We start from the raw sequence: 55,509 nt of genomic DNA, 5'->3' as shown, positions 1-55,509 counted from the left end.
TGCTGGCCAATACCGGCGTGATGGTGATCAACCCGGCGCTGTACAGCAAGCTGCCCTACGCCACGCTGAAGGACTTCACACCGATTGCGCGCACCACCATGCAGCCGCTGGCGCTGCTGGTCAACCCCAAGCTGCCGGTCACCACGCTCAAGGAGTTTGTGGATTACGCCAAAGCGCGTCCGGGCCAGGTCAACTACGGCTCGGCCGGCAATGGCGGCATCAGCCACCTGGTGCCTGAGATGTTCAAGAACGCCGCCGGCCTGTTCATGGTGCACATTCCCTACCGCGGCAGCGCACCGGCCTTTACCGACCTGATGGGCGGGCAGGTGCAGTTCATGGGCGAGTCGATTCCGCAGGCGGCGAGTTACCACAAGCAGGGCAAGGTGCGCGCACTGGCCGTGACCAGCAAGGAACGCAATCCCGCGCTGCCGGACATTCCGACCGTCATCGAATCGGGCTTCAAGGGCTTTGAGGTGGTCGGTTTTTACGGCTTTCTGGCGCCCGCCGGCCTGCCCAAAGACGTGACGGCCAAACTCAGCGACGCTTTCAAACAGGTCATGGTCAGCCCGGACATCCGCAACCGCATGGTGACGCAGGGGGCCGATCCGGCCTTCATGGGCAGCGAGGACTTTGCGACTTTCCTGGCCGCCGAAATGCCGCGCTGGGCTGCAGCCGTCAAGGCGTCAGGTGCCAAGCTGGATTAGCCGCCCTCTGCACACATCGCAACCCTGCGGCACAATCCTTGCAAACCTGACCCAGGCAATAGACCGACCTCAAAGTCGCTCTCATTTTGATAGCTGCTTGCGCGCGTCCGATATGGGCTACAGCACGATTTGACTCATAATTTCTGCAAGTGACCCGCCCCGCCATGCCGCCCGTCCTCTACCTCTTCGCGCTGTGCAACCTCGTGATTGGCAGCGGCGCGTTTGTGCTGGGCGGCATTCTGGTGCCGCTGGCTGGCTCGCTGGACATCAGCGTTGCGGCGGCCGGGCAGGCCATGACCGCCTATGCCGTGGCCACCGCCATCTTGGCGCATCTCGGCTGGGTTGGCGTGGCTTTTTGCCTGCTGGCCCTGCTGACCCTGGCCTTTGAACCCGCGCAGGCACGGCCGCGCGCCACTGTGGCATCCTGATGGCCATGCACCCTGCCCAGCATCAACTCGCCGCACTGACCGACGCACTGCAACAACTACGCGGCGACACGCTGGCCGTGGCGGCTTTTTCACGACTGGCGCAAAATCAGACTGTCTTGCTGGCCGCGTTGCCGCCACAATTTGCGACCGTGCTGCAGCAGTTGCTGGACCGGCTGGAGTCGGCGGCGCTGTTCTGCGAAGAAAGTTGCTCCTTCAGCCAGAAGGATCTGCTGGACAGCCTACAGCAGTGGCTGGACCATGCGCAGCACCAGTTGGGCAAAGGAGATACCGCATGAACACTACCTCCGCTCCTGTGGCGCTGGTCTACATCGGTGACCCGATGTGCTCCTGGTGTTACGGCTTTGGCGTGCCGCTGGGCCAACTGCTGGCGCGTTTTCCGACTCTGCAAGTGGAGCTCTTGCTCGGCGGCCTGCGCGCCTACAACACCCAGGTGATGGACGATGCACTGAAAACCAAACTGCGCGGGGCCTGGGCCAACGTGGCGCAGCGCTCTGGCCAGCGGTTTTCGCCAGCGTTGTTTGAACGCGAGGATTTCATCTACAACACCGAGCCGGCCTGCCGCGCCGTGGTCACCGTGCGCGAACATGCGCCGCAGCTCGCGCTGGCCATGTACCACGCGACCCAGCAGGCGTTTTACGCCGACGGCCGCGACACGACCAAGGCCGCCGTGCTCGGTGAGATCTGGGACGAAGTGCACGGCCGCACCAAGGAAGCCTGGGGCCACATCGACTTTTTACGCGACTTTGACAGCGAAGCGATGCGGCAGCGCACGCGTGAGGACTTTGCGCAGGCGCAGCGCTGGGGCGTGCGCGGCTTCCCGACCTTGCTTGCCGTCGTGAATGGTCAAGCGCAGATGTTGACGAATGGGTATACCGACGCCGAGGTAATGGCTGAGCGGCTGGCAGCACTGCACCTACAAACGAAGAAAGCGTCGGAGTGAGCGGCAAGTAGCTTTACCCGCCACACGATGTTGCCGACGGGACACCGATCTGCGCTCAATGGGGATGACGGTGGTGCGCGTCGGGAAAATGTGCATGTGTGTGCGCAATCGTCGTGTGGCGGTGTGAATGGGCATGACGCGTGCCCGGCGCCGTGGCGTCCTCATGCAGATGGTCGTGGTGCAAATCGTCCCCGCCGTGCTCATGCACATGGCTGTGTTCGAGCGCTTCGTGCGTATGAAAATGCTGGTGGCTTTCCGTCAAATGCAGCCAGACACCCCAAGCCATCAATGTCCCTGCCAGTACCAGCGGCAGAGACACAGGCTCACCCAAAAGCGCAATGGCAACAGCGGCGCCAACGAAGGGCGCGATGGAAAAATACGCCCCGGTGCGGGCCGTGCCTAGGTGGCGCAGGCCGATCACAAACAGCGCCAGGCTGGCGCCATAACTTGCAAAGCCCAGCACGGCGGCAGCAAGCACCACGGGAACGCCGGGCCAGGCCGCCCCCAGCGCCAACGCAAGCACCAGATTGGTAGCCCCTGCGGCCAGCCCCTTAACCATGGCGATAAACGAGGCGTCGGACAAAGCCACCTTGCGTGTCAGGTTGTTGTCCACGGCCCAGGCCAGGCAAGCGCTCACCACCGCCAGCGCCGGCCACAACTCTTCAAGACGCGCCTGACCCGGCCATGACAAGACCACGCCGCCCGCCACAATCGCCAGCATGCCCAGCGCAATACGCTTGTCAAAGTTTTCGCGGAAAACAAACCAAGCGAGCAAGGCGGTGAACACACCCTCGGCATTGAGAAGCAAAGAAGCGCTTGATGCCGGCATGCCCGACAGGCCCACCATCAACAGCACCGGGCCGGCCATGCCCCCGGCCAGCACCGCGCCCGCCAGCCACTTGCCTTGCCCACGCGGCAATTGCACTGGCGGCGCCTTGCGCAGCAGACGCAAGACGAACAAACCCAGGCCAGAACCCAGGTACAGCAAGGCAGCGAGCAACCAAGGGCTGGTCTGGGCCAGCAGCAGCTTGGCCAGTGGCGTGCCGGCGCCGAACAGCGCCGCCGCCAGCAAGGTGGCGAGCACGCCCGGCTGTGCCAGCGCGCTCATGTGCAGCCCCGTTCAGGCATCGGTGCCTTCAGTGCATCACGCAGTGGCAATACACAAAATGCTGCACCAGCCCGGCAGGCGTGTGGTGGTCTTCCTGCATGTGCTCGATCAGCTCGAACGCGCCACCGAACTCGGCATGCAAGGCATCCGGCGCATACCGCACGACAGGCAAGCCGCTGCATTCCAGCGGCCCCTCGGGCCCGAACGCGGCCACAATGACATGGCCGCCCGGACACATGGCGCGGCGTACCTGCGCCACATAGGCAGCGCGATCCGCTGCATCGGTGAGGAAATGAAAAACAGCCCGGTCATGCCAGATGTCGATGCTGGCTGGTTTCAGCGCGACGGTGGTGATGTCGCCCTCCATCCAGTTCACCCGCGCGGCCTGTTTGCCCAGGCGCCGGCGCGCCACGTCGAGCGCGGCGCCGGAAATATCAAGCACGCTCACCTCCGTCATGCCATCAGCCAGCAGGTCGTCCACCAGGCTGGAGGCGCCGCCACCAACATCGACGATACGCGCCGACTTGTCCCGTGCCACGCCACGAATCACCTCCAGAGACAGGGTGGCATGCGGCTGGTACCAGCTGACAGTGTTGGAGGACTTGGTGCTGTAGACCTCGTCCCAATGCGATTTGGCTTGCATGAAAACTCCTATATCCGGTGATCACTCATCATATGCAGGCTGCTCAGCGATGGATGTCATCGCTAAACATGGCGCTTTCTTGCTGCTGGCGCGGCAATGCCTGCACCCTGCGCATCGGCCAATTGGTGCAAGGCCTCAATGATGTGGCAATGCGTGTCGCTGCCGTCGCAGCGGTTGCGCAAGGCTTTCAGGTCCTTTTCCAGCGCCTTCAACTCCGCCAGTCGCGCGCGAACATGGCCCAAGTGCCCGTCAAGGGCGTCGCGTGCCGCCGCGCAATCGGTCTTGATGTTCAGGTCCAGCCCGAGCAGGGTGCGAACTTCATCAAGCGACATGTCCATGGCCCGGCACAGGCGGATGAAACGTAGCTGGTGCACGTCACCCTCGCTATACAAACGATAGCTGTTGTCGCCGCGCCCATGCGGCCTCAGCAGCTCTTCCTTCTCATAAAAACGGATGTTGGCCGGGCTGACGCCGCTGTGCCGCGCGGCCGCGCCAATCTGATGACCCCGCGCTTGGGATGGATTTGAAACAGGCATCGCTTGACCTTGAAGTGACTTGAGGGTTTCCAATCATGCCATGACTACTCCCAGAACATCCACCCCGGCCGACGCATGCTGCGCAGTAGACAGCAGTACCGCCCCGCCCGCCAATACCGAGTCGCCATTGCCTCCGTCCAGCGCCAGGGGCCGATATTTCCGCATTGCCACCTTGGACTGCAGTGCGGAAGAAGCTGACATCCGGCGCGCCCTGGAACCGATTGCGGACATTCGATCATTGGGATTTCAGCTCGGCGCTCGCACGCTCCGAATTGACGCAGCTCAAGAAGCCTTACCGCTTGCTCTCGACGCAATTCGCAAAGCAGGCTACGACCCCCAGCCGCTATTGGAAAGCGCCGCCAAAGTGCCGGGAAACCCAGAGGATCATGATCACGCTCCTGCGGCTGGCACGCAAGGCCTGGCGGGCGGCCTGACTCGTCTGGCCATGGCCCTGCTTTTGGCCACGGGCGCCGAAGCAATCTCTTTTTTTGCACCGCAAGAGCTGCCCTGGAAAATTGCCGGCATGGCCGTGGCTGCTCTGGCCATTTGGCTGGCGGGCCTGGACACCTATAAAAAGGGGCTGGCTTCCCTGCTTCGCGGCAAGCTCAACATCAATGCCCTGATGGCGGTTGCTGTGACCGGGGCGTTCCTGATTGGTCAATGGCCAGAGGCCGCCATGGTGATGGCCTTGTACGCGATTGCCGAATTGATTGAAGCCAGGGCCGTGGATCGTGCGCGAAACGCCATCAAGGGCCTGCTGGATTTGGCCCCGGACCAGGCCATGATGCTCACACCCGCCGGCACTTGGGTTCAGACGCCCGTGGCCTCCGTACCCATGGACGCAACGGTTCGTATCAAACCCGGTGAACGCGTACCCCTCGACGGCATCGTGACCAAAGGCAACGGAGCGATCAATCAGGCCCCCATCACGGGCGAAAGCATTCCGGTGGACAAAGCACCCGGTGACCCTGTGTTTGCCGCGACGATCAATGAAACCGGTGAGCTTGAATTCCGCGTGACCGCGGCTTCCAGCGATACGACCCTTGCCCGCATCATTCACGCCGTAGAGCAGGCCCAGGGCACCCGCGCACCGACGCAGCGCTTTGTCGATCGCTTTGCCGCCATCTACACCCCGGCTGTCTTTGCCATTGCTATCGCAGTGGCAACGCTCACGCCTTTTCTCATGGACTTAAGCTGGATGGAGGCGATCTACAAGGCACTGGTGCTGCTGGTAATCGCCTGCCCCTGCGCACTGGTGATCTCCACGCCCGTCACGGTGGTGAGTGGCTTGTCCGCCGCTGCGCGTCGGGGCATCCTGATCAAGGGCGGAACCTACCTTGAGGAGGCACGCTTGCTGAAAGTGGTTGCGCTGGACAAGACCGGAACCATCACTGAAGGAAAACCCAAGCTGGTGGATTGGCGCGTATGGGGCGAAGCTGACGAAGTCTCCAGCAAACAACTGACGGCTACTCTGGCATCACGCTCCGACCACCCTGTTTCGAAAGCCATCGTGAGCGGCTTGGGCGTGGAAGCCCTGCCAGTGGAAAATTTCCAGGCGTTGCCAGGCCGGGGCGTAGAGGGTATCGTCAATGGTCAGCGCCTGGTCCTGGGCAATCACCGCCTCATCCATGAGCGTGGCCTGTGCGGCACCGACCTTGAAGCAGAACTGGCCAAGCATGAGCAACAAGGCCGGACGTTAAGTTTGCTGGCGGATGAAAGTCGCGTTATCGCCTTCTTTGCCGTGGCTGACACCATCCGCCAGACGTCCCGGCAGGCCATCGCTGACCTCAAAGCGCTGGGTGTTTCCTCGGTGATGCTCACCGGTGACAACACCGCCACAGCCAAAGCAATCGCCGCCGAAGCCGGTATTGATGAAGCGCGGGGCGACATGCTGCCGGAAGCCAAACTCGACGCCATCAAGGACATGCAACAGCGTTACGGCGCCACGGGCATGACTGGCGACGGAATCAACGACGCGCCGGCGCTGGCGCAAGCTGACATCGGCTTTGCCATGGGTGCGGCGGGCACAGACACGGCGATGGAAGCCGCCGATGTCGTCATCATGAACGACGATTTGCAGCGGGTTGCAGAGACAGTGCGCTTGTCCAGACGTACCCACGCCATCCTCTGGCAGAACATCACTTTGGCTCTTGGCATCAAGAGCGTATTCCTGGTGCTCGCCGTTTTCGGTAGCGCCACCATGTGGATGGCCGTCTTCGCGGACATGGGGGCCAGTTTGCTGGTCGTGGGAAATGGTCTTCGCCTGCTCCGCGCCAAAGCCAAGTGACCCGACAGTCGATCTTAGATCGAGTCACTGATACACTGTTTTTATGCGCCGTTATCTCGTCATCTTTTTTATGGTGTTTCTGCCTTTCCAGTTTGCCTGGGGAGCGGCAGCGAGCTACTGTGCTCATGAAAAAGGTGACAAGGTCAGCCACTTGGGGCATCACGCGCATGTGCACAAGGTGTCTGGCCAAAGCACTGAGGCGGCGACTTCTTTTTCAGACGGTTATGACCCCGATTGTGGCTATTGCCACAGCGGGTGCGCCCAGCCCCCTACAAGCACCACGCTAAACTTGCCCGTTGTCATTCCATCGATTTATCTACCGCCTGACACGCATCCGACGCGCTTCGGACTGCCGGATTTAATCGAACGACCTAAGTGGAATCTCGCCGCCTGATCCGGCGAGAACGCTTCCCTCTTTTTAGCTACCCTCCGGTAGCGAGCCTTCCGCCGGATTCTCCCCCTTTGTTTTTACAACTAGGAGAATTCGATGCAACCGAAAACGCTGGCGCTGGCCTGCACACTGTTTTTTTTATCTGCCCCCGGCTTCGGCCAAGTCACCCAGGTTGTCAGCGTTACAGACGCTCCTGCGACTGATCTGGCGCCGCTGACCCTCCCCGAAGCGCTTGTTAGAGCCGCACTGGCCAATCCGTCCTTGCGCACCAAGCAAGCACAACTTGCCGCTGCAGAGGGTTTCAACACTGACGCCAAGTCTCTGCTATTTAACAATCCTCAACTTTCGCTGGACAAGACCAGGCGCGTGGTGCCCCAAGTTGGGATGAGCACTGAGCGCCGTAACGAGTGGAATGGAGGGCTGTCCCAGGCCTTTGAAACAGGCGGTCAAGGCGGCTTTCGACGTGAAACGGCTGCTTCCGCTCTGGAAGCGCTCCGTTATGAAATCGTCGATACCCAGCGGCAAATTCGAAGCGATGTTTCTGCCCGGTTTTATCGGGTGTTGGCATTGCAGCAACGCGTGGACCTAGAAGCACAGGCACTCAAGTTGTTTAACGATGCTGCAGCCGCAGTTCAAAAGCGCCGTAGCGCCGGTGAAGACACCAAGCTCGACGCAAACGTCGCCCTGGTGGAAGCGGAGCGCGCTCGTAACCAGTTGGCACAAGCACAAGAGCAGTTAAACGAAGAACGCAACGAGCTTGCTGCGCGCCTTCAGCTAGTGGGTTCAGCCCTGCCGCAGGCACAGGGAGAACTGACACCACAGGCCATGGGCTTTGCACTGAACGACCTCTCGAACAGTCTGGATGCCCAACCTCGCCTACTGGCACTGGCCGCTCGCGAAAAAAGCGCCAATGCCCGATATCGTCTGGAGCGCGCGAGTGTTTACCCCGACGTGACGGTGGGGGTGAACGCAGGCCGGGAAGGTTCCAGCGTCGCCCGCGAGAGACTCACCACCATTTCTGTCACTGTGCCCCTGCCACTGTTCAAGCGCAATGCCACAGGAATCGGTCAGGCTTCCAGCGAGGCCACCCATGCACAAATTGAGCGGGAGGCTGCGCAGCGGGACGTGAGAGCCAACGTGGCGTCTCTCTGGTCGAGGCTGTCCAGCCAGGAGCAACGCGTGCGCCGACTACAGGAGGTTGTACTACCCGCCCTGACCGAAAACCTTAGTCTTTCCGTCAAGTCCCGCCAGGCGGGGCAGATCGGCCTGCTGGAGCTGATCGTCGTTAACCGTCAGGCGCTCGATGCTCGCCGCGACCTCATCGAAGCGCTATCTGAATACCACAGTACCCGCGCAGCCCTGGAGCTCGAAGCGGGTTGGCCCAAAGAATGAGATTCATCATGAACACTTTCAAATTTACCAATATTTCCTCTTCGTACCGTCCTATAGGCGTCTCTGTGCTGCTGGCTGTACTGCTCGTCTTGGGCGCATGCGGGGACAAATCTGCAAAGGGAACTGAGCCTGCCACGCAAGAAGCCAAAGGCGAGGCAGCCAAAGAAAAAAAGGGCTTGAAACTGACTCCGGAAGAGCAGGAGCGGGCAGGGATCAAACTTGAAGAAGTCAACTCTCGCACTTTCGAGGACTTCGTAAGCATGACCGCAACCATTCGACCCAATCAGGATCGAATTGCCAAAATTGCGCCGCGCGTCGAAGGCCGGATTGTGAGCGTGTCGGCTAGTCTTGGGGATAACGTCAGCGCCGGGCAGTCATTGGCGATCATGGACAGTCTGGCGATTGGCGAGGCGCAATCTGCACTTCTGCGTGCGCAGTCGTCTGAGCGGGTTGCTCAGGCCGACTTCAAACGTGCAGAGTCACTCAGCGCAGAAGAAATCATCCCGCAAAAGGAATTGCTCAGGGCGCGTGGTGAGCTTGAGCGCGCCAGTGCGGAATCCCGCGCAGCAAGTGATCGGTTGCGATTGCTCGGAGGTTCCGCCAGCGCGAGCGGCAGGGCACAGTCCACATTTGCGCTGACGGCACCATTTGCGGGCACCGTGATTCAGAAGAAAGCCACGATAGGTGAACTCGGATCGCCAGCCGATGCCGTTTTCACTATTGCAGACCTGTCAAAGGTATGGATTGAAGCCAACCTTACTGATCAGCTTCTCTCGAAAGTGAAAACTGGTGCTGCAGCGACCGTGACCGTGGGTGCCTATCCAGGCGAACGCTTTAACGGCCGAGTGGCATACATAGCCAATGTCCTGGACAAGGACAGCCGCACGATCGCTGCGCGTATCGAGGTGCCTAACAAAGACGGCCGTCTCAAACCGGAAATGTTCGCCACGGCAAACATCGCGACTGGTGGGCAACTGGAAGCGATTTCAGTGCCTGACGGCGCCATCTTGCTGCTTCAGGGGCAACCGACGGTTTTTGTAAGCGAAGGAGGCGGTTTCCAGCCACGCGCTGTTGAGACCGGAGAAAAACTGCAAGGACGTACGGTTATCAAGTCTGGCTTGAAACCGAAAGACCAGGTCGTCGCAGCAGGTGCTTATGCATTGAAAGCGCGAATGCTGAAGTCGCAAATCGGCGATGCCCATTGAGCCAAGGATAAAACATCATGCTCAATGCAATCGTTGACGCATCCCTGCGTTACAAAGTACTCGTTCTCGTCGCTTTCGCGGTGCTGGTCGGCCTCGGTGTACAAGCTTTCCGGAACGTACCTGTGGACGCCTTCCCGGATGTGACACCTGTCCAAGTCAATATTTATACGGAATCACCCGGTCTCGCCGCAGAAGACGTTGAAAGACTGCTCACGACGCCTATCGAAGGTGCAATGGCAGGTTTGCCCAATGTGGAAGAAGTTCGCTCGGTTTCCCTGTTTGGCCTTTCCTATGTTGGCATCTATTTCAAGGACAACGTCGACATCTATTTTGCGCGTCGTCTCGTTGGCGAAAAACTCCAGGATGTCAAAGGCCGGTTGCCCGAAGGTTATGGTGAGCCTGTCCTGGGTCCCAACAGTTCCGGTCTGGGCCAGGTGTTTTGGTACACCATCGAATCTGCAGACAAAAAGCTAAGCGCGATGGATCTGCGAACGCTGCATGACTGGACCGTGCGGCTGATCCTGCGGACCGCCCCAGGGGTGGATGATGTGATTTCATGGGGCGGCGACCAGAAGCAGTACCAGGTGCAGATTGACCCCAATAAATTGATCAAGTATGGCTTGACGTTCAGGCAAGTCATGGACAGTCTGGCTGCAAACAACAAGCAGGTGGGTGGACAATCCATCAATCTTGGCTCCGAGCAATACCTGGTTCGCGGATTGGGCCTGGTGACAGGGACCACCGACATCGCGAGCATTGTGGTGGCCGAGCGCAATGGTGCGCCGATCTTTGTACGTGATGTCGCTGATGTGAAGGAAGCCGCAGCGCCCCGGTTTGGTGCGGTCACGCGGGATGGTCAGGAGGCTGTTCTTGGAATGGCGCTGTCGCGGGTCAATGAAAATGCGAAGAATGTTGTCGAAGCCGTGAAAGCAAAGCTGGCCCTCGCACAGGCAGCCCTGCCAAAGGGCGTGTCGCTGATCCCGGTGTACGACCGTACTGATCTCGTGGACAAGGCACTGCGCACCGCTCAAAACTCATTGATAGAGGGCGCAGTTCTGGTAGCGATCATCCTGTTCCTATTCTTGGGGGATTTCCGCTCCGCTATCGTCGTCATCGTGACCTTGCCGATGGCCATGTTGATTGCGTTCATTCTCATGCAACAGTTTGGGGTAACGGCCAACTTGATGTCGCTTGCCGGATTGGCCATTGGCACCGGGATGATGGTTGACGGTGCCATCGTAATGATCGAAAACGCCTTCCGGCTGCTAGCTCATGCCAAGGAATCCGGTAAACCGATCAAGAAAACTCACCTGATCCTTGAAGCCGCGCGCGAGGTGATGAACCCTATCGCCTTCGCCATCCTGATCATCATCGTGGTGTTCATGCCGTTGTTCTCCCTCACAGGGTTGGAAGGCAAGCTTTTCAAGCCAATGGCATTCACGATTTCGTTTGCAATGGCGGGTTCGCTCCTGCTGTCCATGACGCTGGTGCCGGTACTGGCGGCACTCATCCTGAAACCCAAGGAAGAGCGTGACACCTTTATCGTGCGCTGGGCCAAAAAGGTCTACCTTCCGCTGCTTGATTGGGCACTGGAGCGTAAAAAGCTGGTTGTCAGTACGGCGCTAGGGCTGCTTCTTGTGTCGCTGGCGTTGTTTCCTTTCCTTGGGAAGGAGTTCATGCCGCAACTTCAAGAAGGAACCATACTGTTTCGGGTGACCGGTATTCCTTCCACGTCCCTTGACGAGTCCATTCGCGTGTCCAACGTCATCAGTACAGAGCTCAAGAAGCAATTCCCCAAGCAGGTCGAGTCTGTCCTGGCAACCATAGGCCGGGCTGAGGGTGGTGAAACCACCGACGTCAACTACATGGAAATACTGATAGCGACCAAACCTCAGTCGGATTGGCCAGAAAAGGTGTCTTATCCCGCTCTTGCATCGGAAATGCAGGAGGCCATGGAGAAGGTGGTTCCCACTGCTGTTATCGGAGCCAGCCAGCCCATCCAGTCCCGTGTTGAAGAGTTGATTTCCGGTGTACGTGCCACTCTCGCGCTGAAACTTTACGGTGAAGACCTCGGTACCTTAGACCGGCTGACTGGGGAGCTACAGGGTGTGTTGGGCAAAGTCCCTGGCGTGGCAGACTTGTCTGCGGAGGCGAACAAGGGCAAGCCTCAACTTGTAATCAAGGTCAATCGAGAGGCCGCAGCTCGTTACGGCATCAATGTGAACGACGTCCTTGAAGTGGTCAAGGCCGGTATAGGTGGGGAAGCTGTTTCTACCCTGATTGACGGCACCAAACGATTCGACATTACAGTGCGTTTGCCCGACGCTTTCAGGGCCAGCCCGGCAAGCATCGGCGCCATCCCCATACGCACCGGAGAAGGAGCGCTGGTGCCGTTCTCGCAGGTTGCGACCATTGAGCTGGATGAAGGCTACTCGTTTGTCCGGCGCGAGGCCTTGCAGCGGTACTCGGTGCTGCAGATGGACGTGAAGGGCCGTGACGTAGACAGTTTTGTGAAGGAGGCCAGCGCCAAGATCGCGGAGCAGGTCAAATTACCGACAGGCTATTACTTTCAATGGGGCGGCGCCTTTGAGAACCAGCAGCGTGCGATGGCCCGCCTGGCAGTGATCGTTCCATTGACCATTGGCCTGATCTTCATGTTGCTGTACACGGCATTTAATTCCGTGCGTCACGCAACGCTGATCATCGCCAACGTGCCATTCGCCATCATCGGCGGCATTGTGGGCCTGTTCATCACAGGTCAATACCTGTCGGTTCCCTCTGCCATTGGCTTTATCGCGGTATTCGGGGTGGCCATGCTCAATGGTATTGTGATGGTTACGTTCCTAAATGACCAGCGGCGCCAAGGTTTGTCCATCAGGGACGCGGTACGCCGGGGCGCTGAGTTGCGGCTACGGCCCGTGCTGATGACGGCCTCGGTGGCTATCATTGGTCTGGTTCCCATGCTTCTATCCACTGGAGTTGGCGCTGAAACCCAGCGTCCGCTGGCCACTGTGGTGGTGGGCGGCTTGTTTACATCAACCGCCTTGACTCTGCTGTTACTTCCACTTTTTTATGAGTGGTCCGAGCTTCGGGCTGAGCGTAACGCGCAAAAACTTAGCGCCAGTGAAGGAGCTTCATCATGAAAGAAATCAAGGCCTACATCCATCGCAATCGGATTGCAGAAGTCATCAGCGCCCTCAAGAGCTCTGTGGCATGGACGGCTGTGGGTAGCGGTGAACACAACCTGACTGTTTATATGGTGAAGGGGTCGCTGGTTCCGCTGGACGATGGCGAGCGTCGCTATTCGGTTGACCTCGGTGATGAGGTTATTAACGAGTACAAACTGGAGCTTCACTGCGGCGACGATCATGTCGACGAATTGGTGAAAATCATTGTCGCCTCGGGGCGTACGGGGCAGGCCAATTCCGGGTGGGTCTATGTTGTGAACATCGTTAATGCAGTGCCCATTTTTTGATCAGTATTCGATGTTGACACCCTTGCTATCAAGGGTTTTGCTTGTGAACCGAGCCTCTTTTAGCGAAGGGCTCACCGTGTTTTTCTGCCAAACCGATGGTATTCAAAGCCTGTCCTCGGGAAAGGAAAAAAATGGATGTCAACACTGAACTTCTTTATGCCTCCCGAATGATTCTTGCTGCAGTGATCGGTGGCTTGATTGGTTTGGAAAGGGAGCGTCATGCCAGCGATGCGGGCATTCGAACCTACATGGCAATTTCAATGGGCGCTTGTGCGTTCAGTCTGATCTCTGTCCACGTCGGCGGTGATCCCACCCGTATTGCTGCGCAGGTTGTCACGGGCATTGGCTTCATCGGGGCGGGGGTCATTTTTCAGGGCAAAGGAGGTGTCGCAGGACTGACGACTGCCGCAACCCTTTGGGCGACAGCGGCAGTCGGCATGGCCAGCGCTTTCGGCATGTATGTATTGGCAATTGTCACGGGAGTGCTGCTTTTTGCAACCCTGTCTCTTCACCACCTGCCCGGTTGGAAGCGCCTCAGCCAAAAATCTGATGACCACAGCCATCCCGGGTAGCTACTGTTGGCCTGGCATCGCCAGTATTTTCATTAAATTGATTCAAAGGAGCAGGCCATGGAATTCTGGAGCCGATATTGGGGCATTCAATGGACAACAACGCAGGTGGCTGCGGTCCCGGAACCCCCTGCCCGAAGTGCGCCGGGCCACAGTAGCAATTAACCATTCACCACACCCGTAGAAATTAATGGCATCAGAAGGAGTAGCACGATGGCTGAAGAAATGAAACCGAACTTGCCCGAGCTTGCCGAGGCGGGATGGTTCGCCGGCCATCGTGAACTGATTCTTAGCGGCTGCGCGGGCTTGCTGCTGCTCGCTGGCTGGCTGGCTGGCCGTGCTGACGCCCCTCGCGGGTTATCGCTCGGACTGTTGCTTGGTGCCTACGCTGCGGGTGGGTTCTACACGCTGCGGGAAGCTGTGGAGAGTATGCGCAAGCGCCAGTTCGACATCGACACCCTGATGCTGGTCGCGGCGGCTGGGGCGGCTGCGCTTGGCGCCTGGGAGGAAGGCGCCTTGCTGCTGTTCCTGTTCAGCCTGGGGCACGCGCTGGAACATATGGCCATGGACCGCGCACGCAAGGCGATTGAGGCGCTGGCGGAACTTGCCCCGAAAACAGCCATGGTGCAGCGCAATGGTCTGGAGATGGAGGTGCGGGTCGAGGAACTGCAGCGTGGCGACCGGGTGATCGTCAAGCCCGGTCAACGCATCCCCGCCGATGGTCAGGTGGAATCCGGGAACTCGGCGGTGGACCAGGCTCCGGTCACCGGCGAATCTATGCCGGTGGACAAGCAAGCGGGCGACAAGGTTTTCGCCGGCACGGTCAATGGCGAAGGCGTGTTGACGGTCGAGGTGACCAAGCTGGCGCAGGAAAGTACGCTGGCGCGCATGGTAAAAATGGTGGCCGAGGCGCAGACGCAAAAATCGCCCACGCAGCGTTTCACCGACCGCTTTGAGCGGATCTTCGTGCCCGTAGTGCTGGTGGGTGCCGGTTTGCTCATTGTTCTGCCACCACTGTTCGGCTTCCCTTTTGCCGAATCCTTTTACCGCGCCATGGCGGTTCTGGTAGCGGCATCACCCTGCGCGCTGGCCATAGCAACCCCGTCGGCCGTGCTGTCAGGCATAGCCCGCGCAGCGCGCGGCGGCGTGCTGATCAAGGGTGGTGTCCATCTGGAAAATCTTGGCGTGCTCACGGCCATCGCCTTCGACAAGACCGGTACCTTGACCGTCGGCAAACCCAAGGTGACTGATGTTGTCGCCGTCGTCGGCGACGAGGCGCGTCTGCTGACCGTTGCCGCCGCTGTAGAAAGCCGCAGCGCTCATCCCCTTGCGCAGGCGGTGGCGACGGAAGCAAAAAACCGCGATTTAAGCTGGAGCGAAGCCGGAGAAGTCGAAGCCGTTACCGGAAAAGGAGTGCGCGCCGACTTTGAGGGACAAAAAATAGCTATCGGTAACGCCAAGTTGTTTGACGGCGAATCCATCCCTGAAGTAGTTCAGCAACATGCCTTGCGCCTGCAAGCCGAAGGTAAAACCATCATGTTGATCCAGGCGGATGGGCAGTTCCTCGGCGTGGTGGCCTTGGCTGACACGCCGCGCGAGGGGGTGCGCGGGGTGCTGGAGCGCCTGCATCAACTCGGCATTCAGAAAACCATCATGCTCACTGGAGACAACGAGGGCGTTGGCCGCGCTATCGCCAACTCGGTTGGCCTGGACGAAGTGAAAGCGGGATTGCTGCCGGAAGACAAGGTCAAGGCCATGGAAGAGCTCGAGGCCCGCTACGGGCAGGTTGCCATGGTTGGCGATGGGGTCAACGATGCGCCAGCCATGGCGCGAGCAACGGTCGGCATCGCCATGGGTGGCGCTAGCACCGACGTAGCGCTGGAAACCGCAGACGTAGCACTGATGGCTGACGATCTTTCCAGGCTACCGTTTGCAGTAGCGTTGAGCCGCGCATCCCGACGCATTATTCGGCAGAACCTGTGGGTGTCGCTGGGCGTGGTGGCAGTGTTGATTCCTGCCACCCTGTTTGGCTGGGCTGGTATTGGCCTGGCGGTATTGGTGCACGAGGGCTCAACCATTGTGGTGGTCATTAACGCGCTGCGCTTGCTGGCATACAAGGATTAACAGCGATGCCACGCATATGCCGCATGCACTTACAGCGGCTTTTTCATTTTCTAACCATAGGAGAAAGTCATGGGTTTCTTGGATAAATTGCTTCAAAGCATGGGTGGCGGTCACCACGGCAGTAGCCGCAGCGGTCATGGAAGCGGGCACGGAAGTGGCCGTGGCGATGGCTATGGCTACCCACCCCCACCAGCTCCGCCGTATACCGCGCCGTCCGGCGGCGGGCCAACATGTCCTTCGTGTTCTGCGGCCAATATCCCGGGCGCGCGCTTTTGCGCTCAATGCGGCAAGTCTGTGATACCGGGCATTTGCAGCAACTGCAACACCCCTTTGGTCGCGGGAGCAAAATTTTGCCCGAATTGCGGCAAACCGCAGACTTGATTGACCAGTTCGATCAGGATGAAAAAGAGATGGTGGCTATAACAGGAGCGCAAAAATGAGTACTGGGCATTCCCACGCCGTACCAGAGAACAAAAAAGAAACCACGCTGTGGATAGCGCTGATTTTGACTTCAACCTTTCTGGTGGCAGAGGCGGTGGCTGGCATAGTGCTCAACAGTCTGGCGCTGCTGGCTGACGCCGCCCACATGTTTACCGATGCCGCAGCGCTGGCCATTGCCCTGGCGGCCGTGCGTATTGCCAGACGCCCTGCCGATGCGCGATGAACCTATGGATATCACCGCTTCGAGATTTTGGCCGCAGCCTTTAACGCGTTACTGCTCTTCGGCGTTGCGATTTACATTTTGTATGAGGCCTACCAGCGCTTTCGCACGCCGGGCGACGTGCAGACCACAGGCATGCTGGTGGTTGCAACCATAGGCCTCATCATTAACCTCATCAGCATGCGTCTGCTCAGCAGCGGCAAAGACAGCAGCTTGAATATCAAAGGGGCCTATCTGGAGGTATGGAGCGACATGCTCGGCTCTTTGGGCGTGATTGTTGCTGCTGTCCTTATTCGATTTACCGGCTGGGTCTGGGTTGACACCCTGGTGGCTGCCGGTATTGGTCTGTGGGTGCTGCCGCGCACCTGGGTCCTGCTCAAAGAAAGCCTGAATGTTCTTCTGGAAGGGACGCCCGAAGGACTTGCACTGGATGAGGTGGAACGCGCGATGCGTGCCGTTGCCGGGGTCACCGGTGTTCACGACCTCCATGTGTGGGTGCTAACCAGTGGCAAAAACAGCCTGACCGCCCATGTGGTCCATGCAGCCGACGCAGCACCTGCCGACGTCATTGAAAAACTAAAGATTCTTGTTGCAGATCGATTCCAGGTATTTCACACCACCATTCAGTGCGAGCGGGTGGCTTGCGAACACCGTGCCGATGGCTGTAACTTTGTAGATCCGCGCCCGGCAAGACGGGACGGGCCTGAGGACCGTGAGCCAATCATCAATAGGTCCCCCTGAGATCGCCTTGCTTTAGCAGAACATCGCGTCGGCCCTGGGCATCAAGAGCGTGTTCCTGGTGCTCGCCGTTTTCGGTAGCGCCAGCATGTGGATGGCGGTGTTCGCGGACATGGGGGCCAGCCTGCTGGTGGTAGGCAACGGGCTCAGGCTGCTACGTATCAGGAAGCCTTCGAGCCGGACCCTCTAAAGGCCGACACCACCAACAAGAGCGCGCCACACACAATGCCAATGTCCGCGATATTGAATGCGGGCCAGTGCCAGCCCTGCCAATGAAAATCCAGAAAGTCCACAACATAGCCACGCATCGCCCGGTCCAACCCATTGCCCAAGGCGCCGCCGAGAACGAGGCTGTAGGCCAGGCCCTCCACCGCAGGAAGCGGTTTGCGCAAAACCCACACAAGCCAGGCTGAAACCACCAGGGCAACAACAAGAAAGAAGTATCTTTGCCATCCACCTGCATCGGCCAAGAAGCTGAACGCCGCACCCTGATTCCACACATGCACCAGATTAAAAAATCCTGTGACCGGCTGGCTCCACGCATAAGGGGTGTACTCATGCACCCAGAATTTCACCGCATGGTCTGCAAAAAAAATGGCGAGCGCGACACCATACAAAACTGCGGGCCGCCTGAGAGTTGCAGAAAAGGATGCAGACGATGTGATAACTGATGAAGTACGGTGAAACATTTTTTAATTCATTAATTTATTCAAATACACGACAGTGATTTGGATTGCTCTCACCCTCGCCCTTCGGGAGGGTCGGGGTGAGGGATTGAGCGTTTCGACTGTCACAAATTTTGAAACGCTCAATAAGTTACAGAAAATTCGAGGGCTCAGGCCCCGCGCCGCAGACAGGCATGCCGCAAGCTTCGCTTGACCTTGAAGTGACTTGAGAGTTTCCAATCATGCCATCAAGCTGATTATTTCTGGAGAAATTCAATGTCCGCCCACTGCTGCGACCACGACCCCCAAGCCAGCGCCGCCCAGGCCAACAGCCCGCGTTACCGACGCATCCTTTGGATCGCGCTGATCGTCAACTTCGCCATGTTCGGCATCGAGATTGGCGCCGGCGTGCAGTCCGGCTCGGTCTCGTTACTGGCCGACGCCATCGACTTTTTCGGTGATGCCGTCAACTACGCCGTGACGCTGGCGGTGTTGTCTATGGGCCTGGTCTGGCGCGCCCGCGCGGCCTTGCTCAAGGCCGCCAGCATGCTCGGTTTCGGCGTGTTTGTGCTGGGCCGCGCGCTGTGGGTGGCCATGCACGGCGGCACACCCGAGGCCCTGACCATGGGCGCAATCGGCCTGCTCGCACTGCTGGCCAATGCTGGCGTGGCGGCTTTGCTGTATGCCTACCGCGAAGGCGACGCCAACATGCGCAGCGTCTGGCTGTGCTCGCGCAACGACGCCGTTGGCAACCTCGCAGTGATGCTGGCCGCGCTCGGGGTGTTCGGCACTGGCAGCGCCTGGCCAGACCTGGCCGTGGCCGCAGCCATGGCCGGCCTGGCGATCGCCGGCGCAGTGTCGGTATTCAGGCAGGCCCGGCAGGAGTTACGCTGGAACGCACACGCATGAGCTGCGGTTCGCCAGGCCTGATGCATTCCCTGCGCGGCGCGGGGACTTTCCCGGCTGTTAGCATATCGCCCGTGAAACGCTTTATTTGTCACTTCATGATTGTCTGGCTAGCGCTGCTGTCAGGCGGCGCCCATGCCCACGCAGCGACCGCTGCCGCGCAGGAACTGGGCCACATCGCTGCCCACGCCTTCGAGGCAGAGCTGGGCGGTGAAGAGGGCACAGAGCCCTCCGGCACGGCGCATGAGCCCGGCCATGCCGAGACCTGCAGCCTGAGCCAGTGCGGCCATAGCAATGCAACCGGTATGCTGTCGAGCGTACCTTTTCGTCTGAGCGACGCGCTCGCTGGCGCCCCGCTGCCCAGCACACAAGCCTGGGCCGGCCGCGATCAGCCCAACAGCATCGAGCGCCCCAAATGGGTCCACACCACCTCATCGGTGGTGAACCTTTGACCTGACGGGCGCTTCAAAAGTCTTTCTTTTTCCAGTGGCCTGAGTGCAAAGGTTCGCCGAAGTTTTGATTTGCTTCGGAGAACGCTCTTGCTTGACCTTTCCTCTTTTCGGTTGTCGCGGCTTGCCTGCGCATCGTTTTTGCTGCCGGCGGCCCTCACGCTTGCCAGCGCGCAGACGGCGCCACCGCCCTCCTCCTCTCCATCCCTAGCCGAAGCCCCACCACCAACGGGCGGCACGAACTTGCGCGAGGCACTCGACGCGGCCTGGGCCCTGAGCCCGGCGGCACGCAGCGCCGACAACCGCCGCGCGCAATTGCAGGCACGGGAACGCGCGGCATCGTCCTGGATCAATGGCTCACCCAGCGCACTGCTGGCGCAGCGCAGCGACCGTTTCAACAACAACGGGGGTTTTCGTGAATACGAAGCCGAGCTGGAGTTGCCGATCTGGAGCCCCGGCGTGCGCGGTGCGACCCAGCGCGAGCTCGCGGCGCAGCGCCTGGCTTTCGAGCCTCAACTGCTGATAGCGCGCCTGAGGGTCGCCGCCGAGGTGCGCGAACTGGCCGCCAGCCTGGCCGTGGCGCGTACCGAGCGCGAGCTGGCTGCGCGCAAACACAGCGAAGCGCTGGCGCTGGCGCAGGATGTGGAGCGCCGCGTCAAAGCCGGCGACAGCGCGCGTGTGGACGGCTTGCAGGCGCAGTCGCTGGTCCAGCAGGCCGCCACCGGACGTGAGCAGACAGCCGTGGCCTTGACCCGCCAGCTGAACCAGTGGTTGACCCTGACCGGGCTGGCCAACGCGCCTGCGCTGGAAGAAGTGCTGCCGCCCGTCCATACAAGCGTCCAGCCGGAGCATCCGGCCCTGCAGGCGGCCCAAACGCGCGTTCAGGCCGCACAGGCCACACTGGAACTGAGCCAAACCGACCGAGGTGATCCCATGGCCATTGGTGTGGGCGTTACGCGTGAACGCGCGACTTTTAGTGCGGCCGGTGAAAGCAACTTGCGCCTGGCGATAAAAATCCCGTTCGGCACCGACAACCGCAATGCCCCACGCATCGCGGCCGCACGCGCAGAACTTGATGCCGCGCAGGCCGAGCTGGATGCTGTCCAGCGCCAGACACGCGACGAACTGGCGTCGGCGCTTGCCGAACTCGATGCGGCGCGCCGCACGCAGGCCAGCATGGCCGAACGCGCGCGCCTGAGCACCGAGGTGCAAGCCCTGGTGGCCAAGGCCTACCGCCTGGGCGAAGCCGACCTGCCGACGCGCCTGCGCGCCGACAGCGAAAAGTTTGAAGCCGATCTTTCCCTGGCACGCGCCCGTGTGGGCCTGCAGCGCGCCATCTCCCAATTGAACCAAGCCCTTGGATTGCTCCCATGAACTTCTTTTATATGCAAATAATGCCTCTAGCCCTTATCCGATATGCGTGGGCAGCTATGTTTTTCATAGCGCTTGGCCTGCTGGGCAGCGCCTGGGCAGGCGGGGGCCATGACCATGGCGACGGGCCGGCTGCCGCCAGCGGCAGCGCCTCACCACGCGTCAGCAGCCATTCGGACCTGTTTGAACTGGTTGGTGTGGTGGACAAGGGTGAGATGAAAATCTACCTGGACCGTTACGCCAGCAACGAGCCGGTGACCGACGCCAAAATCGAGGTCGAGGCCGGTAGCGCCAAGGGCACCGCCCTGCCCCAGCCCGACGGAACCTACAGCTTCAAAAATGAAGTGCTGGACAAACCCGGCACCTTGTCGGTGAGTTTTGTGGTGGCAAGCGGCAAAGACAGCGACCTGCTGGCCGGTGACCTGACCATTGGCGACATGCACAGCGACGACGACCACCTGGACGCCAGCCAGCCCTGGCTGCGTTGGGCAGCTTATGCGGGCGTCGGCGCGCTGCTGTTGCTGCTGGCCGCTGCGGTGTGGCGCAAGCGGCGGCGCCAGGGACTGGCCGGCCTGATGGCCGCGTGTGTCATGGCCCTGGGTGCGACAGCTACTTTTGAAGCGCAGGCTGGCCCGGGCGACGACCGTGGTAAAGAAGGCGCGCCCGCTGCGGGCAGCAACGCGCCCAAGCGGCTCGCCGACGGCGGCGTGTTTTTGCCCAAGGCGAGTCAGCGACAGCTTGGGGTACGGACCCTCAGCGTTGCCGAAGCTTCCTTGCCCACCACCGTCGAGTTGACCGGCCGGGTGGTGCTCGACAGCAATGCTGGCGGGAAAGTGCAACCCACGCAAGCCGGACGGATTGAAGCCGGGCCGCGCGGACTGCCGCAACTCGGCCAATCGGTGCGCAAGGGCGAAGTGCTGGCGGTGCTGCGCGCATCCGTCGGTGCGATTGAGCGGGCCAATCAGCAGGCGCAAAGCGCCGAGCTCAAGGCCAGCCTGGAGCTGGCCCGCAGGCGCGTCGCCCGGCTGCAGCAACTTGAAGGCACCGTGCCGCAAAAAGACATTGAAGCGGCGCAGTCCGACGTGGTCAGCCTGCAGCAACGCGCCGCCGCCGTGAGCGGCAGCGTGGCCGCGACCGAGGCGCTGGTGGCCCCGGTATCGGGTGTTATCGCTGCGGCCAATGTGGTCGCCGGTCAAGTGGTCGATGCACGTGAGGTGCTGTTTGAAATTGTTGATCCGGCCCGCATGAGCGTGGAAGCCAGCGCGTTTGATGCCAGTCTTCTGGCCAACATTGCCTCGGCCAGCGCCAGTTCGGCACCGGGCAGCAGCGTGCCCTTGCAGTTCATCGGCGCCGGCCGCTCGCTGCGTGAAGGTGCGATTCCGCTGATCTTTCGCACGCTGCCTGGCAAAGACGCCCTGCCCCTGGCCATCAACCAGCCGGTCAAGGTGACGGTGCAGACAAAAAGCCAGGTCAAGGGTTTTGCCGTGCCCAACGGCGCTGTGGTCAAAAACCCCAGCAACCAGGACATGGTGTGGGTACACACGGGCGCGGAGGTCTTCCAGCCGCGCACCGTGCGCCTGCTGCCGCTGGACGGCAGCACCGTCGCGATTGTCGATGGCTTGAAAGCCGGTGACCGGGTGGTGACGCAAGGCGCGCCTCTGCTCAACCAGGTTCGCTGAGAACAGGGCCACACACCATGTTTGAAAAACTCATACACACCTCGCTCGCCAATCGCCTGATGGTGGTGGTGCTGTCGGTGGTGCTGCTGCTGGTAGGTGCACTGACGCTGGTGAAAATGCCAGTGGACGTGTTTCCTGACCTGAACAAACCTACCGTCACGCTGCAGGCCGAGGCCGGTGGCATGGCGCCCGAAGAAGTCGAGCAATTGATCACGGTGCCGCTGGAAATTGCCATGGGCGGCATCCCGGGGGTGGAAAGCATCCGCTCGATTTCCAGCGTCGGCCTGTCTTTCGTCTACGTCACCTTTGACTGGAAAACCGACATCTACCGCGCCCGCCAGATGGTGGGCGAGCGCCTGCAACTGGCGCGCGAGCAATTGCCGCAAGGCGTGGAACATGTCGGCATGGGGCCCATCAGCTCGGTCATGGGCGAGATCATGCTGCTGGCCTTGCCGATTGACGCCAGCAAGATCAGCCCGATGGCGGTGCGCGAATACGCCGACTTCGTGATGCGCCTGCGCCTGCTCACTATTCCCGGCGTGGCCCAGGTGGTGCCGATTGGCGGCGAGGTGCGCCAGTACCAGGTGCAGCCGGACACTGCGCTGATGGCGGCGCTGAAGATTGACCTGGAAAGCATTGAAGCGGCGCTCAAGGGTTTTTCCGGCAACTCCAGCGGTGGTTTTCTTGAACTCAATTCGCGCGAGTACCTGATCCGCAACATCGGCCGCACCACGCGGCTGCAGGATCTGGAGCGCCTGCCGGTGGCGTTCCAAAACGGCAAGCCGATCCAGCTCAACCAGGTGGCCAAGGTCACATTTGCGCCGGCCATCAAGCGCGGTGACGCCGGCCTGAACGGCCAGCCGGCGGTGATTCTGGGCATCCAGAAGCAACCAGATGCCGACACCGTGGCACTGACAGAAAAGGTCGAGGCCGCCATCGAAGAGCTGAAAAAAGGCATGCCGCCGGGCATGGGCGAGCCCAAGGTCACCATGCGCCAGGCGACCTTCATCGAGACCTCGGTGGACACCTTGCGCGGCAAACTGCTCGCAGCGTCGGCTGTGGTGGCGGTGGTGCTGTACTTCTTCTTGCTCAACATCCGCACCACGCTGATCTCGCTGACCGCGATTCCGGTGTCGGTGATGATCACGGTGCTGGTGTTCCGTTACTTCGACCTGTCGATCAACACCATGACCCTGGGCGGTCTCACGATTGCGATTGGCGGGCTGGTGGACGATGCGGTGGTCGGCGTCGAGAACGTCTTGCGCCGCCTGAAGATGGACCGCGCCGCCCACCCAGGGCAGCGGCTGGGGCCACTGGAGCTGATTGCCAAAGCGACGCTGGAAGTGCGCTCCGGCATTTTGATCGCCACCATCATCATCGTGCTGGTGTTGCTGCCGCTGTTTTTCCTGCCTGGCCTTGAAGGCCGGTTGATGCAGCCGCTGGCAATTGCCTACATCGTGTCGCTGCTGGCGTCCATGGTGGTGTCGGTCACGCTGACGCCGGTGATGTCGTATTACCTGTTACCGAAAATCAAGGGCCTGGAGCACGGCGATACCACGGTGCAGACATGGGTCAAGACTCGCTACGCTAACGCCCTCAACCGGGTGCTGCAGGCGCCGCGCGCCTGGGTACTGGCCGGCGCTGCGGCGGCCGTGCTGGCCATGGCGGCCGTGCCGTTTTTCCCCACCACCTTTTTGCCCCCGTTCAACGAAGGTGTGGCGCTGGTCGGCCTGCGCCTGAACCCCGGCACCACGCTGACCGAATCGGTCCGCATTGGCACGATTGCTGAAAAGGCACTGGCCGGTGTACCCGAGGTCGAGCATGTGGGCCGCCGCTCGGGCCGGGCCGAGCTCGATGAACATGCCGAGGGCGTGCATGTGTCGGAGCTGGACCTGAAACTCAAACGCAGCGAGCGCAGCATGGAAGCGATCTGCGCCGACATCCGCAGCCGCGTCGCCACCCTGCCCGCGGCCATCGGCATCGGCCAGCCCATCAGCCACCGTATCGACCACATGTTGTCGGGCGTGCGTTCGCAGATCGCCATCAAGATTTTTGGCGACGACCTGGACACCCTGCGCACGCAGGCGGAAGCGCTGCGGCAAAAGCTTGCCCGCATCAATGGCGTGGTCGATCTGGAGGTCGAGAAACAGGTGCTGACACCACAAATCAGAATTCAGGTGGACTATGACCGCGCTCTCGGCCTGGGCCTGCCGCCCGCCAAGCTGCTGCAGGAGCTGCAGGTGCTGATTGACGGTGAGAAGGTGACGCAGGTCGTGGAAGGCAGCCGCCGCTTCAACCTGGTGCTGCGCCTGCCCGAGACCTCGCGCGGTATGGAGGGCCTGCGCAACCTGATGATAGACACACCCGGTGGGCGCGTGCCGCTGAGCCAACTGGCCAGCGTGGAAGAAGGCGATGGCCCGAACCAGGTCAGCCGCGACGACGGGCGCAGGCGCCTTGTGTTGTCAGCCAATACCCAGGGCCGGGCGCTCAGCGAAGTGGTGGCCGACATGCGGGCGGCAATTGCTGGCACGGCCTTGCCCGAGGGCTACTTCATCACAATAGGCGGGCAGTTCCAGGCGCAGGAAGACGCCTCCCGCCTGATTGGCCTGCTGTCGCTGGCCTCGGTGGCGATGATCTTTTTAATTCTTTACTCGCGCTACCGCTCCGGTGTGCTGGCCGCCATCATCATGGCCAACATTCCGCTGGCTTTGGTCGGCGCGGTGGTGGGCTTGTGGTTGTCCGGCCAGCCGCTGTCGGTGGCGGCGCTGGTGGGTTTTATCACGCTGGCCGGCATTGCGATCCGCAATGGAATTCTGAAAGTGTCGCACTACATCAACCTGTGCGCGTTTGAAGGCGAAAACTTCGGTAATGCCATGTTGCTGCGCGGCTCACAGGAGCGGCTCACCCCGGTGCTGATGACCGCGCTGGTGGCAGCGCTGGCGCTGGCGCCACTGCTGTTCGAGGCCGACATGCCAGGCACCGAGATCCTGCACCCCGTCGCGGTGGTGATTTTTTCGGGCCTGATTACCTCGACCTTGCTCGACTCGTTTTTGACACCCGCCATGGTGGCGCTGTTTGGCCGCAAGCCGATTGAGGCGCTGGTGGCCGATTCTGGAACTGAATCGTTTTAATTTTTCCCGCTCTTTAACTTTACTGAAGGTTGTCCCCATGAAATTCAACAAGCTCCTCCTTGCTGCCGCGCTCGCTGTATCCGGCGCCTCTGTCATGGCCGCTGGTGGCCATGGCCATGACCCCAAATTCGGCGGCGTGGTCGTGGAATCCCAAGCCGGGGACCTGGAAATCGTCGCCAAGCCCGACACGCTGCAGATTTACATCAGCGACCACGGCAAGCCCATGAAGCTTGACGGCGCGAAAGCCAGGGTGACATTGCTCAACGGCACGGAAAAAACCGAGGCCGAGTTGTTGCCCACCGGCGACCGGCTCGAAGCCAAAGGCGTGTTCAAGGTCGCCAAAGGCACCAAAGGCATCGCGGTCGTGACGCTGGCGGGCAAGCCAGCGGCCACGGCACGGTTTCAAATAAAGTAAGTGCCGTGGCTTGAAACTGTAAAACTGTTGGAACTATTCGGCACCGCCGTTTATCATTGTCTGATGCGCCATCTTGTCCTCGCCCTCGTGATCGCCCTGCTGCCGATACGCGGGTGGGTCGGCGACGTGATGGCGACCGAGATGGCGTCGAGTCGCCCCGCACTGCTGTCTGCTACTAAAATCATAGCTGACTACGCCCAACCGGTATGGGCTGACGGTCATTTTGGCCATAAATCTGCAGCGCCAGCGGCTGTTGCTGTTGCTGATGCTGATGCCCCGGATTGTGCAGGCCATGAGAGGAGCGACAGTCCCGCCCCAGTAAGCGGCGCCCACTGTGAGGTCTGCCCTGCCTGCCAGGCCTGCCACACCGTGGCGCTGTCACCCGCAGCAGACGCCGCTGCCCCGGTTCTAATGCCGCTCCCGCCACCGCATTCGCCGGTGGCTCGCTTCGCCAGTGCCGACTCGGCACAAGGCCAAAAACCACCCATCTCCTGACTTTCAGGCCCCAACTGGGCCTGTACTTGCCTCCGGCACGGGTTTAAACGCCCTGCGTCGCCATTGACGCCCCGATTGTCGCGATACCCGTCATCGCCCCGCTTGTATTTCAGGAGAATTTTGTGAACTTACGTTTGATTTCAAAACCGCGCGCCGCGCTAACCGGCGTGGCCGCTGGGCTGTCGTTGACGCTGGCCGGCGCGGCGATCGGGCAGACGCCCGCAGTCGTCGCACCAGCGGCCGCCGAATTTCGCTCTGCGCTGGAAAGCTACCGGCCTTACACCGAGGAAAAAACCGCTTCCTGGAAAGAGGCCAACGACACAGTGGGCCGCATTGGCGGCTGGCGCGCTTATGCCAAAGAGGCGCAACAAACCCAGCTTCCCTCCCCCCCCAGCGCTGCCAGCAAGTCCGATCCGCAGGCCGGACACGCCAAACCACCCCAGGTCAAGCCATGAAAAGGCTCTTTCGACTGGGCAGCGTTGCCCTCGCCACCTTGCTGCTGGCCGGCTGTGCCTCGGTCAACTTTGATCAGGCGCTCCAGGACACCAACACCACGCAGAGCGCCTTCACTCAGGGCAAGCTGGAGCTCAACCGCAGCGACCAGCAGCAGCAGGCCCGCAGCAAACTGAGCAGCGAACTGCTGACCAAGCCTCTGAGCCAGGACGAAGCGGTACAGCTGGCGTTGGCCAACAGCCCGGCGCTGCAGACCTTGCTGGCGCAAAGCTGGGCCAATCTGGCCGCAGCCAACCAGACCGGCCGCATCGCCAACCCGGTGTTCAGCTTTGAGCGCATACGGTTTGCCGATGAGCTGGAGCTGGGCCGTCTGTTGTCTTTCGGTCTGCTGGACTTGATGACGCTGCCCAGACGTCTCGATATCTCGCGCAGCCAGACCGCCCTTGCCAAGACGCAGCTCAGCGCCAATGTCGTCGAGCAGGTGACTCAGGTGCGCCAGGCCTGGGTGCGCGCCGTGGCCGCCCAACAGACGCTGCAATATGCCGAACAGATCAACGCCACCGCTCAAGCCAGCGCCGAGCTGGCCAAACGCATGCAGCAAGTTGGCAATTTCACCAAGTTGCAGCGCGCACAGCAACAGTCCTTTTATGCCAACAGCGCGGCCAAGCTGGCCTCCAGCCAGCACGCCGCCACCGCCGCGCGAGAGGAATTGATTCGCTTGCTGGGACTGACTGACGGGCAATCGGCGCAACTGAAGCTGCCCGAGCGACTGCCCGACTTGCCGAAAGAGGCCAAACCAACAGGCGTGATCAATGCCGCCGCCCTGCAACAACGCCTGGACGTGCAAATGGCGCGCAACCAGCTGGATGTGGCCGGCAAGTCACAGGGCCTGAACCTGCTCAACAGCCTGGTCGATGTGGAGCTGGGCATACGCCGCGACACGGTGTTCGACAACAGTCGCGGCACCAGCACGCCCAGACGAGGCTTCGAGCTGGGCATCCGTCTGCCAATATTCGACTGGGGCTCGGCCCAGCGCGACGCCATGAACGCGCAGTCGCTGGCGGCCGCCAGTCGATATGAAGGCGCGGTGCGCGGCGCCACGTCGCAATTGCGCGAAAGTTATTCGGCCTACCGCACGGCCTACGACATGGCACGGCATTACCGCGATGAAATCGTGCCACTGCGCAAGACCATGGCAGAAGAAAACGTGCTGCGCTACAACGGCATGCTGATCGGTGTGTTTGAACTGCTGGCGGATACGCGCGACCAGATCTCCAGCGTGCAGGCGGCCATCAGCGCCTACCAGCAGTTCTGGCTGGCTGACGCGGCGCTGAGCGCCTCGATGACGGGCAAGCCGACACCCATGGGCGCCATGCCAATAGCTGGCGGCGGTGCCGCCGCCGAAGCCGGTCACTGAAACAAGAATCAAACGGATCACACACATGAATAACAGAAGAAATTTTCTCGCAGGCGCGGGAGCCATCACGACGGCCGTTGCGGCTGCGGCGGTCAGCAGGGTGGCGATGGCCGCCTTGCCCGAGCCCATGATCCAGACCAAACCCGACACCATGGCGCCGCTGGTGCCCAGTACAGGCCGCCCTTACAACCCGGTCGTCACGCTGACCGGCGGGACGCTGCCCTGGCGCATGAACCAGGGCGTCAAGGAATTTCACCTGGTGGCCGAGCCGGTGGTGCGCGAGATGGCGTCCGGCTTCAAGGCGCATCTGTGGGGCTACAACGGCCAGTCGCCCGGTCCGACCATCGAGGTGGTTGAAGGCGACCGGGTGCGGATTTTTGTCACCAACAAACTGCCCGAGCACACCACGATTCATTGGCACGGCCAGCGTCTGCCCAACGGCATGGACGGCGTGGGTGGGCTGAATCAGCCGGCCATTCCGGTCGGTAAAACCTTTGTCTATGAGTTTGTGGCAAAACGTCCCGGCACTTTCATGTATCACCCGCACGCCGACGAGATGGTGCAGATGGCCATGGGCATGATGGGTTTCTGGATCACGCACCCCAAGGCAAAACACCCGCTGATCGACGAGGTGGACCGGGACTTTGTCTTTTTGCTCAACGCCTATGACATTGATCCCGGCGCCTACACGCCGAAGATCATGACCATGCTCAACTTCAACCTCTGGAGTTGGAACAGTCGGGTCTTCCCTGGCATTGACCCGCTGGTGGTGCGAAAGAACGACAAGGTGCGCATACGCATGGGCAACCTGACCATGACGAACCACCCGATTCATCTGCATGGGCATGAGTTTCTGGTCACCGGCACCGACGGCGGTCCCACGCCGAAATCAACGCGCTGGTACGAGGTGACCCCCGACGTGGCGGTGGGGCAGATGCGGCAGATCGAGTTTCTGGCCGACGAGGAGGGCGACTGGGCTTTTCACTGCCACAAAAGCCACCACACCATGAACGCCATGGGCCACGACGTGCCGACCATGATAGGCGTGGACCACCGCAAGATCGTCAGTGACATCACCAAGGTGATCCCCGACTATATGGTGATGGGCGAACGCGGCATGGCCGACATGGCCGAGATGGACATGCCCCTGCCCGACAACACCGCCAAGATGATGACCGGCGATGGCCCGTTCGGCTCGGTCGAGATGGGCGGCATGTTCTCGGTGGTCAAGGTGCGCAAGAATCAGAAGACCGGCGACTACAAGGACCCCGGCTGGTACAAACACCCGCCCGGTGAAGTTGCCTACGAATGGACGGGAGCGCTACCGAATCCAGCACGTTTTGCCGCTCAGGGCGGCCAGACCATGAAAGCCCATAACATGCCGATGAAGGAAGTCGAAGTCCAGGTCCGCAAGCCGGTGATGGGTGGCATGGGCGGCATGAAGCATTGATCACGAACCCAAGAAAGATTTTCATGAAATCTCAACATGCTATCAAATTAATAGCTACTTACACCCTATTGACATGGGCTACAGCCACTTTTTCCCAACATTCCTCAACGGGGCATGGCGCCGGGCACCCCCCCGCGTTCCCAGCCAGCCCCTATGCCGGGCAGCAACCGCGCGACATCAAATCACTGTCGGCGACGCAGACTGAAGATTTGCTGGCCGGCAAAGGCATGGCGCTGGGGGAGGCTGCCGAGCTCAATGGCTACCCCGGCCCCACGCACACGCTGGAGCTGGCGCAAGCTCTGGCGCTCAGCGATGCGCAGCAGCAAGCCACGCAGGAGCTGATGGACCGCCACAAGACAGACGCTCGACGTATCGGTGCTGAACTGGTGGAGGCTGAGCGCTTGCTTGATCAGGCTTTCTCGAGCCGCCAAATCACCCCATCCGGCCTGAAGAACCACACCGACCGCATCGCCCAGTTGCAGGCCACGCTGCGCACCAGTCATCTGCAGACCCACCTGCAGCAAACCGCGTTGCTGACGCCGCAGCAGATCAGTCGCTATGCCGAGCTGCGCGGCTACACCGCAGGGGCGGCTGGCGTCGCACCGGGCGCGCCTTCGTCCCACAAGCACTGAGCATTTACCCACTACAAGGAAATATCCATGAAAAAACTGACAACGCTCCTCGTCGCTGCATTCATCGCCAGCACCGGTACGCTCGCCTTTGCGCATGGTGAAGAAGCACATGCAAAAAAAACCGGCCCCGTCAAGAAAGAACAAAAGGAGTGGGGTATTGCCGGCGATGCCAAAGCCGTCAAGCGCACCATCGCCGTCGGCATGAGCGACAACATGCGTTTCACTCCTGGCAATCTTGATGTCAAACAGGGCGAGACCATCCGGTTCGTCATCAAGAACACGGGCCAGGTCATGCACGAGATGGTGATCGGCACCAAAAAAGAAAATGACGAGCATGCGGCGCTGATGGTCAAGTTTCCCGGCATGGAGCACGAAGAGCCCTACATGGCGCACGTTGCACCGGGCAAGACCGGAGAGATCATTTGGACCTTCAACAAACCCGGCAATTTTGATTTTGCCTGCCTGATCGCTGGCCATTACCAGGCCGGCATGATTGGCAAGATCAATGTCGCTTCGCGTTAAAGGAAAGTTGCATGCAAAGACGTTTTCTTCTAAGGACCCTGGCCGGCTTCACCTGCGCCGTGCTGGCGCCCGTGGTGATCGCACAACCACGCCCGCAGGTGGAGGTCTGGAAAGACCCGAACTGTGGCTGCTGCAAAGACTGGGTAGACCACCTGCAAGCCAGTGGCTTTCAGGTCAAAGTCCATGACATTGGCAACGCGGCGGCCAGAAAGCGGCTCGGCATACCGGACAAGCTGGGTTCCTGCCATACCGCGTCGATCAGCGGCTATGTCATTGAAGGCCATGTGCCGGCCTCCGACATCCATCGCCTGCTCAAGGAAAAACCCCGCGCTGTGGGGCTGGCCTTGCCGGGCATGCCGGTCGGTTCGCCGGGCATGGACGCGCCGATTTACGGCGGGCGCAAAGACCCCTACGACGTGTTGCTGGTTCTGAAGGACGGCAGCACACGTATTTATCAATCCTATCCTTCAAAAACGTCCACGACGTCCACTCAGTCCTGAAAGAAACCATCATGAAACAAGTACCCACTGCGCTGCTCCTCGCTGCCATGCTGGCCGGCTCTGCGTACGCCAGCTCGCACACGGGGGCGCCTGCGACCATGGGCGATACCAAAAAGGACAGCGCCATGGCGGCTCCCGCCGACATGGCCGATGGCGAAATTCGCAAAGTAGATATGGACAATAAAAAAATCACTATCAAACACGGTGAAATCAAAAACCTCGACATGCCGGGCATGACCATGGTGTTTCAGGTCCAAGACCCGGCCTTGCTGAACAAAGCAAAAGCCGGCGACAAGGTGCGCTTCAAGGCTGAGAAAACCGGCAGCACCTTCGTGGTCACGGACATTCAACCCGCAAAGTAAATCTTGCAGGGAAAACTCGCGGTGGAAGATGTCCGCATCAGTTGGGCTTCCTGGCTACGGGAGACGGTGATCGACCCCGGCAAACGAGCTTTTTGACATGAATTTAGACCCCTGCAACGTATCGCAGAGGACGTCAATGACGGTCCGCGTGTCCTACCCCACGAAAGAAATCCGTCATGGAAAAGGACGACTTGAACAATCACGCGCATGGCCACCGCGCGCACGCGGAACAGTCGCAATGGGAACAGGGACCGATGTGGCCATGAACAGTGCCCAAGTGACCCTTGTCAAAGGTGATCTGCGCGGTATTGCCACGGCCAGGAAACTGTCGCAGGCAACCCTCGCGAACATGAAGCAAAACCTGGGGTATGCCTTTATCTACAACTCCTTGGGCGTGCCACATGCAGCAGGTCTTCTTTATCCCTTCACCGGTTGGCCGCTGTCCCCGATGATCGCTGCGCTAGGAGTCTGGGCGGCAGAAGGCGTCGAAGCGAAAAGTGGCCCCGGCGAGGACAGTTTTTGCCGGGTTTGCAGCCTCATAGCCATAGCTATGGGGCAAAAAGCCGGTGAAAAATGGACCGTCGCGGCCGCTTTGCAGCCGACGTTCCTTCTGCCGCCCAGGCTCCTAGCGATGAGCCTCAGCTCTGCATCGGTGATTGCCAATGCGCTGCGTCTGCGCAGGGCGGATTGATGCGCCAGGAGAAAACGAAGCATCCAGAACGGCGGGAGCCTGAAGCTGGAGCCGCGCTCCCGTCATTGATCAACTTATTTAGCTTGTTCGAGTTTGACAACCGTAAAGCCTGCATCGAGCTTTTCGGCGCGAAACATGATTTTGTCGCCTTGTTTCAGGTTCTGGAGGAGCTTGTCGTCGAGCACCCTGAACACCATGGTCATGCCAGGCATGTCCAGATTAAGCAGCGCTTCGTGCTTGATGGTCAGCCTGCCTTGCTCGGTATCGACCTTGCGTACTTCACCGGCAGTCCATTGAGCGCTGGCCGCAACGGGTGTGGCTACCGCTTTGTTTGGAGTGCCAGCGGGCGTGTCAATTGCCGCCAGGACAAGCCCGGTACCACTCGTCCAGAAGATGGCAGCAGCCAGCACAAAGTTGATCTTGGATTTCATCAAAAACTCCTTGAAAATAGGGACCACAAGGGCCGGATGTTGAGCACCCGGCCCACCCGCATGGCGGGTTTAGGCGCCGTGGCGTTCAGAAAACAGGTCTTGCCTGAGGTCTGGCGTGACAAAGTCAGGCTTGGCGTTGTTATGCGGCAAATCGTCGGTGTGCACCAGCCTGCCGCGCTGCAGTCCAAAGCTGTGCTGCGGCGACGTATTGGTCGCACCGTCGGCACTGGTCGTTGCTGCCCCTGCATTCCTTTGAGCCATCGTGGCGCCTTTCTTCCCGTCACCGCGACTTGTGTCGCTTTGGCTTTGCTGCGGCTCGATATGGATACTGTCATCCGCGCCGGCCCAAGTGCTGCCAGAGCTGGCAAAAGCAGCGGGGAGAACAGCACCCGCCAGGGCAAGTGCAAATACAGTTTTACGGAACATCATGATTAACTCCTTTGATTACGCTTTGCAAGGTGCTGTCCCAACATCTGGAACAACTGCGATGCAACCTCTGCATCACAGTTGTTAATGTAGAAAACCAGCTGCGACGCCACCCTGACCCGCAGATTACGAATCCGTTATGAAAGATCAAGGCTTATTTTGAAAATTCTGGTGATTGAAGATGAGCCCAAGGCTGCCGACTACCTGCGCAAAGGTCTGACGGAAAACGGTTACGCGGTTGAAGTGGCCCACAACGGCACGGACGGGCTGCATGCAGCCACGAACGGCGACCATGACCTGGTGGTCCTGGATGTCATGCTGCCGGGCATTGATGGGTTTGCCGTTCTTTCGGCCTTGCGTACCTTCAGGCAGGTCCCCGTGCTCATGCTCACCGCCCGCAGCAATACCGACGACAAGGTGCGCGGCTTCAACCTCGGTGCCGACGATTACCTGGTTAAACCCTTTCAGTTTCCGGAGTTGCTCGCCAGGGTGAAGGCTCTGCTTAAACGCGGCCAACCCGCAGCAGTGGAGCAGGTGCTCCGCACGGCCGACCTAGAGATCGACCCGATACGTCACCGCGCAACCCGGGCTGGCCAGCGTATTGACCTATCGGCCAAAGAGTTTGCCCTGCTAACTCTGCTAGCCCAGAGGACGGGAGAGGTACTGTCTAGAACACAAATTGCGTCTTTGGTCTGGGACATCCATTTCGACTCAGACACCAACGTCGTCGAGGTGGCAATCCGGCGCCTCCGCGCCAAGATCGACGATCCTTTTGATGAAAAATTGATTCACACCGTCCGTGGCGTGGGCTACGTTCTGGAACGCCGAGCAACACCGTGACGCAAGCTCAAAACTCCGGTTTTTGGTTGAGAAAATCTCTGGCGACGCGGATTGCTTTGGCCAGCTATTTGTTTGGATTTCTCATGACAGGCGGCGCTATCGTGATCGGCTTTTATGCGCTCGCGCATCAGCTTGATACCCGTTCGAGCGTCGAGTTGCTGGGCAAGCGTGATTTGCTAGAGCATGTCCTGTCCGAGATCTCGTCACAGGAGGCTATCAGTCCGAACAAACATCGTTTCGGCGATTTGCTGATTGGCCATGATGATTTGCACCTCGCATTGGTAGATTCAAGCACGGGGCAAAATATTTTGAGCTTTTCCCTGATCGCGGAGCAATCACTGCCCGCGCTGGCCCCAGCGCCGGCCAACGCTGATTCGGTTCATCTGTGGACAGCCTCAACCGGTGCGCAATTGAGGACCGTCAGCGCAAGCGCGCCGCTCGCCGACGGGCGCATGATCCGGTATTACCTGTCACTGGACCGACGGCAAGACAACCGTCTGTTAGCCGGTTTCGTCAAGACGAGCTTGGTTGGCTGGCCCCTGATGCTGCTCGTCGTCGCGCTAGGTTCCTGGCTGATCGCACGGACGAGCCTGGCACCGCTGAGGCGGTTCCGGCGCTTGGCGGCCTCCGTAGGTACGCAGTCGCTCAGTCAACGAATATCTTCCTCCGGCTTGCCTACCGAGCTCTTCGAACTCGCGGAAGAATTCAACAGCATGTTGAAGCGCATCGACGAAGGTTACCGGCGGCTCCAGGATTTTTCCGGTGAACTCGCCCACGAAATGCGCACCCCTGTAGCAACGTTGATGGGAAGAACGCAGGTGGCGCTGTCCCGCACGCGCAGCCTTTCTGAATTTCGGGAAGTTCTGGAGGGAAATGTCGAAGAACTTGAACGCTTAACCCGCCTCATAGCCGACATGCTCTTCATCGCTAGTGCCGACCACGGCCAGGGGCTTGTGCGCCACGAACCGGTGGAACTGAGTCAGGAAGCGCTTCGGGTCGCCGATTACTTGTCGATGGTCGCCGAAGAACGCAATTTGCGCGTATCTATAGATGGGGCGGCCACAGTTCAAGCAGATCGTCTGTTGGTTCAACGCGCCATCACAAACCTTTTGTCTAACGCGTTGCGGCACGCTGCTGAAAACTCGAACGTTCGCCTGGAAATCGGTGAGCATGACGGTTATGCCACATTGGCAGTAGCCAACCAGGGTGAACCCATCGCACCCGAACATTTGACGAGAATTTTCGACCGATTTTACCGAATTGATTCAGGGCGGGCCCGCTTGGACGGCGGCTCTGGGCTAGGCTTGGCAATTGTTCGTTCCATCATGGCGGCCCACAGTGGGCAGGTGAAAGCGCGCAGTTCGGAAGGTGGCGAAACGACGTTTACGCTGATGTTTCGAGCAACTGATATTAGTCCTTCAGGAGCACCTTGAAATCTTGACAATACTTTTCATATCTATCATCTTCGCGCCCATCACAGCTATGAACATCGTCTCTCTTTCGTCTTAATCCTATGCCAACAAGCCAAAACCTAGATTCAATTCCGCGAGGAATGACCTGTCGCGGGGTGCACAGAGCGGTCATCGAGTACCTGCTCAAGTCAGGCCACGACTTGTCGAGCAGCGCCATGCTGGATATTCCTTGCGGACAAGGCGAGTTGATTTCGTCCTTGCGCCGTTTCTTTCCTGGCGCTGACTTGCGGGGATGCGACTTGAAGAAGCCAGAATCTTTGGCTTCTGGCAATTTCGCATCAGTAGACGCTAGTCGCCCCTTTACCGTTTTTTCGGGACATAAGTTCGACTACATTTTTTCGGTCAGCGGAGTGATGGAATTTGACAATACCCTCCAATTTTTTGAGAGTTGCCACCAGCACTTGCGGGATGGCGGACATTTCGTCGTTACCAACGACAACATTGTGTCTATGCGCGACCGTATCTCATATTTCTGTCTCGGAAAAGTCAGGCAGTACCACTTGTTTGTTACTTTGGGGCAGGGGGGCTGGAAGGTCATTCCAATTCACAACATGCTCAGGATTCTTCAAGACGCAGGCTTTCGAATTCGAGAAGTGCGGTATGTATCACTGCTTCCCAAGGACTGGTTGATGTTGCCATTTGCCCTTCTCGTCTATCCCTTTCAGTTTCTCTACATGAACTTAAGTCGTTCAAGAATCCCGTGGAAGGAGCAACGCGCCATTTATCCGTTCCGCTCCCTGCTGTGCCGACACTACATCGTTGTTTGCCAAAAGGATTTCATCTAGGGAGCCTGGGCATTAGACTGTGGCGGTCAAGTTATTTCGGACTGATGGTGGTGCGTAATTTCTACAAGCCGAAGGGGCCGAGTTGGCCAGCCAAGGGCGATGCGAACTTCATGTCAATTGCTTCGAATAGCCATTATCGCTACACCCGCATCTCCATGACATACCCCGAACCTCGAACCGTGTGCAGCAGCTTTACTGGAAAGGGGTCGTCAATCTTTTGCCGCAACCGCCGAACTGCGACATCCACTACATTGGAGTCACAGTCGAAATTAATATCCCATATTTGCTCCGCCAAAATGGTACGAGAGAGCACTTGCTCCTGACGATGAAGAAAAAGGGCAAGAAGCTTGAAGTCTTGCGCGGACAAGTCCAGTCGTCTCCCTGAACGGGTGACTCTATGCTTGACCAGATCCAGCTGCAGGTCACCCAACTGCACGACGGTCAGGTCTTGAACGTGCCCCCTTCGCAGCAACGCCTGAACGCGCGCCAATAATTCTGGCAGAGCGAACGGTTTGACCACGTAGTCGTCTGCGCCCATCTGGAGTCCTTTAACCCGGTCCTCCACCGTATCGCGTGCAGTTAACAAAATAATCGGAAAATCTTTCTTTTCACGCACCGCTTGCAGAACACCGAAGCCATCAATCCCCGGAAGCATGACATCCAGCAACATGAGGTCATAGCGACCCTCCAGTGCCATACTTTTCCCCACGATTCCGTCGCGCGCGATGTCAACGACAAACCCAATTTCGACCAGCGCTTGCATGACATGGTCCGCAAATTTGGGTTCATCTTCAACCGTCAGAATTCTCATTTTTTTGCCATACTTTGGTTTGTAACTTGTGCTATGAGCCGGTCGTGCATCAACACTAGCACTGAGCAGAAACCGGGATAGATGACTGACGTCTGCCCAAACAGCCTATTGACCGTCAGAGCGGAATTCATGCAGCGAGTGCAAGATGAAGGCTGTGCCTCGCGCGAAATGCCCACTTTGGACCCAACCGAAAGGAATCGAGCACGGTCGACTTGGCGGTTGCGAAGAACATGGACTCATGCAAGTTATGACGTTCAAACGCTCTTCGCTGGTTCAGTGATCGGCGTCGCAAGTCACCTTCTGCGTCGCCTCCATTACGCTGCGATTGTCCAAAGAGCGTGACAGCACGTTCCAGGTCGACCAGGGCTGCGTCGCTCAATGCCGGAATGGCACGTGGAGCCGCCAAGCGAATTTGCACGATGAAGGGATTGGGGCCCACAACCAGGCCCCATGTCCTTTTTCCCTCTGCGGGGTCCACTGCCAAGGCCTCGAGCTTGGTTAGACCGAAATGCCTGGCCAAACGCAGCCGCGCGGCCAACCATGGATCAGAATGATCGAGTTCATCCACAGCGACCTTGGCCTCATGATCGCTGCCTGATACAGGCAACACCAGGGAGTTCAATAGCTGCTTTGCGTGCAAGTCACCCTCGCGTGCCGCGCGGTAAAGCCAACAAATTGCTTGTTCGGACTCCGTGATCGATCCGGCTTCGCGCAGCATCAAGGCGCCAAGTTTGCGTTGCGCCTCAGCCTGCCCGCGTTCTGCGGCCTTTTCAAGAAAGAATCTGGCCATTTGGGGGTTGGCGACAGAACATCGGTGGTCTGAGTTCAGCTTGTACAAATGCAGCCATGCCTCGTTCTGGCCGGCGTCTGCCGCCCGCAGCAGCAATGCAGTTCCCTTGCGAAGGTTCGGGCTCTCGGCGAGGCTCGAAGGTTGAAGAGACCCACAGGCGATTCCGGACAGCGCGCGCCCAAGCGCGTAGGTCGCATCCGGATTTCCCTGTCCGTTTTGCATTTCCAGGCTTGCCTGAACGAATTCAACTGGCATGCCTTTCAGCGACTCATCAGTGCGCTCTGCCATTCGAACCATCGCAACGACAAGTTTGGATATTGCACTTGTCGGTTTTGACATCAGCCGAATCACAGCATGCACACACAGCCGCAGGCGAGGCAGGTCTCCCTGCGCCTGTGCTTCCCGCGCTGCAAACTCTGCAATGGCACAGCCGTTCTCCTTCTTGTCGTCCGTCAGCAAGCGCAGGATTTTCGGTAGACGCTCACTATCGCTGGCGGACTCACAGATGGCGAGTGCGCTGGCTGCACACGCCTCGCCTGCCGCCGCGCGCGCGTAATACGCTGCAGCTTCTGTTTCCCTCCCGGTGTGGGTTAACAGGTAGGTGCCGAACTTCAGTTGTGCCAACGCACTGCCGGAAAGTGCAGCCATACGAAGAGACTCTTGCTGACCCAAAAGCAGCAATTCATCTAAAGGCAGACATTCCGCAATAAGAATGCGTGCTCCTGACAAGTCGCAAGCACTGGGGTGAGTGAGATAGTCAATGCCAGTTGATGAGTGCTTGGGAAAACCTTCAACGCCCAGCAAATAGCGACGCCCGACCTCCAGTCGCGCACCAATGTCGCCGCTTCTGGCGAGAGCTCTCAATTGAATGTCTTGCCTTCGCATGCCGGTCTCCTTGTTGTATTGCAGATGAAACGAGTAGCGGGCTATTTCTCCTGTTTTCCTTGCAAGCAGGCGCCGGACTTGTTGCACGAAGGATAAAAAGTCAACACCAACAAAAAGATTGCCGAAACATTGCAGAGCAGCAATGTTTCAGCCGTTGTCGCCGGCCGCTCTACCGTCTTTCACTCCCTTGTTGCAGTTGCGAAACAAGGAAGATGAATTTACTGGGGGGGCTGCATGCGTTACCCATCCCTTTGCGAAATCGAGAGTGTTGATCGGCACTGTTCTTCATAAAGTGACTTTCGTGGTGCGCTCACATCGAGGCACTACTAACTTCAACCAATCAAAGGATCAGGAACACTATGAAGCACATCGCAACAGCGGCGGCATTGCTTGCCCTAGCGGCGGGTACGGCCAGCGCACAATCTTCAGTAACGCTATTTGGTGTCGTTGATACCAACATTCGCAACGTCAGCAACAGCGGCGTTGCCAGCAACACCACGCTGAGCAACAGTGGCCTGTCCAGCGGCCGCTTTGGCTTCCGTGGCGTCGAAGACCTGGGGGGTGGCCTGAAGGCCGGTTTCTGGCTTGAGTCGGACCTCAACATCGACACCGGCACGACAAATGCGAACGGGAAGCTCTTCGCCCGCCGCTCAACGGTGAGCTTGATGGGTAACTTTGGTGAGGTTCGATTAGGCCGGGACCTGACTCCCTCGGGCGCGCACACCTACCTCTACGATCCGTTCGGCGTGATCGGCTTGGGCGGGTCGGCCAACGTGGCACGTTATGCCGCCCAGACGACCTTCTTCCGCTCCGACAACGCTGTTTCGTATTTCACCCCCAACCTCAGCGGCTTCCAGGGCCAGATCATGGTCGCCCCGGACGAGAGCGGCGTGAACAACGTCAATCGCTACTCAGGCACACGCCTGAGCTATGCGGCCGGGCCAGTCAGCGTGTCAGGCTCTTACGGCACGACCAATGTTGTTGGCGGCAAATTCACGACCTCTGGTATTGCTGGTTCGTATAACTTTGGAGTTGCTACGCTGATGGGCCACTACTACAGCGACAGACTGCTGACTCTGAAGGAAAATCGCTTCCTGCTTGGTGTGACCGTTCCGCTCGGCGCTCATCAGATCCGTGCGTCCTACCTTCGCTCGGACGCGACTGGCGGCACCGCTGCGTACAACGCAAGCGACGCAAACATGCTGGCTTTGGGCTATGTGCACAACCTGTCCAAGCGCACCGCGTTGTACGCTACCACCTCACGTATCTCGAACAAGGGCGGAGCAACCTTTGCCCTCGCAGGCGGCACTCCCGGCATCACCGCCGGCGGCACCTCTTCCGGCTACGAGTTCGGCATGCGGCACAACTTCTGATAGCACCAGCGCCGATCTCGCGACAGTAGCTCCAGCTACATGAACGCGATTTCAAAAAAAGCCAGACTTCGGAAAATTTTAAAAGCCCCGCTTTCGCGGGGTTTTTTTTGGTCGCAAAGGCTTAGGTTACCAAGATGTAATCTGGCGATCAGAGTTTTGTGCGGGTACTTTTTCTAAAGTCCACTACATGCTGGTCAATAGCCCGGCACACTGACGCAAAGGATGGTCCCCAGCGCGGTGCTTGTGCCTGAAGAGGAAGTCATCATGTCTGCTCAAAAACTTGCGCTTATCACCGCCCTTGCGGTCTTGTCTGGCGCACCACTGGCCGCATCCGCAGGAATTATTCACCCTGCGGACACGGAGATGGGTTACGTCTCTCATCCCGATCATGCAAAGCCAGGGAAGTCCCGCGCAGAAGTTCGGGCAGAGTTGGAAGCCGCCATGAAATCCCCTCGATGGGATTTTTGGGCACGTTTGGGGGTACCCATGCCGACACCCTCGACAGGACCGGGCAAGTTGCGCGACCAAGTGCGCAATGAAGCATTAACGGCCAATCGAGCAGGCCTGATTCCGCGCGGCGAGTTTTCCTACTAAACCTTCCGGACTACTGCGGGATGCGAATGCCCACACGTGTCATGCCGTCAGCGCTTTCACAGAACGCCCGACCTCCGTGCATCGTGGCGATAGCGCTGACTATGGCAAGACCCAAGCCATGACTGTCGCCCGACCGAACGCGCGCCGGATCGGCTTGATAGAAACGAGAAAACATCCGTTCCTGCGTCTCGACCGGAATGGGTGGACCCGGATTGGCAACCGCTATCTCAGCGATGTGCCCCTGGTTAGTCAAAGACAGCTTAATGGATTCACCCGGCGCAGTGAACTTAATCGCATTCGATAACAGGTTCGAAATCGCTCGGCGCATCAGTGCGGGTGAGCAGCGTGCGGTAGCTCGACCTTCAATGACAGCCTTAAGCCCAGAGTCTTCAAGAAGCGCATCATAAAACTCACACACCTTCTGAACCTCGGGCCTCAGGTTGGTATGGATCAGGTCCTGAACAACAGCGCCATGATCTGCATGGGCCAGAAACATCATGTCGTTTACTAGCGATTTGAGGCCTTCCAGCTCCTCCAGATTGGATTCAAGAGTTGCTCGCAGATGCGTCTGCGGCCGATTTGCCGACAGCGCCAACTGGGTTCCGCTGATCAGGGTAGCCAAGGGCGTGCGCAACTCATGCGCCACATCTGCGTTAAATGATCTCATTTGCTGGTAGGCCGACTCCAGCCGGTCGAGGACGCCGTTGAATGCTTGAGCCAATTCTTCCAGCTCGCGAGCGATTCCGCTGAGATCTAAGCGCAGTGCGAGTGAGCTCGGTGCGATCATCGCAGCCTGCCGGGACAGGCGGCCTATGGGCCGCAACCCGTGCCGGGTCGCCTGCAAGCTCAGCGCAAAAATAAGCAGCATGGCGAGTGAGCCGGCCGTCAACATCAGGTAGAGCAGCGCACGCAGCAGTCTGGCGCGCGGGGCCAGGTCCAGTGCGATAACAACCGTGCGAAGTTGCAGGGAACCCGTATTCTGCAAGGGCGTACGCATGAAGGCCATTTTCTTGCCTGAAACCGTCCGCACTTCAAAGTCACCTTCGCGCAGTTGCCTTACCGGCAATCCGAGACCTCCGTGAACGACCTCATCCCTGTCATTCAGAAGCCAAACCGTCAATTCACCGTGCCCCGTCATCACATCGTCGATGTGATGACGCAAGGCTTCAAGATTGCCGTCCTGAGCGACTTCGTCAACAAAATGCTGCACGATGCGTAATTTACCGACTATCTCTTCGCGAGCGGTTTGCTCCAGGGTGTATGCCACTCCCCAATAAATGGCGACCCCAGCTGCAAGAAACGTCACGGCTGTAACGCCTGCAAGCGACAGCGCCAGACTTGCCGCGATCGAAGACAACTGGGGCCTCATCAGATTCAAGCGATTAAATCGCGCGCTTCCAGCACATAACCCATGCCGCGGACCGTATGCAACAGCTTGGCAGGGAAGGGATCGTCGAGCTTGGCTCGAAGGCGCCGAACGGCGACCTCCACCACGTTGGTATCGCTGTCAAAATTCATGTCCCAGACCTGCTCCGCAAGGGTAGTCCGAGAAAGAATTTGCCCCTGTCGACGAAGCAAGAGCGTCAGCAAATTAAACTCCTTGGCCGTAAGGCTAAGTCGTTCGCCGGCGCGCATTGCCTTGCGCTTGACAAGGTCGAGCTGCAGATCCCCCAACGCTAAAACCGTAGCCTCTGCCGATGCATGGCCCATGCCGCGACGCAGCAGCGCCAGGACACGGGCCAGCAACTCGGAAAATGCAAACGGTTTGATCAAGTAGTCGTCGGCACCGTCATGCAAGCCTCGCACCCGGTCTTCCACCTGGTCTCTAGCGGTGAGAATCAACACGGGTACCGACTTGTTTTTTCGGATAGCTTCAAGCACCCCAAAGCCATCCATGCCGGGAAGCATCACGTCCAGAAGAATCAGGTCGTAGTCGCCGCTGACTGCGAGATGCCTCCCATCGATGCCGTTGTGCGCGACGTCGACGACATAACCGTTTTCGGTGAGGCCCTGGCGCAGGTATCCGGCCAACTTAATCTCGTCCTCGATCACCAGAAGACGCATGGTATTTTTATTTGCATAGCTTCAATTGTGCGCTCTGGAAGATTACAGATTTGTAATCCCGTGGTGGGTCTGGCGTCGGGGATGGTTATCTAAACTATCGTTCGTAATGTGATGGATTTTCAGCTTTACGGACGCGATTTTCTAAAAATCGAAACGGATAACAGGCGCTCCGGAAATGGTCGGAAAATTCACATCCATTTTGAACTTGTCCTTGGGCAAATATGCAGGACTGATTACTTCTTCGAACACCACCATTGAAAGGTTTTCCATGAAATCACGAGACATCCTGCTCACGCTGACCAGCGTCTTGCTTTCTTTGTCCGCCATGGCGGCCGGCAGCCATGCGGGCAATCACGACGATAGCGCGATTGGCAAGCCTGGCGCCACATCCAAGGTGACGCGCACAGTCACCGTCGACATGAAAGACGACATGCGCTTTCACGCTTCAAACTTCAAGGTCAAACAGGGTGAAACTATCCGCTTCGTCGTAAAGAACTCCGGCAAGGTCAAGCACGAAATGGTGTTGGGTACCCAAAAGGACCTCAAGGAGCACTATGAAGTCATGAAGAAAAATCCCGAGATGGAGCACGCCGATGCCAGCATGGTCACAGTCGCACCGGGGAAAACCGGTGAGATTATCTGGCAATTCACCAAGGCGGGGAAAGTGGACTTTGCCTGCCTACAGCCCGGCCACTATGACGCGGGTATGAAAGGCCTGATCAATGTAGCGGGTGGCGCCAGTTCTGCACAAGCAGCCTCACCCGCAGTCGTGACCGTGGCGGCGGCCGATGTCAAGAAAGAGACCATGATGGCGGCTCGCTCCGACATGGCTGACGGCGAAGTCCGCAAGGTTGATATGGACAACAAAAAAATCACCATCAAACACGGCGAGATCAAAAACCTTGACATGCCGGGCATGACCATGGTGTTTCAGGTCAAGGACGCCGCCTTGCTGGGTAAGGCAAAAGTTGACGACAAGATTCGCTTCAAGGCAGAAAAGTCTGGCGAGGCCATTGTTGTGACTGACATCCAGCCTGCCAAGTAAATGCGGGGCGAAGCGGTCTCAGGCACGAACCCGAGACCGACTTCGGTCGGCCTATTTGTTCATCTTGTCGGTAGACAGACCATTTGTGGTCAGAAACTTGTCGAACTGGGCAATTTCTTTTTTTGCGCAGCGATGATCGCTTTGTCCATTGTCTTTATCTTCGGGTCTTTGCCATCGCGAAGCTCAGGACGGCAAGAGCCAAAGATGCGGGTCTGATTTTTTTGAGATGGATTTTCATGGCAGGTTCTTTCTGAATGTTGGCGCTTGTTCAGACCATCGTGGCCATTTTGCGGCACTCTTGAGCGCACTGATGGCAGGCTGTGGCGCATTGTTGACAATGCGCCATATGGTGTTTCGCACATTCGTCCCCGCAGGACTGGCAGATCTCAGCGCAAAGTGCGCAGATCGCTTTGGCGTGGGCGCTACCCCGAGCCATGGCAGCTACAGCCAATGCGCAAATCTGGGCGCAATCCATATCCAGTGCGATGCACTTGGCCATCATCTTGACGTCGGTTTCATGCAGACAGGAAGTAGCGCAATGGTTACAGGCCACGGCACAGGCGTTGCAAGCTTCAATGCAGGCCTTGTATTGTTGATGAGGCATGGTGGTTCTCCAGATGGTAGTTTGAGTCGGCAAAGTAGAAGACAATCGCAGCGCCGAAATGCCACAACCCATTCACAATGCGCGCTCGGCAACATCTAACGCGCACGGGATGGCCGCCATGCCGCGTAGGCTGCAACCTACAGCCTGCGCACGCTCAACCCTGATTCAAGCATCTGGCGATGCCCTGTCACTTGCACCATTCGGTGCAGGTGAAAACAGGGTTACGCCTCAACATGGAAAAACCAGATTACACCGAAAAAATACTTCCCGGACTGGCCGTGCTGTTTGTGATTTCGGTCCTGCTCAATTTTCCATGGGAAGTGGCGCAAATGCCGCTGTATGTCGAGGGTGGGAGCTGGTCCGAGCTTGCGCTGCACTGCATCGTTCCCAGTCATGGGGACGGGCTCATCGTCATGCTGATTTTCTGTGTTGGCTGGGCCGATCAGTCTGGGCAGACCAACCGGGTTGGGCCGGTTACGCGCTGATGCTGATGACCGGGTTCAGCATGGCGAAATGCTGATACTCCCGCCAGTTTTTTTCAGGATGACTGGCTGGTGGCTTGCGCGGCGGCAACGCGCTTAAATACCCTCTCCGCCAGCGTTCCGAAACGGCGTTCGGCACCCCCACAGCGAGGAATGGGTGGCCGTTTTAGCGGGCCGAACGCGGTGGCTAAGCGATGCGGCGGAGAGAATCTGCACACCAGTCGCGCCGTGCCCACAGGAAACCCAGCATGACGACCAGCGGAATACTCAGCCATCCAAAACCGCCCTGCGGGAAGCTACCGAAAAGCCATCCGCCGAAGGCCGATCCAAGCGTCTGTCCAAAGCCAGCGGCCGCAGCCAGACCGCCCATGGTGGCGCCCAGCTTGTTGAATGAAGCGCCAGCGGCCAGGTAAGCAACGACTGGCAAAATAAGACCGATACCGGCAGCTATCAAACTGACGCCCAGGTACATCCAGACCTCAGACCGATGTATGGTCAACACGACCAATCCTGCCAAAGCCAGAATCATCCCAGCGGCCAGCAAGGTACGCGACGGAACCTTCTCAAGCAGCCCCGTGAAGAAAAGAAGTGCGTTGATGCCGAGCATCACGAGGCTGCACTCTGCGAGCATCATCGCGGCCTGGCGAGCCGACAGCACTGCCTGCTGCTGCCCCTGCAGAACAATGCCCAATTCAAAGCCTGCGAGTACAAACATCACTGTGCCGCTAACCCACCACAATGAAATGAGGCGAGCTCCGCCGTAGGCTGCGGGTCCGGCGTAAGCACGTGCAGCAGCACTACCAGGTGCAGGCAGGGTTCGGGTCAGCCCCACCATCATGACCGCGCCTGACAGCGCAGACAGAATAATCACAGCCCGCGCTGAAGAAATAAGCCCCTCGCCTGTCCATCGCGCAACAACATCAGCCGCAACGTTCAGCGCAGGCCCGAACAGGAATCCAAGAAGCGACACCGCGCCTAGCCACGCGAAGCGTCGTGCGCGATGCTGGTCGGGCGTATTTTCAGCAACAAGTGCTGAAACCACGGGAACAACCGCCGCCACAAAGAAACCGGTCATGCCACGCAACGCGTAGAGGCCCCACAAACTGGAAAAAGCCGGAACAAGCAGAAGAAGCAGGCTTGCAACGTATCCAATAAGCCCGACGATGAGTATTCGACTTCGCCCGGTGCGATCTGAAACGACTCCCCACAAGGGGGCTCCAATCAGCACGCCTGCGGCATACACGCCGCTGAGGAAGCCGACATGGCGAGCTACTTCCGGGCCGTAGGCAATGAGCATCATCGAAGTCAGCCAACCAGGCAGCAGTGGCAGCAATGCCCCGTAGCCAGCCGATACAACAAATACCGCAGCCGCCAGCCACGCCAATTGCGCGGACCGCAGGTCCGCAGGTTCAACCCGCGATGCATCAAGGGCGGTGGGACGGCTCATGGTTCAATGTGCGCGGCGCAGATATCACCAGTTCACTTCCTCGCGGGAAAGGCGTCGCTGTACAAGGTGAAAATAAATGATGACGCTCAACATGGCTGCAAAAAAACACCACACCGAAATGAACCATGCCGCATAAAAATAGTACACCGCACCAAATGACAGGAGCGCCAGCACACCGAAGACTTTCACCGTTCGATACGTGGAAAAAACAGGGCTGACCGTGGTCGATAGCAGGTACAGGCTCATCACGGTCGCTGCAAAGAAATGCGGCGCAACATACTCAATGTGCTGACCCGTCGGTCGCGAGACGATGGGCAATGCCACCAGGGCGTACATCAGATAGGCGCCCACTGCAAAGCCCCCCGCTGCAAAGAGGCCCAGGGCTTTCCGGCGCCACCCGGGCGGCTCGACAAGCAGCACCGCCACCGGCACATAGACCGGCCACAGTACGTGAGAGAAAAACGAGTAGAGATGCGTCATCACCACGTTGAGTAAAGGCGCCTCGTAGCTAAATGTCAGCCAGATCACGCCTTCGATTAGTTGCTGGATGCCAAACAACAGAGGGATGGAGGCAAGCAGCAGCTCCCGTGGGCGGCGTACCGCTCTAAGGGTAAGCGTACCCAATCCCACCAGAACGACGCCAGCAGAAAAACTCGCGGTGGCCGAGAAACACATTCAATTCCTTGATGTACTTGATGTACTTGTTGGGATCGATATCGAACTTCAGTTCGGGTGTTGATCAGAGTTGCCAGCGAAATATCCGGGGCTCGGACTCACCCGGCCGCGCGATCTTGAGTTCAACCGCACTTGGCCGCGGCGGCGGAACCTCGAATGCAAGCACGCCTTCACGGTGGTGGCCGGTGGGACCCGCGCCAACCCAGGCCGTGGGCCGGAGGATACGCCCATCGTTGGTCGTCAAAGTGGCAATTTGAGTCAGGTCGTCACTCAGGTCGGTACTGTGGGTCTCAAGCACGATGCCAAATTCCCAGCGGCTGCCCGGTGACCCGACCAACTTCGGTGTCACTTTGACCGTCACCCCTCGATCACTCGACGAGCGCGTGGCTGTTGCCTCCGCGCTGGTTTGCGCCAGAGCGGCCAAAGGCGTAGCCACCAGGCCAAGCGCGACCGCAAGGATCCGGCCGCCGATCCTGACTTGATGGAAGTTCCGTACTAAAGACATGACTTTCTCCTTTGCAGTGGTAAGCATATTCGGTGACAAGGCGGTGGCACGCGCGCCCCGCTATTCAAGGCACGCCTGCGGGCGGTCTTGCTTGCAAATCGTCGCGCTTGCGCAGGAACTCTTCGCGGCTGATTTTTCCGCTGGCATAGACTTTTTCGAGTATTTCAAGCGCGCTCTGGTCCGTGCTCGGCTTGGACCTCCCGAAGAAACCCTTTATGGCGACAAACAAGAGGACAAACGGCAGCAACCAGAACGCCAGCATCACAACCCAGCCACCCATCATCCACACACCGTGGTCAAACCCGTACATAACATGCTCCTTTAAAAAATACATGCTGATGCATGCGTTGAATACTGCCTCACTGATAACCTCTGATCAGAGCTTCCCCGATTGGGCAGAAGCCGCACGCCGCGTCATTTCGTTGGCGACCCCTACAAGCTTGCTCCTGACGTCCTGCGCCATCACTGCAGTCCCGACCAGTGGCGGCACCCAGAACCCGGGAACAATGCTGGCCCGGTAGATCAGAAGCGTCGCATCGTCCTGCGCCTCGATGCGCCACTCGCCGGATTTGCTCTTTAGCGTCCCGTTGACAGCAAAAAAACGAATTGCCTCGAGCGGTACTTCCTCGATCCGAACGACAACCTCGATCGGCAATGTCAACCACAAAAGCCCTGACTGTCCAACCTGTTTGAGCAGCATCGGCGCGCCCGGCTCGCTCACGATACGACTGCTTGACAGGCCCGGGACGAAACGCGCGAGATTGTCGTAGTCGGTCAGCACCTGCCAGGCGAGGTGATGGTGCACGTCAACACGCAGCCTGGCATCAATGCGGATCGTGTCTGCGTCGCGCGTTATCCTGACGTCCCGCTCGGCCAGCGCTTCTGCGCTGAACCCCAGCAGGCATAGCGCCAGCAGAGACAGCAATCCCCTTACAGCTATTTCCATCGTTGCCTGCATTACAGCACCACCGGCTTGTCTGGCAGTTCATTGCCGTTGCCGCCAACCGACGGAAAGTGCTGCACCAAGTGCTGCGTCACAGCATGCACACCGCTGACCACGCCGCTTCCATAGTTCGATTGCATGAAGGCCGTTTCCATCTGCTGGCAAATCTTGCGCCACTCCTGCGAGTCCACTTTTTCGTTTATCCCGCGATCAGCAACGATCTCTACAGCCCGGTCGGCCAGCAACAGGTAGATCAACACGCCCGTGTTGTCCTGGGTGTCCCACACACGCAGTTGCGAGAACAGATCAATTGCTCGCTCTCTGGCCGACTGCCCCTGGAACAAGGGCAAGCCGTCCAAGGCGTCTTCGACTACAAAGCGGATCTCACCAGCGTGCGCCGTCTCACTTTCTTTGATAGCGCTTTCGATAGCGGTCAAAGAGCTGCGATCAAAGTGTCGTCTGACCTGCGCCTGAGTTGTAAAAAGGTGCTTGACTATGCGTTCTATTTTCATGATTACCACCTCCCCGTTGCACCGCCGCCGCCGAATCCGCCGCCGCCTCCGCGAAAGCCTCCGCCGCCAAAGCCACCCCGGCCACCGCCACCGTAGTAACCACCATGCCCGTGCCCACGCCCGCCCATGCCACCGCTGACCAGGGTCACAAAAAGCGCCATCGCGCCTGCAATTAAAGCCATGGAAACAGCGCCTGCAAGTAGCCAGGCCAGCACAGCGACGGCACCGCCTGTGACCAGCGCCCCGGGAACCCGGCCCAGCGCCGCACGCAACATGCCACCCACCGTCAATGCCAGAATGAAAACAAGCGGCAAGTACTGCTGAAAACTGCCAGCACTGCCGACGGCGCCTTTGCCAGGAGTCGGCAAAGGCTCCCCGTCAACGACGCGGATGATTTGAGCAACGCCAGCGGTGATACCGCCAAAGAAGTCCTGCTGTTTGAACATCGGAAGAATGGTCTCGCTAATGATGCGTTTGCTGGTGGCATCATTGAGCGCCCCTTCCAGGCCGTACCCTACCTCGATCCGCAGCGTACGGTCGTTCTTGGCGACTACAAGGATCGCGCCGTCATCGATTTTCTTTCGACCGAGCTTCCACTGCTCCGCAACACGAAGGGCATAGGGTTCGATGGCCTCGGGAGCGGACGAAGGAATCATGAGCACGACCACCTGACTGCCTTTGCGCGCTTCAAAGGCAGTCAGCGTTTGTTCCAGCGTGGCTTTCTGTTCAGTTGTTAAGGTACCTGTCAGATCCATGACATGCCCGGTCAAAACCGGAACAGCGACTTGCGCAGCGGCCTGGAAGGATATGGACAGCGTGAATCCGAGCAGCATCGTCGCTGCCACCCTTGCGCCGATACGCATCGTGGTCACTTGGCCGCTCCGGAGACACCAACAGCGGGTTTGGCCGGTGCGGTATCAAAGCTGACTGTGGGCGGCTTGGCGATTTCTGTTTCGTTTTCGACAGTGAAGTTGGGCTTTTCCTTGTAGCCAAAAACCATGGCCGTCAAATTGGAGGGAAAGGAGCGCACGGTCACGTTGTAGTCTTGTACCGAGGTGATGTATCGCTTGCGGGCTACCGTGATTCGATTTTCTGTGCCCTCCAACTGCGCCTGCAAATCCCGGAAGCCCTGGTTAGCCCTGAGGTTGGGGTAGTTTTCAGACACCACCATCAGTCGCGACAACGCGCCCGTCAATTGGCCTTGGGCCTGCTGAAATTTCTGGAACGCCGCAGGGTCATTGATCAGCTCGGGTGTCGCCTGGATCGATGTAGCCTTGGAACGAGCCTCAATCACCTTGGTCAGTGTGTCCTGCTCGAACTTCGCCTCACCCTTGACGGTGCTGACGAGATTGGGCACCAGGTCGGCCCGGCGCTGGTACTGGTTGACCACCTCCGACCAACTCGCCTTCACCTGCTCCTCACCGGTTTGAAATGTGTTGTAACCGCAGCCGGTGAGACCGAGGGCCACCAGTGCGAGCAGCAAAGCAATAAATTTACGCATGATGATTTTTCCTTTGAAACGATGGGGATGTCATTGAATTCGGCAGCAATTCGCGCACGCTCGCGGCAAGGGCGGACGCCAGCGCAATCCGGTTCGAAGGGTGAAAAATCGTGTCGCAGCTCGCGGCGCCCAGCGCTCGCCAGGCGCTGGTCGACAGGCTGACCTCCTCCTGCGCCAGCAATTCAAAACCCACGACGTTGATCTTTGCAATGATGTGGCGGTCTCGCAGGGTGACTTCGACGCGTGTTTGCACCTCAAAGCCTTCTGCCCTGCAGATATGGCAGTCGCGCCGCATGTAGATCACGAACTCCTGGTGCGTGTCTATCCCCAGCGGTCGCAAGCAAAGACCGGTTCCCTCGATCACACGATCTCCACCGTCTGTCCCAGTCGGGGCACGCTTGCAGGCCAGCCGAGTTCGCGCTCGATGCGTTGCCGCAGTGCGTCCGCCGGGCCCGGTTCACCATGGTTGAGGTAGATGCCCTTGGGCGCCTTCGGCGCTGTTTTGAGCCACTGCACGATCTGCTCGGCATCGGCATGGGCCGACATACCGGGCAGGGAGACAACCTCTGCGTTGATCGCCACGTCCTCGCCGTGAATGCGGATGCTGCTTTCACCGGCGACGATTCTGCCGCCACGTGTGCCGCCGGCCTGAAATCCGGCAAACACGATGGTGTTGCGCGAATGGGGAGCCAGTGCTTTCAGGTGATGCAACACCCTCCCCCCTGTGGCCATGCCGCTGGCGGAAACGATGACGGCAGGCTGGCGCCTGGCCACCAGGGCGCGCGACTCATCGGGCGTGCGAACCATGGTGGCGACTCGGGCCATGCCGATGCATTCTTCCACCGACAAACGATGCTCCGCACGATGCCGGTGATAGATGTCGGTCATGTCGATGGCCATCGGGCTGTTCAGGTAAATGGGCAGATCGGGAATTTCCGAGCGCTGCTTGAGGCGGTAGATCGCATGCAGCAGCGACTGCGCCCGTCCGACGGCAAAGGCGGGAATCACCACGATGCCTCCGCGCGCCGCCGTGCGCTGGATCACCTGGCCCAGCAGCAGCTCGGCATTCGACGCTTCGTGCAGACGATCGCCGTATGTCGATTCGGCCACGATGTAGTCGGCTCGCTCAATCGGTGCTGGCGCGCGCATGATGAGATCGTCGGGTCGCCCCAAGTCCCCCGAGAACAACACCGTGGTTTCCCCCGCAGTCAACTCAACCGAGCTGGCGCCCAGAATGTGACCTGCGGGCCGCAAGCGCAACTGCATGCCCGCGATGCTGTCAGAGCGCTCTTCAAAAGGCAGCGGCCTGAGCTGGCGCAAGGCCCGTTTGGCATCCTCTTCAGTGTAAAGCGGCAGTGCCGGATGGTGCTTGGAGCGCTGGCGCCGGTCGGCGTACTCCGCGTCTTCTTCCTGAAGTCGCCCGCTGTCAGGCAGCAAAATCCCGCAAACCTCGATCGTGGACGGCGTGGCAAATACCGGGCCGCGAAATCCCCGCTTCACGAGCAGTGGCAAGGCACCCGAATGGTCCAGGTGGGCGTGCGTCAGAACGACAGCATCGAGCTGCGTCGGATCGAAAGGAAATTCTTCCCAATTCATCAAGCGCAAGTTTTTGTAACCTTGAAACAGGCCGCAATCGACGAGCAACTGCTTGCCTTCCAGGGTGACCAGAGTTTTTGACCCGGTGACGGTGCCCGCAGCACCCAGAAATGCAAGTTTCATGAACGGCTTTCTGGTGGGGGATTGATGCGTTGGTTCATGCCGATGGCCCGGACACGGCTGGCGAGGTTGTGGCTGATGCCTTCCCGTCCCGCGCAGGTTTGATACCGGCTAGCCTGGTGCGCTTGAGCATCAGTGCGTTCAGCGCCACCAGCGCGGAACTGCCCGACATGGTCAGCGCCGCAATTTCCGGGGAGAGAGTAAATGGATAAAAAATGCCGGCTGCCACGGGAAAGGCAATGACGTTGTAGGCCACCGCCCACCAGAGGTTCTGATGCATCTTGCGCAGCGTGGCACGCGACAACTCGATGGCGCCAACCACATCGTAGGGGTCGCTTTTCATCAGCACCACCTGCGCGCTTTCCATGGCCACGTCGGTGCCCGCGCCAATGGCGAAACCCACATCTGCCTGGGTCAATGCGGGCGCATCGTTGATGCCGTCACCGACCATGCCCACCTTGTTGCCCTGATCCTGCAACGCCTTGATCCTCTCTGCTTTTTGACCCGGCAGGACTTCGGCCAGCACAATGTCGATACCCAACTCTTTGCCAATACGGTCGGCCGTTGCCTGGTTGTCGCCGGTCATCATCGCCACCTTGACGCCGCGTTGCTGCAGCTTGGCGATGGTGGCCTTGGACGTCGGACGAATTGCGTCTGCAATGGCAATCAGGCCTATGAGTTTTCCCGCACGGGCGACATGCACTGCAGTGCGTCCGCCGCTTTCCAGCCGCGCCGCCTCAGACGACAGCGCGTCGAGGCTGACGTTCTCAGCCTGCATCAGTTTGCGGTTGCCCAGAAAGACGGTGTCTGCGCCGATGGTGGCGCGAGCGCCCTGTCCATCAATATTGGTGAAGTCCGTGGCAATCTCTACGGTAGCAGTGCCCACCCGCTTGAGAATCGCATGCGCCAGCGGGTGCTCGGAGAACTTTTCCACAGCTGCCGCGGTAGCAAGCAATTGCGCCTCGCTGACGCCTTCGGCCGTCACCATCTCGACCACATCCGGCTGGCCCAGGGTCAGCGTGCCGGTCTTGTCGAAGACGATGACAGTCAGTTTGGTGGCATTTTCAAGTGCGGAAGCGTTCTTGAACAGAATGCCGTTCATGGCACCCAAGCCGGTTCCCACCATGATGGCCATGGGTGTTGCCAGCCCCAACGCGTCGGGACAGGCGATCACGAACACCGTGATGGTGAGTGTCAGAGCGAACAGCAAAGTCTCGCCCAGCACCCAGAACCAGACACTGAAGGTCAACAAGCCGATGACGATGGCGGCCAACACCAGCCACTGCGACGCCCGATCAGCCAGCAGTTGCCCTGGCGCCTTCGAGTTCTGCGCCTCCTGAACCAGCTTGACGATTTGCGCAAGGGCTGTGTCGGCCCCCACCTTGGTCGCCTTGTAGATAAAGCTTCCGCTCTTGTTGATGGTGGCGCCGATCACCGAGTCACCGGTCATTTTTTTGATTGGCATCGACTCGCCCGTCAACATGGACTCATCGACTTGCGAGCTGCCTTCAGTGATTTCGCCATCGACCGGAATCTTGTCACCGGGTTTGATGACAACCATTTCGCCGACCAGCACCTCGGAGGTGGGAACCTTGGTTTCAGTGCCGTTGCGCACCACCGTGGCCAACGGCGGGGCCAGGTCCATCAACGCACGAATCGCGTCAGAGGCGCCGGCGCGGGCCCGCATCTCAAGCCAGTGACCCAACAGAATGAACACCAGAAGCACAGCTGACGCTTCGTAGAACACTTCCCCCTCGTAGAAGAAGGTGGCGCCGACGCTGAAGATGTAGCCCGTGCCGACCGAAAGCACAACCAGCGTCGCCATGTTGGCGACTTTGTTCCGGGCAGACCGCCAGGCAGCGATGAGGAAAGGCCAACCCGGGTAGGCGATGGCCCCGGTAGCGGCGACAAACAGAAAGAGCTTGCGATCCAGTCCGAACGGTGCAGGAAAATCGCCGAACATTTCTCCCATTGGCGAGTACAGAAAGACAGGAATGGCAAACACCAGGGCCACCAGAAAGCGGTTGCGCATATCGCGCGCCATGTCCTGCATGGACATACCCGGTGCATGGCCCATGTCGTGCATCATGTCGGCTTTGTCTTGCGCCAGCGTGCCGCCCGTCGCTACAGGGGCGCGATGTTCCCCGTGGCCCGCGTGACCCTCAGCGCTGGCCTGATGGTCTGCTGTGCTACAGACATGCGTGGGAAGAAGTTCACCGCGGCAGTGGTAGCCACAGTCGCTTACCCGTTTGCGGATAACTTCCAGCGTGACTTTGGATTCATCGTAATGCACCGTGGCGCTGCCGGCGACGTAGTTCACGTCTGCGTGGTGGACGCCAGTGACTGTTTCGAGCTGGCGCTCGACCCCCACTGCGCTCAGGGTAGAGACCAGCTCTGCGACTTCGATGGTGCTTGTTTTCATGATGATTCCCAACCAGAGATGTCGCAGGTATAAACAGTGAGGTCGGTGGCTTTTAGCCGGCGGAAATTTGTTGTTTGAACGATGGCAAGAAACGAGGCGTGCGTGCAGCGTAGGCTTCAAACTCGGCGCCAAACTGCTTGCCCATCTGCTTTTCTTCTGTGATCGCGAGCCGTCCATACATCACCAGCAGGATAGGAAACATCAGCAAGGTGAGCAGCGTTGGCCACTGCAGCAGAAAGCCCAGCAGGATAAGCACGAAAGCCACGTACTGCGGATGTCGGATACGTGCATAAGCCCCGGTCGTGGCCAATGTACCCCTGCGCTGCGCGTGGTACAGCACGTTCCACGCACTCGACAAAAGATAAAAACCAAAGCCGAGAAAGGCATAACTTGCAATGTGCAGTGGGCTGAAGTGCGGGTCTCCCTTGTCGCCAAGAAGCGTTGACCACAAGTGACCGGAGTTGTGAGACAGCAGATCGAGGCCCGGAAATCTGGTCTGTAGCCAGCCCGACATCAGGTAAATGCTTAACGGGAAGCCATACATCTCCACAAACAGCGCGACGACAAAGCCTGCAAACGCGCCGAAGGTGCGCCAGTCGCGCGCGGTCTGTGGCTTGAAGAAGCTGAAAGCAAACATCAGAAATATGGCCGAATTGAGGATGACGAGCGTCCAGAGTCCGTAGGCAGAGGTGTCATTTGTCATGGTTGTTCTCTGGTGGGGGATTCAGGCTGAACCACGGGATGGTTCGAATCCGGTTTGTTGCCACCGTGGTGTCCGGCATGGCCACCACCATGACCCCCGTGCATGAAGACATGCATCAGCGGG

Annotated in this window: 58 protein-coding genes and 3 pseudogenes (2 of these 61 running past the window's edge); 36 read left to right on the top strand and 25 right to left on the bottom strand. The window is 59.2% G+C overall.

The window, feature by feature from the left end:
- The 4 genes from Q8O29_RS11765 to Q8O29_RS11750 all read left to right on the top strand — a co-directional run.
- Positions 1-704 carry the 3' portion of a tripartite tricarboxylate transporter substrate binding protein gene (locus Q8O29_RS11765; protein WP_305562974.1) on the top strand. 259 nt of this gene lie to the left of the window's left edge, so 704 of the gene's 963 nt are visible here — the last part of the coding sequence; its start codon lies off the left edge, out of view; the stop codon is at positions 702-704.
- Positions 705-853: 149 nt separating this feature from the next.
- Complete coding sequence (locus tag Q8O29_RS11760; RefSeq protein ID WP_305562972.1) at positions 854-1,132, top strand: hypothetical protein; 279 nt, start codon at positions 854-856, stop codon at positions 1,130-1,132.
- A 5-nt stretch (positions 1,133-1,137) separates the two neighbouring features.
- Entirely contained in the window at positions 1,138-1,428 is a 291-nt protein-coding gene (locus Q8O29_RS11755) for a hypothetical protein (protein ID WP_305562970.1), read from the top strand.
- Positions 1,425-2,093 carry a DsbA family protein gene (locus Q8O29_RS11750; RefSeq protein WP_305562968.1) on the top strand — a complete coding sequence of 223 codons (669 nt, stop codon included), beginning with the start codon at positions 1,425-1,427 and terminating at the stop codon, positions 2,091-2,093. Before Q8O29_RS11755 ends, Q8O29_RS11750 begins: the two co-directional genes overlap by 4 nt.
- Positions 2,094-2,148: 55 nt before the next feature.
- On the opposite strand, the gene Q8O29_RS11745 is transcribed toward Q8O29_RS11750, so the two are convergent.
- The 3 genes from Q8O29_RS11745 to Q8O29_RS11735 form a co-directional block, all read right to left on the bottom strand.
- Positions 2,149-3,201 (bottom strand): DMT family transporter, encoded by a 1,053-nt coding sequence (locus Q8O29_RS11745; RefSeq protein WP_305562966.1) that lies wholly within the window; start codon positions 3,199-3,201, stop codon positions 2,149-2,151.
- 28 nt (positions 3,202-3,229) lie between these two features.
- Positions 3,230-3,844 carry a class I SAM-dependent methyltransferase gene (locus tag Q8O29_RS11740; protein ID WP_305562964.1) on the bottom strand — a complete coding sequence of 205 codons (615 nt, stop codon included), beginning with the start codon at positions 3,842-3,844 and terminating at the stop codon, positions 3,230-3,232.
- A 62-nt stretch (positions 3,845-3,906) separates the two neighbouring features.
- Entirely contained in the window at positions 3,907-4,380 is a 474-nt protein-coding gene (locus tag Q8O29_RS11735; RefSeq protein WP_305562963.1) for a Cd(II)/Pb(II)-responsive transcriptional regulator, read from the bottom strand.
- Between the two features lie 40 nt (positions 4,381-4,420).
- Between Q8O29_RS11735 and Q8O29_RS11730 the strand changes: the two genes are divergently transcribed.
- The 10 genes and pseudogenes from Q8O29_RS11730 to Q8O29_RS11680 all read left to right on the top strand — a co-directional run bounded on the left by Q8O29_RS11730 (position 4,421) and on the right by Q8O29_RS11680 (position 17,225).
- Entirely contained in the window at positions 4,421-6,667 is a 2,247-nt protein-coding gene (locus Q8O29_RS11730; protein ID WP_305562961.1) for a cation-translocating P-type ATPase, read from the top strand.
- A 43-nt stretch (positions 6,668-6,710) separates the two neighbouring features.
- Positions 6,711-7,061, top strand: a complete 351-nt coding sequence (locus Q8O29_RS11725) for a hypothetical protein (RefSeq protein ID WP_305562959.1) — start codon at positions 6,711-6,713, stop codon at positions 7,059-7,061.
- Between the two features lie 93 nt (positions 7,062-7,154).
- On the top strand, positions 7,155-8,450 hold the full coding sequence (locus Q8O29_RS11720) for a TolC family protein (RefSeq protein WP_305562957.1): 1,296 nt from the start codon (positions 7,155-7,157) through the stop codon (positions 8,448-8,450).
- An 8-nt stretch (positions 8,451-8,458) separates the two neighbouring features.
- A complete protein-coding gene (locus tag Q8O29_RS11715) occupies positions 8,459-9,655 on the top strand; it encodes an efflux RND transporter periplasmic adaptor subunit (RefSeq protein WP_305562955.1) in 1,197 nt (398 codons plus the stop codon).
- Between the two features lie 17 nt (positions 9,656-9,672).
- A complete protein-coding gene (locus Q8O29_RS11710; RefSeq protein WP_305562953.1) occupies positions 9,673-12,798 on the top strand; it encodes an efflux RND transporter permease subunit in 3,126 nt (1,041 codons plus the stop codon).
- Positions 12,795-13,130: a P-II family nitrogen regulator gene (locus Q8O29_RS11705; RefSeq protein ID WP_305562951.1), complete on the top strand. Its 336-nt coding sequence runs from the start codon at positions 12,795-12,797 to the stop codon at positions 13,128-13,130. The genes Q8O29_RS11710 and Q8O29_RS11705 overlap by 4 nt, the downstream gene beginning before the upstream one ends.
- Before the next feature lie 131 nt (positions 13,131-13,261).
- Entirely contained in the window at positions 13,262-13,702 is a 441-nt protein-coding gene (locus Q8O29_RS11700; RefSeq protein ID WP_305562949.1) for an MgtC/SapB family protein, read from the top strand.
- 210 nt (positions 13,703-13,912) lie between these two features.
- Positions 13,913-15,823, top strand: a complete 1,911-nt coding sequence (locus Q8O29_RS11695) for a heavy metal translocating P-type ATPase (RefSeq protein WP_305562947.1) — start codon at positions 13,913-13,915, stop codon at positions 15,821-15,823.
- Positions 15,824-15,892: 69 nt separating this feature from the next.
- Entirely contained in the window at positions 15,893-16,204 is a 312-nt protein-coding gene (locus Q8O29_RS11690) for a zinc ribbon domain-containing protein (RefSeq protein ID WP_371134222.1), read from the top strand.
- 55 nt (positions 16,205-16,259) lie between these two features.
- A pseudogene (locus Q8O29_RS11680) lies at positions 16,260-17,225 on the top strand (cation diffusion facilitator family transporter).
- Between the two features lie 158 nt (positions 17,226-17,383).
- Here Q8O29_RS11680 and lspA read toward each other — a convergent pair.
- Positions 17,384-17,911 carry a signal peptidase II gene (gene lspA / locus Q8O29_RS11675; protein WP_305562944.1) on the bottom strand — a complete coding sequence of 176 codons (528 nt, stop codon included), beginning with the start codon at positions 17,909-17,911 and terminating at the stop codon, positions 17,384-17,386.
- A 252-nt stretch (positions 17,912-18,163) separates the two neighbouring features.
- On the opposite strand from lspA, the gene Q8O29_RS11670 reads away from it, so the two are divergent.
- From Q8O29_RS11670 to Q8O29_RS11605, 14 genes and pseudogenes are all read left to right on the top strand, one after another.
- Positions 18,164-18,796 carry a cation transporter gene (locus Q8O29_RS11670; RefSeq protein ID WP_305562942.1) on the top strand — a complete coding sequence of 211 codons (633 nt, stop codon included), beginning with the start codon at positions 18,164-18,166 and terminating at the stop codon, positions 18,794-18,796.
- A gap of 71 nt (positions 18,797-18,867) precedes the next feature.
- Entirely contained in the window at positions 18,868-19,245 is a 378-nt protein-coding gene (locus Q8O29_RS11665) for a hypothetical protein (RefSeq protein WP_305562941.1), read from the top strand.
- 87 nt (positions 19,246-19,332) lie between these two features.
- Complete coding sequence (locus tag Q8O29_RS11660; RefSeq protein WP_305562939.1) at positions 19,333-20,616, top strand: TolC family protein; 1,284 nt, start codon at positions 19,333-19,335, stop codon at positions 20,614-20,616.
- 56 nt (positions 20,617-20,672) lie between these two features.
- Positions 20,673-22,292, top strand: a complete 1,620-nt coding sequence (locus Q8O29_RS11655; RefSeq protein ID WP_371134221.1) for an efflux RND transporter periplasmic adaptor subunit — start codon at positions 20,673-20,675, stop codon at positions 22,290-22,292.
- A 17-nt stretch (positions 22,293-22,309) separates the two neighbouring features.
- Positions 22,310-25,423, top strand: coding sequence for an efflux RND transporter permease subunit (locus tag Q8O29_RS11650; RefSeq protein ID WP_305562937.1), 3,114 nt, complete (start codon positions 22,310-22,312; stop codon positions 25,421-25,423).
- 37 nt (positions 25,424-25,460) lie between these two features.
- The gene (locus Q8O29_RS11645) at positions 25,461-25,838 is read left to right on the top strand and encodes a hypothetical protein (RefSeq protein WP_305562935.1); all 378 of its coding nucleotides are present in this window, start codon (positions 25,461-25,463) and stop codon (positions 25,836-25,838) included.
- 617 nt (positions 25,839-26,455) lie between these two features.
- On the top strand, positions 26,456-26,788 hold the full coding sequence (locus Q8O29_RS11640; RefSeq protein WP_305562933.1) for a hypothetical protein: 333 nt from the start codon (positions 26,456-26,458) through the stop codon (positions 26,786-26,788).
- Complete coding sequence (locus tag Q8O29_RS11635; RefSeq protein WP_305562931.1) at positions 26,785-28,203, top strand: TolC family protein; 1,419 nt, start codon at positions 26,785-26,787, stop codon at positions 28,201-28,203. The genes Q8O29_RS11640 and Q8O29_RS11635 overlap by 4 nt, the downstream gene beginning before the upstream one ends.
- A gap of 25 nt (positions 28,204-28,228) precedes the next feature.
- Entirely contained in the window at positions 28,229-29,653 is a 1,425-nt protein-coding gene (locus Q8O29_RS11630) for a multicopper oxidase family protein (RefSeq protein WP_305562929.1), read from the top strand.
- A 23-nt stretch (positions 29,654-29,676) separates the two neighbouring features.
- A complete protein-coding gene (locus Q8O29_RS11625) occupies positions 29,677-30,285 on the top strand; it encodes a Spy/CpxP family protein refolding chaperone (protein WP_305562927.1) in 609 nt (202 codons plus the stop codon).
- Between the two features lie 27 nt (positions 30,286-30,312).
- Positions 30,313-30,807, top strand: coding sequence for a cupredoxin family protein (locus Q8O29_RS11620; RefSeq protein ID WP_305562925.1), 495 nt, complete (start codon positions 30,313-30,315; stop codon positions 30,805-30,807).
- A gap of 11 nt (positions 30,808-30,818) precedes the next feature.
- Entirely contained in the window at positions 30,819-31,307 is a 489-nt protein-coding gene (locus Q8O29_RS11615) for a DUF411 domain-containing protein (protein WP_305562923.1), read from the top strand.
- An 11-nt stretch (positions 31,308-31,318) separates the two neighbouring features.
- On the top strand, positions 31,319-31,669 hold the full coding sequence (locus Q8O29_RS11610; RefSeq protein WP_305562921.1) for a copper-binding protein: 351 nt from the start codon (positions 31,319-31,321) through the stop codon (positions 31,667-31,669).
- A gap of 232 nt (positions 31,670-31,901) precedes the next feature.
- Positions 31,902-32,129 (top strand): annotated as a pseudogene (locus Q8O29_RS11605) (copper-transporting ATPase); the annotation flags it as partial.
- A 305-nt stretch (positions 32,130-32,434) separates the two neighbouring features.
- Here Q8O29_RS11605 and Q8O29_RS11600 read toward each other — a convergent pair.
- Positions 32,435-32,791 carry a copper-binding protein gene (locus Q8O29_RS11600; RefSeq protein WP_305562919.1) on the bottom strand — a complete coding sequence of 119 codons (357 nt, stop codon included), beginning with the start codon at positions 32,789-32,791 and terminating at the stop codon, positions 32,435-32,437.
- Positions 32,792-32,860: 69 nt separating this feature from the next.
- Positions 32,861-33,220, bottom strand: a complete 360-nt coding sequence (locus Q8O29_RS11595) for a hypothetical protein (RefSeq protein WP_305562917.1) — start codon at positions 33,218-33,220, stop codon at positions 32,861-32,863.
- A 156-nt stretch (positions 33,221-33,376) separates the two neighbouring features.
- Between Q8O29_RS11595 and Q8O29_RS11590 the strand changes: the two genes are divergently transcribed.
- From Q8O29_RS11590 to Q8O29_RS11580, 3 genes are all read left to right on the top strand, one after another.
- Positions 33,377-34,057: a heavy metal response regulator transcription factor gene (locus tag Q8O29_RS11590; RefSeq protein ID WP_305562915.1), complete on the top strand. Its 681-nt coding sequence runs from the start codon at positions 33,377-33,379 to the stop codon at positions 34,055-34,057.
- Positions 34,054-35,490, top strand: coding sequence for a heavy metal sensor histidine kinase (locus Q8O29_RS11585; RefSeq protein ID WP_305562913.1), 1,437 nt, complete (start codon positions 34,054-34,056; stop codon positions 35,488-35,490). The genes Q8O29_RS11590 and Q8O29_RS11585 overlap by 4 nt, the downstream gene beginning before the upstream one ends.
- Before the next feature lie 80 nt (positions 35,491-35,570).
- Entirely contained in the window at positions 35,571-36,314 is a 744-nt protein-coding gene (locus Q8O29_RS11580) for a class I SAM-dependent methyltransferase (protein ID WP_305562911.1), read from the top strand.
- A 139-nt stretch (positions 36,315-36,453) separates the two neighbouring features.
- Here Q8O29_RS11580 and Q8O29_RS11575 read toward each other — a convergent pair whose 3' ends face one another.
- Both Q8O29_RS11575 and Q8O29_RS11570 read right to left on the bottom strand, forming a co-directional pair.
- Positions 36,454-37,125: a heavy metal response regulator transcription factor gene (locus tag Q8O29_RS11575; RefSeq protein WP_305562909.1), complete on the bottom strand. Its 672-nt coding sequence runs from the start codon at positions 37,123-37,125 to the stop codon at positions 36,454-36,456.
- 127 nt (positions 37,126-37,252) lie between these two features.
- Positions 37,253-38,800 (bottom strand): tetratricopeptide repeat protein, encoded by a 1,548-nt coding sequence (locus Q8O29_RS11570; protein ID WP_305562907.1) that lies wholly within the window; start codon positions 38,798-38,800, stop codon positions 37,253-37,255.
- A 359-nt stretch (positions 38,801-39,159) separates the two neighbouring features.
- Between Q8O29_RS11570 and Q8O29_RS11565 the strand changes: the two genes are divergently transcribed.
- Together Q8O29_RS11565 and Q8O29_RS11560 are read left to right on the top strand one after the other, a co-directional pair.
- Entirely contained in the window at positions 39,160-40,173 is a 1,014-nt protein-coding gene (locus Q8O29_RS11565) for a porin (RefSeq protein ID WP_305562905.1), read from the top strand.
- A 264-nt stretch (positions 40,174-40,437) separates the two neighbouring features.
- Positions 40,438-40,767 carry a DUF4148 domain-containing protein gene (locus Q8O29_RS11560; protein ID WP_305562903.1) on the top strand — a complete coding sequence of 110 codons (330 nt, stop codon included), beginning with the start codon at positions 40,438-40,440 and terminating at the stop codon, positions 40,765-40,767.
- A gap of 10 nt (positions 40,768-40,777) precedes the next feature.
- Here the strand turns inward: Q8O29_RS11560 and Q8O29_RS11555 are convergent, their stop codons facing one another.
- On the bottom strand, positions 40,778-42,136 hold the full coding sequence (locus tag Q8O29_RS11555) for a heavy metal sensor histidine kinase (protein ID WP_305562901.1): 1,359 nt from the start codon (positions 42,134-42,136) through the stop codon (positions 40,778-40,780).
- Positions 42,137-42,141: 5 nt separating this feature from the next.
- Positions 42,142-42,831 (bottom strand): heavy metal response regulator transcription factor, encoded by a 690-nt coding sequence (locus Q8O29_RS11550; RefSeq protein WP_305562899.1) that lies wholly within the window; start codon positions 42,829-42,831, stop codon positions 42,142-42,144.
- A gap of 268 nt (positions 42,832-43,099) precedes the next feature.
- On the opposite strand from Q8O29_RS11550, the pseudogene Q8O29_RS11545 reads away from it, so the two are divergent.
- Both Q8O29_RS11545 and Q8O29_RS11540 read left to right on the top strand, forming a co-directional pair.
- Positions 43,100-43,573: pseudogene (locus tag Q8O29_RS11545) on the top strand (plastocyanin/azurin family copper-binding protein); the annotation flags it as partial.
- Positions 43,574-43,636: 63 nt separating this feature from the next.
- On the top strand, positions 43,637-43,876 hold the full coding sequence (locus Q8O29_RS11540) for a copper-binding protein (RefSeq protein WP_371134223.1): 240 nt from the start codon (positions 43,637-43,639) through the stop codon (positions 43,874-43,876).
- Positions 43,877-43,965: 89 nt separating this feature from the next.
- Here the strand turns inward: Q8O29_RS11540 and Q8O29_RS11535 are convergent, their stop codons facing one another.
- Both Q8O29_RS11535 and Q8O29_RS11530 read right to left on the bottom strand, forming a co-directional pair.
- Positions 43,966-44,205, bottom strand: coding sequence for a hypothetical protein (locus tag Q8O29_RS11535; RefSeq protein ID WP_305563000.1), 240 nt, complete (start codon positions 44,203-44,205; stop codon positions 43,966-43,968).
- On the bottom strand, positions 44,145-44,480 hold the full coding sequence (locus tag Q8O29_RS11530; protein ID WP_305562897.1) for a four-helix bundle copper-binding protein: 336 nt from the start codon (positions 44,478-44,480) through the stop codon (positions 44,145-44,147). The genes Q8O29_RS11535 and Q8O29_RS11530 overlap by 61 nt, the downstream gene beginning before the upstream one ends.
- A 233-nt stretch (positions 44,481-44,713) precedes the next feature.
- Between Q8O29_RS11530 and Q8O29_RS11525 the strand changes: the two genes are divergently transcribed.
- Positions 44,714-44,965, top strand: coding sequence for a hypothetical protein (locus tag Q8O29_RS11525; protein WP_305562895.1), 252 nt, complete (start codon positions 44,714-44,716; stop codon positions 44,963-44,965).
- Positions 44,966-45,149: 184 nt separating this feature from the next.
- On the opposite strand, the gene Q8O29_RS11520 is transcribed toward Q8O29_RS11525, so the two are convergent.
- From Q8O29_RS11520 to Q8O29_RS11460, 13 genes are all read right to left on the bottom strand, one after another.
- Positions 45,150-46,409 (bottom strand): MFS transporter, encoded by a 1,260-nt coding sequence (locus Q8O29_RS11520; protein ID WP_305562893.1) that lies wholly within the window; start codon positions 46,407-46,409, stop codon positions 45,150-45,152.
- A gap of 24 nt (positions 46,410-46,433) precedes the next feature.
- Entirely contained in the window at positions 46,434-47,084 is a 651-nt protein-coding gene (locus tag Q8O29_RS11515) for a DUF6629 family protein (protein ID WP_305562891.1), read from the bottom strand.
- Positions 47,085-47,148: 64 nt separating this feature from the next.
- Entirely contained in the window at positions 47,149-47,589 is a 441-nt protein-coding gene (locus tag Q8O29_RS11510) for a hypothetical protein (RefSeq protein ID WP_305562889.1), read from the bottom strand.
- Between the two features lie 64 nt (positions 47,590-47,653).
- Positions 47,654-47,923, bottom strand: coding sequence for an SHOCT domain-containing protein (locus Q8O29_RS11505; RefSeq protein ID WP_305562887.1), 270 nt, complete (start codon positions 47,921-47,923; stop codon positions 47,654-47,656).
- 42 nt (positions 47,924-47,965) lie between these two features.
- Positions 47,966-48,547 carry an SRPBCC family protein gene (locus tag Q8O29_RS11500; protein ID WP_305562885.1) on the bottom strand — a complete coding sequence of 194 codons (582 nt, stop codon included), beginning with the start codon at positions 48,545-48,547 and terminating at the stop codon, positions 47,966-47,968.
- Positions 48,547-49,044 (bottom strand): TPM domain-containing protein, encoded by a 498-nt coding sequence (locus tag Q8O29_RS11495; protein ID WP_305562883.1) that lies wholly within the window; start codon positions 49,042-49,044, stop codon positions 48,547-48,549. The genes Q8O29_RS11500 and Q8O29_RS11495 overlap by 1 nt, the downstream gene beginning before the upstream one ends.
- A gap of 2 nt (positions 49,045-49,046) precedes the next feature.
- The gene (locus tag Q8O29_RS11490; protein WP_305562992.1) at positions 49,047-49,907 is read right to left on the bottom strand and encodes a YgcG family protein; all 861 of its coding nucleotides are present in this window, start codon (positions 49,905-49,907) and stop codon (positions 49,047-49,049) included.
- Between the two features lie 5 nt (positions 49,908-49,912).
- A complete protein-coding gene (locus Q8O29_RS11485) occupies positions 49,913-50,545 on the bottom strand; it encodes a LemA family protein (RefSeq protein WP_305562881.1) in 633 nt (210 codons plus the stop codon).
- Positions 50,538-50,909 (bottom strand): hypothetical protein, encoded by a 372-nt coding sequence (locus Q8O29_RS11480; protein WP_305562879.1) that lies wholly within the window; start codon positions 50,907-50,909, stop codon positions 50,538-50,540. Before Q8O29_RS11480 ends, Q8O29_RS11485 begins: the two co-directional genes overlap by 8 nt.
- Positions 50,906-52,264 (bottom strand): MBL fold metallo-hydrolase, encoded by a 1,359-nt coding sequence (locus Q8O29_RS11475; RefSeq protein WP_305562877.1) that lies wholly within the window; start codon positions 52,262-52,264, stop codon positions 50,906-50,908. The genes Q8O29_RS11480 and Q8O29_RS11475 overlap by 4 nt, the downstream gene beginning before the upstream one ends.
- Positions 52,265-52,298: 34 nt before the next feature.
- Positions 52,299-54,683, bottom strand: a complete 2,385-nt coding sequence (locus Q8O29_RS11470; protein ID WP_305562875.1) for a cation-translocating P-type ATPase — start codon at positions 54,681-54,683, stop codon at positions 52,299-52,301.
- A gap of 52 nt (positions 54,684-54,735) precedes the next feature.
- Positions 54,736-55,386, bottom strand: a complete 651-nt coding sequence (locus Q8O29_RS11465) for an isoprenylcysteine carboxylmethyltransferase family protein (RefSeq protein ID WP_305562873.1) — start codon at positions 55,384-55,386, stop codon at positions 54,736-54,738.
- A protein-coding gene (locus Q8O29_RS11460; RefSeq protein WP_371134218.1) for a DUF2933 domain-containing protein crosses the window boundary here: on the bottom strand, positions 55,383-55,509 show its 3' end. 176 nt of this gene lie beyond the right edge of the window; 127 of the gene's 303 nt are visible here — the last part of the coding sequence; its start codon lies beyond the right edge, outside the window; the stop codon is at positions 55,383-55,385. Before Q8O29_RS11460 ends, Q8O29_RS11465 begins: the two co-directional genes overlap by 4 nt.

Source organism: Polaromonas sp. (assembly GCF_030689685.1).
Lineage (GTDB): Bacteria > Pseudomonadota > Gammaproteobacteria > Burkholderiales > Burkholderiaceae_C > Polaromonas.
The sequence above is the reverse complement of the archived record's forward strand: the minus strand, read 5'-3'. Positions and strand labels throughout refer to the sequence as shown.

Excerpts from the sequence above, each read along its gene's own strand:
- Q8O29_RS11755 (WP_305562970.1), top strand. The coding sequence starts at position 1,138 with ATGCACCCTGCCCAGCATCAACTCGCCGCACTGACCGACGCACTGCAA.
- Q8O29_RS11750 (WP_305562968.1), top strand. The coding sequence starts at position 1,425 with ATGAACACTACCTCCGCTCCTGTGGCGCTGGTCTACATCGGTGACCCG.
- Q8O29_RS11745 (WP_305562966.1), bottom strand. The coding sequence starts at position 3,201 with ATGAGCGCGCTGGCACAGCCGGGCGTGCTCGCCACCTTGCTGGCGGCG.
- Q8O29_RS11740 (WP_305562964.1), bottom strand. The coding sequence starts at position 3,844 with ATGCAAGCCAAATCGCATTGGGACGAGGTCTACAGCACCAAGTCCTCC.
- Q8O29_RS11735 (WP_305562963.1), bottom strand. The coding sequence starts at position 4,380 with ATGCCTGTTTCAAATCCATCCCAAGCGCGGGGTCATCAGATTGGCGCG.
- Q8O29_RS11730 (WP_305562961.1), top strand. The coding sequence starts at position 4,421 with ATGACTACTCCCAGAACATCCACCCCGGCCGACGCATGCTGCGCAGTA.
- Q8O29_RS11725 (WP_305562959.1), top strand. The coding sequence starts at position 6,711 with ATGCGCCGTTATCTCGTCATCTTTTTTATGGTGTTTCTGCCTTTCCAG.
- Q8O29_RS11720 (WP_305562957.1), top strand. The coding sequence starts at position 7,155 with ATGCAACCGAAAACGCTGGCGCTGGCCTGCACACTGTTTTTTTTATCT.
- Q8O29_RS11715 (WP_305562955.1), top strand. The coding sequence starts at position 8,459 with ATGAACACTTTCAAATTTACCAATATTTCCTCTTCGTACCGTCCTATA.
- Q8O29_RS11710 (WP_305562953.1), top strand. The coding sequence starts at position 9,673 with ATGCTCAATGCAATCGTTGACGCATCCCTGCGTTACAAAGTACTCGTT.
- Q8O29_RS11705 (WP_305562951.1), top strand. The coding sequence starts at position 12,795 with ATGAAAGAAATCAAGGCCTACATCCATCGCAATCGGATTGCAGAAGTC.
- Q8O29_RS11700 (WP_305562949.1), top strand. The coding sequence starts at position 13,262 with ATGGATGTCAACACTGAACTTCTTTATGCCTCCCGAATGATTCTTGCT.
- Q8O29_RS11695 (WP_305562947.1), top strand. The coding sequence starts at position 13,913 with ATGGCTGAAGAAATGAAACCGAACTTGCCCGAGCTTGCCGAGGCGGGA.
- Q8O29_RS11690 (WP_371134222.1), top strand. The coding sequence starts at position 15,893 with ATGGGTTTCTTGGATAAATTGCTTCAAAGCATGGGTGGCGGTCACCAC.
- lspA (WP_305562944.1), bottom strand. The coding sequence starts at position 17,911 with ATGTTTCACCGTACTTCATCAGTTATCACATCGTCTGCATCCTTTTCT.
- Q8O29_RS11670 (WP_305562942.1), top strand. The coding sequence starts at position 18,164 with ATGTCCGCCCACTGCTGCGACCACGACCCCCAAGCCAGCGCCGCCCAG.
- Q8O29_RS11655 (WP_371134221.1), top strand. The coding sequence starts at position 20,673 with ATGTTTTTCATAGCGCTTGGCCTGCTGGGCAGCGCCTGGGCAGGCGGG.
- Q8O29_RS11650 (WP_305562937.1), top strand. The coding sequence starts at position 22,310 with ATGTTTGAAAAACTCATACACACCTCGCTCGCCAATCGCCTGATGGTG.
- Q8O29_RS11645 (WP_305562935.1), top strand. The coding sequence starts at position 25,461 with ATGAAATTCAACAAGCTCCTCCTTGCTGCCGCGCTCGCTGTATCCGGC.
- Q8O29_RS11635 (WP_305562931.1), top strand. The coding sequence starts at position 26,785 with ATGAAAAGGCTCTTTCGACTGGGCAGCGTTGCCCTCGCCACCTTGCTG.
- Q8O29_RS11630 (WP_305562929.1), top strand. The coding sequence starts at position 28,229 with ATGAATAACAGAAGAAATTTTCTCGCAGGCGCGGGAGCCATCACGACG.
- Q8O29_RS11625 (WP_305562927.1), top strand. The coding sequence starts at position 29,677 with ATGAAATCTCAACATGCTATCAAATTAATAGCTACTTACACCCTATTG.
- Q8O29_RS11620 (WP_305562925.1), top strand. The coding sequence starts at position 30,313 with ATGAAAAAACTGACAACGCTCCTCGTCGCTGCATTCATCGCCAGCACC.
- Q8O29_RS11615 (WP_305562923.1), top strand. The coding sequence starts at position 30,819 with ATGCAAAGACGTTTTCTTCTAAGGACCCTGGCCGGCTTCACCTGCGCC.
- Q8O29_RS11610 (WP_305562921.1), top strand. The coding sequence starts at position 31,319 with ATGAAACAAGTACCCACTGCGCTGCTCCTCGCTGCCATGCTGGCCGGC.
- Q8O29_RS11600 (WP_305562919.1), bottom strand. The coding sequence starts at position 32,791 with ATGAAATCCAAGATCAACTTTGTGCTGGCTGCTGCCATCTTCTGGACG.
- Q8O29_RS11595 (WP_305562917.1), bottom strand. The coding sequence starts at position 33,220 with ATGATGTTCCGTAAAACTGTATTTGCACTTGCCCTGGCGGGTGCTGTT.
- Q8O29_RS11580 (WP_305562911.1), top strand. The coding sequence starts at position 35,571 with ATGCCAACAAGCCAAAACCTAGATTCAATTCCGCGAGGAATGACCTGT.
- Q8O29_RS11575 (WP_305562909.1), bottom strand. The coding sequence starts at position 37,125 with ATGAGAATTCTGACGGTTGAAGATGAACCCAAATTTGCGGACCATGTC.
- Q8O29_RS11570 (WP_305562907.1), bottom strand. The coding sequence starts at position 38,800 with ATGCGAAGGCAAGACATTCAATTGAGAGCTCTCGCCAGAAGCGGCGAC.
- Q8O29_RS11565 (WP_305562905.1), top strand. The coding sequence starts at position 39,160 with ATGAAGCACATCGCAACAGCGGCGGCATTGCTTGCCCTAGCGGCGGGT.
- Q8O29_RS11560 (WP_305562903.1), top strand. The coding sequence starts at position 40,438 with ATGTCTGCTCAAAAACTTGCGCTTATCACCGCCCTTGCGGTCTTGTCT.
- Q8O29_RS11555 (WP_305562901.1), bottom strand. The coding sequence starts at position 42,136 with ATGAGGCCCCAGTTGTCTTCGATCGCGGCAAGTCTGGCGCTGTCGCTT.
- Q8O29_RS11550 (WP_305562899.1), bottom strand. The coding sequence starts at position 42,831 with ATGCGTCTTCTGGTGATCGAGGACGAGATTAAGTTGGCCGGATACCTG.
- Q8O29_RS11540 (WP_371134223.1), top strand. The coding sequence starts at position 43,637 with ATGATGGCGGCTCGCTCCGACATGGCTGACGGCGAAGTCCGCAAGGTT.
- Q8O29_RS11535 (WP_305563000.1), bottom strand. The coding sequence starts at position 44,205 with ATGCGCCACAGCCTGCCATCAGTGCGCTCAAGAGTGCCGCAAAATGGC.
- Q8O29_RS11530 (WP_305562897.1), bottom strand. The coding sequence starts at position 44,480 with ATGCCTCATCAACAATACAAGGCCTGCATTGAAGCTTGCAACGCCTGT.
- Q8O29_RS11525 (WP_305562895.1), top strand. The coding sequence starts at position 44,714 with ATGGAAAAACCAGATTACACCGAAAAAATACTTCCCGGACTGGCCGTG.
- Q8O29_RS11520 (WP_305562893.1), bottom strand. The coding sequence starts at position 46,409 with ATGAGCCGTCCCACCGCCCTTGATGCATCGCGGGTTGAACCTGCGGAC.
- Q8O29_RS11515 (WP_305562891.1), bottom strand. The coding sequence starts at position 47,084 with ATGTGTTTCTCGGCCACCGCGAGTTTTTCTGCTGGCGTCGTTCTGGTG.
- Q8O29_RS11510 (WP_305562889.1), bottom strand. The coding sequence starts at position 47,589 with ATGTCTTTAGTACGGAACTTCCATCAAGTCAGGATCGGCGGCCGGATC.
- Q8O29_RS11505 (WP_305562887.1), bottom strand. The coding sequence starts at position 47,923 with ATGTATTTTTTAAAGGAGCATGTTATGTACGGGTTTGACCACGGTGTG.
- Q8O29_RS11500 (WP_305562885.1), bottom strand. The coding sequence starts at position 48,547 with ATGCAGGCAACGATGGAAATAGCTGTAAGGGGATTGCTGTCTCTGCTG.
- Q8O29_RS11495 (WP_305562883.1), bottom strand. The coding sequence starts at position 49,044 with ATGAAAATAGAACGCATAGTCAAGCACCTTTTTACAACTCAGGCGCAG.
- Q8O29_RS11490 (WP_305562992.1), bottom strand. The coding sequence starts at position 49,907 with ATGCGTATCGGCGCAAGGGTGGCAGCGACGATGCTGCTCGGATTCACG.
- Q8O29_RS11485 (WP_305562881.1), bottom strand. The coding sequence starts at position 50,545 with ATGCGTAAATTTATTGCTTTGCTGCTCGCACTGGTGGCCCTCGGTCTC.
- Q8O29_RS11475 (WP_305562877.1), bottom strand. The coding sequence starts at position 52,264 with ATGAAACTTGCATTTCTGGGTGCTGCGGGCACCGTCACCGGGTCAAAA.
- Q8O29_RS11470 (WP_305562875.1), bottom strand. The coding sequence starts at position 54,683 with ATGAAAACAAGCACCATCGAAGTCGCAGAGCTGGTCTCTACCCTGAGC.
- Q8O29_RS11465 (WP_305562873.1), bottom strand. The coding sequence starts at position 55,386 with ATGACAAATGACACCTCTGCCTACGGACTCTGGACGCTCGTCATCCTC.